At 27.9% G+C, this 57,671-nt stretch carries 36 protein-coding genes and 7 pseudogenes (1 of these 43 only partly in view); 10 read left to right on the top strand and 33 right to left on the bottom strand.

Annotated elements, in window-relative coordinates:
- A protein-coding gene (locus BQ2505_RS01995; protein ID WP_074016132.1) for a YadA-like family protein crosses the window boundary here: on the bottom strand, window positions 1–4,754 show its 5' end (the start). Its footprint begins 5,131 nt before the window's first position; only the first 4,754 of its 9,885 coding nucleotides appear in the window; it begins with the start codon at window positions 4,752–4,754; its stop codon lies off the left edge, out of view.
- Window positions 4,755–5,123: 369 nt separating this feature from the next.
- On the opposite strand from BQ2505_RS01995, the gene BQ2505_RS01990 reads away from it, so the two are divergent.
- Window positions 5,124–6,410 (top strand): ISL3 family transposase, encoded by a 1,287-nt coding sequence (locus BQ2505_RS01990; RefSeq protein ID WP_083232296.1) that lies wholly within the window; start codon window positions 5,124–5,126, stop codon window positions 6,408–6,410.
- Between the two features lie 224 nt (window positions 6,411–6,634).
- Here BQ2505_RS01990 and mglC read toward each other — a convergent pair whose 3' ends face one another.
- The 4 genes from mglC to BQ2505_RS01970 all read right to left on the bottom strand — a co-directional run bounded on the left by mglC (window position 6,635) and on the right by BQ2505_RS01970 (window position 11,731).
- The gene (mglC, locus tag BQ2505_RS01985; protein WP_074016131.1) at window positions 6,635–7,654 is read right to left on the bottom strand and encodes a galactose/methyl galactoside ABC transporter permease MglC; all 1,020 of its coding nucleotides are present in this window, start codon (window positions 7,652–7,654) and stop codon (window positions 6,635–6,637) included.
- A 16-nt stretch (window positions 7,655–7,670) separates the two neighbouring features.
- Window positions 7,671–9,173 carry a galactose/methyl galactoside ABC transporter ATP-binding protein MglA gene (gene mglA / locus BQ2505_RS01980; RefSeq protein ID WP_074016130.1) on the bottom strand — a complete coding sequence of 501 codons (1,503 nt, stop codon included), beginning with the start codon at window positions 9,171–9,173 and terminating at the stop codon, window positions 7,671–7,673.
- Between the two features lie 82 nt (window positions 9,174–9,255).
- On the bottom strand, window positions 9,256–10,269 hold the full coding sequence (mglB, locus tag BQ2505_RS01975) for a galactose/glucose ABC transporter substrate-binding protein MglB (RefSeq protein WP_074016129.1): 1,014 nt from the start codon (window positions 10,267–10,269) through the stop codon (window positions 9,256–9,258).
- Window positions 10,270–10,453: 184 nt separating this feature from the next.
- On the bottom strand, window positions 10,454–11,731 hold the full coding sequence (locus BQ2505_RS01970; RefSeq protein WP_074016128.1) for an ArsB/NhaD family transporter: 1,278 nt from the start codon (window positions 11,729–11,731) through the stop codon (window positions 10,454–10,456).
- Window positions 11,732–11,998: 267 nt separating this feature from the next.
- On the opposite strand from BQ2505_RS01970, the gene BQ2505_RS01965 reads away from it, so the two are divergent.
- The gene (locus BQ2505_RS01965) at window positions 11,999–12,934 is read left to right on the top strand and encodes an NAD(P)H-dependent flavin oxidoreductase (RefSeq protein ID WP_074016127.1); all 936 of its coding nucleotides are present in this window, start codon (window positions 11,999–12,001) and stop codon (window positions 12,932–12,934) included.
- 340 nt (window positions 12,935–13,274) lie between these two features.
- On the opposite strand, the gene BQ2505_RS01960 is transcribed toward BQ2505_RS01965, so the two are convergent.
- The 3 genes and pseudogenes from BQ2505_RS01960 to BQ2505_RS01945 form a co-directional block, all read right to left on the bottom strand.
- Window positions 13,275–14,024: a DUF4261 domain-containing protein gene (locus tag BQ2505_RS01960; RefSeq protein ID WP_074016126.1), complete on the bottom strand. Its 750-nt coding sequence runs from the start codon at window positions 14,022–14,024 to the stop codon at window positions 13,275–13,277.
- A 262-nt stretch (window positions 14,025–14,286) separates the two neighbouring features.
- Window positions 14,287–16,762 (bottom strand): annotated as a pseudogene (locus tag BQ2505_RS01955) (bifunctional 4-hydroxy-3-methylbut-2-enyl diphosphate reductase/30S ribosomal protein S1).
- Between the two features lie 4 nt (window positions 16,763–16,766).
- Window positions 16,767–17,036 carry an HPr family phosphocarrier protein gene (locus BQ2505_RS01945; RefSeq protein ID WP_074016124.1) on the bottom strand — a complete coding sequence of 90 codons (270 nt, stop codon included), beginning with the start codon at window positions 17,034–17,036 and terminating at the stop codon, window positions 16,767–16,769.
- A 246-nt stretch (window positions 17,037–17,282) separates the two neighbouring features.
- Here BQ2505_RS01945 and uppS point away from each other — a divergent pair, with 246 nt between their 5' ends.
- From uppS to BQ2505_RS01920, 5 genes are read left to right on the top strand one after another with little or no spacing between them, the layout of a single operon-like run.
- Complete coding sequence (uppS, locus tag BQ2505_RS01940; RefSeq protein ID WP_074016123.1) at window positions 17,283–17,975, top strand: polyprenyl diphosphate synthase; 693 nt, start codon at window positions 17,283–17,285, stop codon at window positions 17,973–17,975.
- Complete coding sequence (locus tag BQ2505_RS01935; protein WP_074016122.1) at window positions 17,968–18,855, top strand: phosphatidate cytidylyltransferase; 888 nt, start codon at window positions 17,968–17,970, stop codon at window positions 18,853–18,855. Before uppS ends, BQ2505_RS01935 begins: the two co-directional genes overlap by 8 nt.
- Window positions 18,856–18,897: 42 nt before the next feature.
- Complete coding sequence (locus BQ2505_RS01930; RefSeq protein WP_074016121.1) at window positions 18,898–20,082, top strand: 1-deoxy-D-xylulose-5-phosphate reductoisomerase; 1,185 nt, start codon at window positions 18,898–18,900, stop codon at window positions 20,080–20,082.
- Entirely contained in the window at window positions 20,070–20,744 is a 675-nt protein-coding gene (locus tag BQ2505_RS01925) for a dTMP kinase (RefSeq protein WP_074016120.1), read from the top strand. Before BQ2505_RS01930 ends, BQ2505_RS01925 begins: the two co-directional genes overlap by 13 nt.
- An 8-nt stretch (window positions 20,745–20,752) precedes the next feature.
- Window positions 20,753–21,775: a M50 family metallopeptidase gene (locus tag BQ2505_RS01920; RefSeq protein WP_074016119.1), complete on the top strand. Its 1,023-nt coding sequence runs from the start codon at window positions 20,753–20,755 to the stop codon at window positions 21,773–21,775.
- A gap of 279 nt (window positions 21,776–22,054) precedes the next feature.
- Here the strand turns inward: BQ2505_RS01920 and ptsP are convergent, their stop codons facing one another.
- Together ptsP and BQ2505_RS01910 are read right to left on the bottom strand one after the other, a co-directional pair.
- Window positions 22,055–23,776 (bottom strand): phosphoenolpyruvate--protein phosphotransferase, encoded by a 1,722-nt coding sequence (gene ptsP / locus BQ2505_RS01915; protein ID WP_074016118.1) that lies wholly within the window; start codon window positions 23,774–23,776, stop codon window positions 22,055–22,057.
- 281 nt (window positions 23,777–24,057) lie between these two features.
- A complete protein-coding gene (locus BQ2505_RS01910) occupies window positions 24,058–24,321 on the bottom strand; it encodes an HPr family phosphocarrier protein (RefSeq protein ID WP_074016117.1) in 264 nt (87 codons plus the stop codon).
- Window positions 24,322–24,619: 298 nt separating this feature from the next.
- Between BQ2505_RS01910 and BQ2505_RS01905 the strand changes: the two genes are divergently transcribed.
- From BQ2505_RS01905 to BQ2505_RS01895, 3 genes are read left to right on the top strand one after another with little or no spacing between them, the layout of a single operon-like run.
- The gene (locus BQ2505_RS01905) at window positions 24,620–25,354 is read left to right on the top strand and encodes a DeoR/GlpR family DNA-binding transcription regulator (RefSeq protein ID WP_074016116.1); all 735 of its coding nucleotides are present in this window, start codon (window positions 24,620–24,622) and stop codon (window positions 25,352–25,354) included.
- Window positions 25,355–25,363: 9 nt separating this feature from the next.
- Window positions 25,364–26,293, top strand: coding sequence for a 1-phosphofructokinase (gene pfkB / locus BQ2505_RS01900; RefSeq protein WP_074016115.1), 930 nt, complete (start codon window positions 25,364–25,366; stop codon window positions 26,291–26,293).
- A complete protein-coding gene (locus tag BQ2505_RS01895; RefSeq protein ID WP_074016114.1) occupies window positions 26,283–28,154 on the top strand; it encodes a PTS fructose transporter subunit IIABC in 1,872 nt (623 codons plus the stop codon). Before pfkB ends, BQ2505_RS01895 begins: the two co-directional genes overlap by 11 nt.
- Before the next feature lie 320 nt (window positions 28,155–28,474).
- Here BQ2505_RS01895 and BQ2505_RS01890 read toward each other — a convergent pair whose 3' ends face one another.
- From BQ2505_RS01890 to BQ2505_RS08655, 23 genes and pseudogenes are all read right to left on the bottom strand, one after another.
- The gene (locus BQ2505_RS01890) at window positions 28,475–28,813 is read right to left on the bottom strand and encodes a hypothetical protein (protein ID WP_235817360.1); all 339 of its coding nucleotides are present in this window, start codon (window positions 28,811–28,813) and stop codon (window positions 28,475–28,477) included.
- A 19-nt stretch (window positions 28,814–28,832) separates the two neighbouring features.
- Entirely contained in the window at window positions 28,833–29,138 is a 306-nt protein-coding gene (locus BQ2505_RS08795) for a hypothetical protein (RefSeq protein WP_143403529.1), read from the bottom strand.
- A gap of 16 nt (window positions 29,139–29,154) precedes the next feature.
- Window positions 29,155–30,354, bottom strand: a pseudogene (locus tag BQ2505_RS01880) (hemagglutinin repeat-containing protein); the annotation flags it as partial.
- 61 nt (window positions 30,355–30,415) lie between these two features.
- Window positions 30,416–30,973: a hypothetical protein gene (locus BQ2505_RS01875; RefSeq protein WP_074016112.1), complete on the bottom strand. Its 558-nt coding sequence runs from the start codon at window positions 30,971–30,973 to the stop codon at window positions 30,416–30,418.
- A 12-nt stretch (window positions 30,974–30,985) separates the two neighbouring features.
- Entirely contained in the window at window positions 30,986–31,885 is a 900-nt protein-coding gene (locus BQ2505_RS01870; protein ID WP_074016111.1) for an Imm49 family immunity protein, read from the bottom strand.
- 16 nt (window positions 31,886–31,901) lie between these two features.
- The gene (locus BQ2505_RS01865; RefSeq protein ID WP_074016110.1) at window positions 31,902–32,159 is read right to left on the bottom strand and encodes a hypothetical protein; all 258 of its coding nucleotides are present in this window, start codon (window positions 32,157–32,159) and stop codon (window positions 31,902–31,904) included.
- Window positions 32,160–32,230: 71 nt separating this feature from the next.
- Window positions 32,231–32,467: pseudogene (locus BQ2505_RS01860) on the bottom strand (hypothetical protein); the annotation flags it as partial.
- Window positions 32,468–32,497: 30 nt separating this feature from the next.
- Window positions 32,498–33,013, bottom strand: a complete 516-nt coding sequence (locus tag BQ2505_RS01855; RefSeq protein ID WP_074016108.1) for a hypothetical protein — start codon at window positions 33,011–33,013, stop codon at window positions 32,498–32,500.
- Between the two features lie 772 nt (window positions 33,014–33,785).
- Window positions 33,786–35,247: pseudogene (locus BQ2505_RS01850) on the bottom strand (hemagglutinin repeat-containing protein); the annotation flags it as partial.
- Between the two features lie 65 nt (window positions 35,248–35,312).
- Complete coding sequence (locus BQ2505_RS01845) at window positions 35,313–36,443, bottom strand: hypothetical protein (protein ID WP_143403528.1); 1,131 nt, start codon at window positions 36,441–36,443, stop codon at window positions 35,313–35,315.
- A 251-nt stretch (window positions 36,444–36,694) separates the two neighbouring features.
- The gene (locus BQ2505_RS01840) at window positions 36,695–37,252 is read right to left on the bottom strand and encodes a hypothetical protein (RefSeq protein ID WP_074016106.1); all 558 of its coding nucleotides are present in this window, start codon (window positions 37,250–37,252) and stop codon (window positions 36,695–36,697) included.
- 11 nt (window positions 37,253–37,263) lie between these two features.
- Window positions 37,264–39,834 carry a hemagglutinin repeat-containing protein gene (locus tag BQ2505_RS09130; protein WP_083232314.1) on the bottom strand — a complete coding sequence of 857 codons (2,571 nt, stop codon included), beginning with the start codon at window positions 39,832–39,834 and terminating at the stop codon, window positions 37,264–37,266.
- 191 nt (window positions 39,835–40,025) lie between these two features.
- Window positions 40,026–40,406, bottom strand: a complete 381-nt coding sequence (locus BQ2505_RS01830; RefSeq protein ID WP_074016105.1) for a hypothetical protein — start codon at window positions 40,404–40,406, stop codon at window positions 40,026–40,028.
- 262 nt (window positions 40,407–40,668) lie between these two features.
- On the bottom strand, window positions 40,669–41,004 hold the full coding sequence (locus BQ2505_RS01825) for a hypothetical protein (protein WP_074016104.1): 336 nt from the start codon (window positions 41,002–41,004) through the stop codon (window positions 40,669–40,671).
- Window positions 41,004–41,576, bottom strand: coding sequence for a TreTu family toxin (locus tag BQ2505_RS09125; protein ID WP_454083287.1), 573 nt, complete (start codon window positions 41,574–41,576; stop codon window positions 41,004–41,006). The genes BQ2505_RS01825 and BQ2505_RS09125 overlap by 1 nt, the downstream gene beginning before the upstream one ends.
- A gap of 1,122 nt (window positions 41,577–42,698) precedes the next feature.
- A pseudogene (locus tag BQ2505_RS09085) lies at window positions 42,699–43,938 on the bottom strand (hemagglutinin repeat-containing protein); the annotation flags it as partial.
- 298 nt (window positions 43,939–44,236) lie between these two features.
- Window positions 44,237–44,881, bottom strand: a complete 645-nt coding sequence (locus tag BQ2505_RS01815; RefSeq protein WP_074016103.1) for a hypothetical protein — start codon at window positions 44,879–44,881, stop codon at window positions 44,237–44,239.
- 1,589 nt (window positions 44,882–46,470) lie between these two features.
- Window positions 46,471–49,071: pseudogene (locus tag BQ2505_RS09080) on the bottom strand (hemagglutinin repeat-containing protein); the annotation flags it as partial.
- Between the two features lie 17 nt (window positions 49,072–49,088).
- Window positions 49,089–50,030: a hypothetical protein gene (locus BQ2505_RS01800; RefSeq protein ID WP_143403526.1), complete on the bottom strand. Its 942-nt coding sequence runs from the start codon at window positions 50,028–50,030 to the stop codon at window positions 49,089–49,091.
- Between the two features lie 36 nt (window positions 50,031–50,066).
- Window positions 50,067–50,630, bottom strand: a complete 564-nt coding sequence (locus BQ2505_RS01795) for a hypothetical protein (RefSeq protein WP_074016102.1) — start codon at window positions 50,628–50,630, stop codon at window positions 50,067–50,069.
- Between the two features lie 1,551 nt (window positions 50,631–52,181).
- Window positions 52,182–54,047 (bottom strand): annotated as a pseudogene (locus BQ2505_RS08895) (hemagglutinin repeat-containing protein); the annotation flags it as partial.
- A 7-nt stretch (window positions 54,048–54,054) separates the two neighbouring features.
- A complete protein-coding gene (locus BQ2505_RS01785) occupies window positions 54,055–55,197 on the bottom strand; it encodes a hypothetical protein (RefSeq protein ID WP_074016101.1) in 1,143 nt (380 codons plus the stop codon).
- Window positions 55,194–57,671: hemagglutinin repeat-containing protein (locus BQ2505_RS08655; protein WP_083232310.1), on the bottom strand; the 2,478-nt coding region annotated here is incomplete at its 5' end. The genes BQ2505_RS08655 and BQ2505_RS01785, both read right to left, overlap by 4 nt.

Raw genomic sequence — 57,671 nt, 5'->3', positions numbered from 1 at the left:
GTTGTCTTATCTGAGCTTACTACCCATCCCATTTTTCTTAAATCGCCAACTGTTGCTACATTATTATCAGGCACTTTATCATTAGTTAAGTTTACTAATCCTGCTGCTTTATCTGTTGTGCTAGGTGTAGTTCCTCCATTTGCATCTTTTATTGTATCTAATCCACTCTTAACATTTCCTAATGTACTTGGATCTGTTGTCGCTTTCTTATCTTCTGCTGCATTTGGATTTACTAAATTAGTTTTTATATTATTTTTTGTAACTTCTGTTGGTTGTGCTGCTGCTGTTCCATCTGCATTTTTAAATGTTTTAGTTTTTGGATCAAATACTTTTCCTTCTAAATCACTTTCTTTATAGTATTTTCCATCTGCTGCTTTTACTACTTTATCTCCAGCCTCATTTGTATATGCTATTGGTAAGTCTTTTACATCTATTTGTACATTACTTACTTTTCCCTCTGCATCTGTTGTTACTATTGCTTTTGTATTTAATCCATCTACAAAGTTTACTGTATCATAAGGTTTTACAAAATCTTTTGCTGTTCCATTATTTTGTAGGTTCCATCCTGCATTTAATACATCTCCTACTGTTGCTGCATTATTTACAATATTTGGTAAATCTGTTGTTGATGGTCCTGTAGATGATGTTTTTGGTGAAGTTGTATCTTTTTTAGCTCCATCTAAGTTTCCTGCTACATTTGATATCGCATTTCCACCAGCATTTATCCCATCTTTTGTTACAGATACAGGCTCTTTAGTAGTGTCTTTAGGTGTTATTGTTAATCCAGTTCCATCAAGTTTAGATGTGTTTCCATCTTTATCTGTTACAGTTGTTCCTGTTGGAGTAGTTACTACTGAATTTCCTTTATTATCTTTAACTTCTACTTTACTTAAGTTAGTTAATTCTGGATTTAATGAATATGTAAATTCTTTTCCAGATTGTTTAATTTTTAAATTATCTCCTGCTTTAAATGTTACAGTATCTCCTGCTTTAATTTCTTCAACTGACTCTGTATGTCCTGTTGCTGCTGCTCCACTACCTTCTTTACCTGAAGTTGCTTTCCATGCTGCACTATTTATAGCATTTACTACTGTATCAACTGTTGTAAATTTATCTCCATCTCCTGTTTTCGATTTAACTTTTCCTTTATTATCTCCATCAAGTTCTATTGTTCCTTTTTCTACATCTGGTACAGTTACATCTACTGTTACAGTATGTTTCCCATTTCCATCAGTTGTTGCACTTACTACTGCATTATTTTTCCCTATAAATTCTACTTCATTTGCATTTTTTACTTGTGCCGAAAATGGTTCAGTTAAATTTCCAGTAGTTTTATCACTTGAAACTACCCATCCTAGATTTTTTATATCTCCCACTGTTACTGCATTATTATCAGATACATTTGGAGTATTTAAGTTTACTAATCCTGCTGCTGCTTTATTATCTGCTGCTTTTATTGGTTCTAAACCACTTTTTACATTTGATATAGTATTTCCACCAGCATTTATTCCATCTTTTGTTACAGATACAGGTTTTTTAGTAGTATCTTTAGGTGTTATTGTTAATCCAGTTCCATCAAGTTTAGATGTATTTCCTTCAGCATCTTTAAATTCAGCACTTGTTAAGCCAGTTAATACTGGATTTAAGGAATAGATAAAGTTTTTACCAGCTTGTGTAATTGCTAAATTATTCCCTGCTTTAAATGTTACTTTTTCTCCTGCTTTTATAAGTTCTTCTGCATTCCCTGTTACTGTACCAGTACCATCTTTATCTGCTGTAGCTTTCCAACCCATTCCTTGTAATGTTGTTATTAAATCATCAGCTGTTACTAATTTACCACTAGTTGTATTAGCTTGTGGCACTCCATTTGTATCTGCTGTAAGTTTAGCTGTTTTTGGTGTCAATGTAATTGTATCTCCAGCCGCTACCACATCTAATAGTTTTCCATCACTAGATTTTACAGTAAATTTAATTCCACCTGTTTTATCTAACTCTTGTTTTTCTGTTTCAGTCGCTGTAGCCCCTTCATTTTGACCCGCTAATTTAATTGTATTTTTAGCCACTTTATGAAATTGACTACCGTTAATAGCATCTTTAGAATTTGCTGAAATATCTCCATCTTTTACATTTGTAATTTTTACAGGAGAATTATCATTATCTCCTTTAGACAATTTTAGACCATCTGTTGTTGGTGCTAATTTAACTTTATTTGGTGTTGCACTACTTCCGTCATTTAAAGTTATATCTTTAAATTCAGGAGTGTCTACTGTTTTAAAAGTAAATTTATTTGCAGTACTATGTTCTATTTCTATATTCTTCCCAGCATCAAATATTACTTTTGTACCCGCTTTTATATTATCATCTGTTCCTTTTTTTGTACCATCTTTTTCTGCTGAAGCTATCCAATAAGAATCCTTAATAGCGTTTGTAACTGTATCTACAGTTGCTATTTTATTTTTATCTGCATCTGCTACTGTTGGTACTCCATTATTATTTGTAATATTCCCTGTATTTACTTTTAATTTTCCATCTGCATCTTTAGTAATAGTAGTTCCATCTGTATTGACAGAAATACCGTTTGCATCAGATGTAATAGATCCATCTTTAGCTTTTACATCAAATTTAACATTAGCTCCTTTTGGTGTTGTTATAGTAGTTCCATTTTTTATTTCTTCTTGTTTCTCAACCGTAACAGTTGTTCCATTACCATCAATAAAGTTAACTTGGTCTTCAGTACCAATACCAGCAACTTTAGCTTTATTCTTGTCACCAATATTCCATCCTGAAGCTACTTTTTGAGCAATAGAGTTCAACTGAGAACCATTGATTGCGTCAGTAGAATCTTGTGCCACACGACCTGCTGCAACATTTTTTAATTGACGTTCAGCCCCAGAACTACCAAACGAAACCACGTCCCCTTCAGAAGTATTAATACCCCCTGCCCAGTTAAATGTGTAAGCTTTTTCTTTTGAATTATCATCAACAATATTACCATCTTTATCATAACTTACACTTAATTGACGTGTACCTACTAATTCAGTTGTAGAACCTGTTCCAATTGCAACAGCATTTTGTCTAGTTGCATGAGCTCCAGCACCTAGAGCTACAGAACCTATCGCATCAGCACGAGAACTCGCCCCAATTGCTGTTCCTAAGTTTCCTTTTGATAAAGCGTGTACACCTAAAGAGGTAGAAGCATGTCCATTTTTATTTGCATTATCTCCAAAATTAATTTCAGAAATTTCCATATTACGTCCAGTCAACTCTTTATATGCGTCAGCTACTGTCCCATTAGTATTTTTTGTTTCAGCAAAACTATATTCACGTTTAACAGACTTCCCATTTATTGTTTCAGTTATTGTTTTCATAGTTGTTTGACCAGTTGCTTTTTCAAAAGTTGTATTTTGTTGTGAAGCAGATTTAATATTTGCTCCACCGATCATTACAGATGAGTCCCCTTGAGCATTAGTTGCACGTCCCATTGCAATAGCACCATCTTTACCAGAGGCTTTTGCTTGATAACCTATTGCTACGTCTCCAAATTCTGCAAGTGAAGCAGTTCCTGCAGCTACAGCATAAGCTCCATTAGCAACAGAACCCATCCCTATTGCAACTGCTGCTTCTGCATTTGCTTGAATTTGCGAACCGGCACCAATTGCTGTTGCACCAAAGGCTCCTTTACGAACTAAGGCATTCGTACCAAGTGCTGTTCCCAATGGTGTTCCTGAATGAGCTTGAGCCCCTAGTACTACTGATCCATCTTGTGCATAAGTTGCTTTATATACAGTATCTAAGTTAGTGCCAACAAGTCTTTTATATGCACCACTAATCGTGTCATCAGATATTTTTGCATCTTGATTATGATCTGTTGTTTCAGTAACTTTAAAATTTTCTTTCGTTGATTTGTAATATTTTTTATTTGCAAATTGAGTAATATCATTTCCACCTAAAGCAATAGCACCCATACCTGCAATAGTTTGAGCTCCTATTGCAACAGATTGGTCTCCTATAGCACGTGCATTACGTCCTAATGACGTTGCTTCATTAATATCTACATTTGTATATCCGTTAGTATCTCCAGCTATTGTTTGATAATCCTCAACATTTTTAACACCAAAAGCCTTTTTTAGTACTTCTTCATTGTTGTCAACATCTGTCGCATTTCCAGCAGGCATGTTATTAGCATCTAATTTTCTAAATCCTGCTCCAGCACCGGCTCCTACAGCAACAGAAGAATTTATAGAAACATTACCTCTATTTACACCTGTATAAGCCCCTGTACCAATAGCTACACCACCTGCATCTCCACCATTACGATTTAAAACACCTTTGTTACTACCCGACATAGCACCAGCACCAATGGCAATACTATACCCAGCACCTTGATTTCGAGTTTCAGCTTCTCCACCAAAAACAATATCAGAATTTTTTCTTGCTTTCGATTCTCTACCTACAGCTAATGCTCCATCTTTCCCTGTCGCTTCTGATTTAGCCCCTATCGCAATACTTTGTCCTTCTTTTGCTTTTGCTGATGAACCTATTGCTATCGACTCCATTCCTTGAGCATTAGCACTTGGTCCATACGATACTGATGTTGGATCACCTGTTCCAGTAGCATTTCCAGCATTTGCCCCATAAGCAACAGTTGCTCCTATGCTTCCTGTAATTAAAAAAGCTACAACAGTTCCCGTTGTTATAGTTATTTTTTTCTTTAACCACGATTTAAGTAGTTTTTCATCTCTTTCTTTATTCATAATCTCCCCTTTAAATTAAAAACTATTTAACCTTAAACTTCTATTTCAAATTACTTTTTTTCAAAATCCTTATCTGATTTTTATAGTATACTTTACTTGTATAAATTAGATATAATACATGGATAGGTATAATTTTAACATATTTTTTGTAAAATGTCAAGTTTTTTTATTACAATTGAATACAAGTTCAACTTATTACCCCCCCCCCCTTACATTTTTATTTTTTCTTGATTTTAAAATTTTTTTGGTTGTATACTAAATGGTGTTGATAGAAAAAATTTCTATTAATGCCATTTTTTAATAAAAAAAAAATTGAGACAATGAAATTTTCCTGTTAAAATTAAATCGCTCAAAATAACCATAAAGGAAGTGATTTCATTGTCTCCATCTGATTTTATCAAAAATATCTTAAATATTCAAGATAATAATATTTCTTTTCCAGAAGAAAACTATTTTCAAATTATTAAAAAAAACGATTTCTTTATTAAAGTTTTTAAAGGATTTCTTAAATCTAATCACTGTGCTTGTCCACATTGTAACTCTAAAAATATTGTTAAAAATGGTTCAAGAATTCGTAAAGTTAGGTATATTCCTTACCAGAATTACAATATTGAACTTGAGCTTACTATACAAAGGTATATTTGTAAGGATTGTAAAAAAACTTTTTCACCTTCCACTAATGTTGTTAGTAATAATTCTAGTATATCTAATAATCTTAAATATACTATCGCGCTTGAACTTCAAAAAAATATTTCTCTTACATCTATTGCTAAGAGATATAATATTTCCGTCTCTTCTGTGCAAAGAATTATGGATACCTGCTATTCTAATTTTAAAGTTAATAGAGAACATTTACCAGAAACTATTTGTATTGATGAATTTAAATCTGTTAAAAATATTGATGGCGCTATGTCTTTTGTTTTTGCTGACTTTCAAAGTAAGAGCATTATCGATATAGTGGAAGATAGAAGACTTCCTTCTCTTACAGAATATTTTTCTAGATTTTCTTTAAAATCTAAAAATAATGTGAAATATATTTGTATGGATATGTATGCTCCATATATTAGCTTAGTTAAATCTATCTTTCCTAATGGAGAAATAGTTTTAGATAAATTTCATATTGTTAACCTTATTAACAGAGCATTTAATCAAACTAGAATATATATTATGAACTCTATTCAAGATCCTTCTTTAAAAAGAAAATTAAAGAGATTTTGGAAGTTATTATTAAAATATTACCCTGACCTTTGCGAAATAAAATACTACTGTCAAAGTTTTAAGTACAAATTAAGTAGTAAAGATAAAGTAGATTATATTCTTGATAAAATACCTGAATTAGAAATTAATTTTAATATATATCAAGATATTATCCAAGCAATTAAACATAATAATTTTAAAAAATTTGAAGGAATAGTAGAAAAATATCTTGGAAGTAAAGAAAAAATTTCTGAGAAAATGAGAGTTGCTTTAAAAACTCTTAAAAAATATATGGAATATATTAAAAATATGTTTGAAACTAATATTACTAATGGAGTAATAGAAGGTTTAAATAATAAAATTAAATCAATAAAAAGAACTGCATTTGGATATTCAAAATTTAGCAATTTTAAAAAGCGTATATTAATTCAAGAAGGAATTGTTTCAATTAATGCCTAATTTTTTTATGCAATAATGAATTTTAGTAACAATAAAAAAAGAGAATTTTCAAGTTTTTATTCTCAAAAATTCTCTTAATTATGCTAAGTCATAGTCTAAACTTTTTCATCAACACTATTTGACAAATAGCCATTTTTTTTAACAAAAAAAGCTAAGTACAAAATTTTATTTTCTATACTTAGCTTTTTTATTTTTTATAAAAATATTATATAAAATTTAATATTTTATTTTTTCTTAGCATATTTAATTGAGTCAAATGCAACAGCAACAACAATTATAATACCTTTGATTATATATTGCCAATATGGGCTAACTCCTATATATGTAAGTCCATAGTTAATAATTGTTAAAATTATAACTCCTGTTATAACTCCAGAAATTTTACCAACACCACCATAGAAAGATACTCCTCCTATAACACAGGCAGCTATGGCATCCATTTCATACATAAATCCTAAGTTATTTGTTGCTGAACCTATACGACCTGCTTCTAAGAATCCTCCAAAAGCATAATATGCTCCTGATAATGCATATATTCCAACAAGAGTTAAAACAACATTAACTCCTGACACTTTTGCAGCTTCAGGGTTTCCTCCAACAGCAAATACATTTTTACCAAATTTTGTTTTGTTCCATAAAATCCACATAATTAATGTTGCAATAGCAGCATAAATTATTAAGTATGGTACTGTGAAACCAAATAATTGTATACTTCCTTGAGCAAATGTACTATAGCTTTTTACAAAACCTGAAATAGGTGCTGCTCCAGCTTTATCATAATATAAAGAGTTTATACCATAAACTATTGTCATTGTTCCAAGAGTTGCTATAAATGGGTGTACATTTAGTGTAGCAACCACTATACCATTTATACTAGCTATAACAATTCCAACTACAACTACAATAAGAACTGTAGTAAATATTGAAAACTCTCCCAAACTTGGAAATGCTTTATTTACATTCGTTATAGATTGTAATAATGTTCCTGATACAACTGCTGCCAATCCAACTTGTCTTCCTGCTGACAAGTCTGTTCCTTGAGTTACTATAAGTCCAGCAACTCCAAGAGCAATTATTGCTCTTACAGAAGATTGAGTCAATATGTTTTTAAAGTTTCTTATACTTAAGAAACTAGGTTCTTTAACAATTATTGCAATTAGCATACAAAACAATACCAAGTACAATCCACTTTCAATTATTATTTTTTTATAATTTATTTTTCCATCATTAGTACGTGCAAACATTTAAATTTCTCCTTTTCTATAGATATTTAGCAGATAATTCCATTATTTCTTCTTGATTAGTTTCAGATGTTTTTACTATTCCAGCAACTCTACCGTTACTCATTACTAAAATTCTATCTGTAACTCCTAAAAGTTCTGGCATTTCTGATGATATCATTATTATTCCCTTATCTTTTTTTGCAAGGTCTATCATAAGTTGATATATTTCATATTTAGCCAAAACATCTATTCCTCTTGTAGGTTCATCAAGCATTAACACTTCTGGTTCTGTCAACAACCATCTTCCAATAATAACTTTTTGTTGATTTCCCCCTGATAAAGTTCCTATTTTAGTTGTATAAGATGGAGTTTTAACTCTCATACTATCAACTATCCACTTTGTATCTTTTTTTATTTCAGAATTTTTAAGAAGTTTAAATCTATTCTTATATCTGTCTAAGTTAGATATTACAGAGTTAAAAGAAATATCCAACATAGAAAATATTCCCGTACTTCTACGTTCCTCTGTTACAAGAGCAAAACCATTTTTTATTGCTTCATTTGGATCTCTATTTTTTATAGATTTTCCATTTAATATTATTTCTCCATTTTCTTTAGGTCTAATTCCAAAAAGAGTTTCAACAATTTCAGTTCTCTTTGAGCCAACTAAACCTGCTATTCCTAGAATTTCACCTTTATGTAAATCAAAACTTACATCAACTATTGATGGTTGGTTTAATGCAGTTAAATTTTTAACTTCTAATATAAGTTCTTTTACTTCATTATCTTTTTTAGGGAATCTTTCATTTAAATCTCTACCTACCATCATACTGATTATTTGTTCAGTTGAAATATTAGCTACTTCATTAGTTGAAATCCATTTTCCATCTCTTAATATTGTAATTTCATCAGAAATCATTTTTATTTCTTCCATTTTATGAGAAATATAAATTATTCCAACTCCACTATCTTTCAATTTTCTAATAATTCTAAATAGATGCTCAACTTCTTTTTCTGTTAAAGAAGAAGTTGGTTCGTCCATTACTATAACTTTTGATTTATATGATACGGCTTTTGCTATTTCTATCATTTGTCTTTCCGCTATAGGAAGATCTGCTATTTTCTTTCTAGGGTCTACTTTTATGTCTAAATCTTTAAAAATTGCAATAGTGTCATTATACATCTTTTTTTCATCAATAAAAAAGCCTTTCATAGGATATCTTCCAAGCCAAATATTATCAAGAACATTTCTTTGTAAAACTTGGTTTAATTCTTGGTGTACCATAGACACTCCATTTTCAAGAGCTTCTTTTGTTGATTTAAAATTTATTTCATGTCCATCTAATAAAATTTTACCAGTATTTTTTTCATAAATACCAAATAAACATTTCATAAGTGTTGATTTTCCAGCACCATTTTCTCCCATAAGTGCATGAACTGTTCCAGGTCTTAACTTTAATTGAACATTATCTAAAGCCTTAACTCCAGGAAATTCTTTGGATATATTTTCCATTTCCAAAACATATTTTAGATTTTCCATAAATACTCCTATTCCTTATTTTTCTTTTTAAAAAAAGGAGATTGATGTACAATCTCCTTTAAGACTACTATACAATTACTCTTTATTTGAAGTCTGCAACATTAGATTTGTCAATTCCGATACTAGGAATTAAGATGATTTTATTGTCTAATTTAAGATCAGTTCCTTCTGTAGCTTCTTTACCTTCTGCTAAGTTAACAACCATTTTGAAAGTTGCACTTGCTTGTCCTTTAGCATCGTTTAAAACAGTTCCAGCCATTTCTCCTGCTTCTATTTTAACTAGAGCTTCTGGTAATGCGTCAACACCGAATGTTGGTAAAACTTTTCCAGCAGCTTTCATTGATTCGATAGCTCCTAAAGCCATTCCGTCGTTGTTACAAATTACAACTTCTATTTTTGAACCATTAGGTCCTGATAACCAAGCATCCATTTTATCTTTAGCAGTAGCAGTATCCCACATTGCTGTATCTTGGTGTAATTCTTCAGTTTTTAATCCATGTTCATTTAAAGTTTGAACAGAGTATTTTGTTCTAGCAACTGCATCTGGATGTCCAGGTTCTCCTGTTAACATTACATATTGGATAACTCCGTCTCCGTTTAAGTCTAAAGCTGGATTTTCTTTCCATACTTTTTCTATTAATTCTCCTTGTGCCACACCTTGTGCATTAGGGTCAATTCCAACATAGAATAATTTATCATAAGATGCTATAGCTTCATCAGATGGTTTTCTGTTGTAGAATACAACTGGTACATTTTTTTCTTTTAAAAGATTAATGATTCCATCAGCTGCTGATGCATCAACTAAGTTTATTGCAAATGCTTTAACTCCTTTTTCTAAAACTGCTTCTATTTGTTCTTTTTCAGTAGCAACACTGTTTTGTGAATCTATAGAAGTAACTTCTACTGAGTCAGCTTTTGCTGAAGCTTCAGCTTCGAATGCTTTTCTGAATAGAGCTATAAAGTTGTCGTCAAATTTATAAGCTGTTAAACCTATAGAAACTTTTTCACCAGCAGGTGCTTCTTCTTTTTTTTCTCCACATCCTACTAACCCTGCAACAAGTAGAAGAGATCCTAATAAAATTCCCATTTTTTTCATGATAAAAATCCTCCTAAAATAAATTATTAACTACTAAAATTATTTATTAATCTTTTCATAACTCAAATATATAATATATAGTCGATTGTGTCAACACTTTTTGTTTAAAACAAAAAACAAAATTCAATTATACATCACACTGTTTGTTTTTAAAACCTTTTTTTGAATTTAATTTTTTTGTTTTTTATAAATATCTAAGCCAAAGATAAAATGTAGCAACAACTAAGTTTAGAATAGCTATTCTTGCTCCAAATTTCATAAATTTAAAAAAATCTATTTTACAACCTGCCTTAGCTGCTGCAGATATTGCAACCACATTTGTTGCTGACCCTATCATAGTTATACTTCCTCCTAAGCAAGAACCAAATGACAAAGCCCACCAAAATGCTTTTATATTTGAATGTTCTTTAAAAATAGGAATTATTGTATTTATTATTTTTGAAAATGTTGCAGCATTTGCAACATTTCCTAATATTGATGTAAAGACTGAAGAAAGCCAAATAATTGCAACAGTTGCTATCTTAAAGTTTCCTGTTGATATATCTACAATTTTATTTCCTATAAAATTAATTATTCCCAAATTTTCTATACCTTTTATAAGGACAAAAAGTCCTATAAAGAAAAATAGAGTTTCCCATTCAACGCCTTCAAATATTTTTTTAGGCTCTCTTTTTGTTAGAAAAGCAAGAAATATTCCTCCAGATAAAGAAATTACAGACAAACCCGTATTAACAAAATTATTTAAAATAAAACCTATTATTACTACTAGTAAAATAACTAAGGATTCTTTTAATAATTGTTTATCTTTTATTATTCTTTGAGTTTCTAATTCCATAATCTTAGCTTTTAATTCATTTGGAACTTTCATATCCTTTATATATGTAAAGTAAACTACTGTTAATAATATTGTTAAAGCTATTATTGTCATTGGTGCTGTATTAAATAAAAACTCATTAAAATGCAACTTTCCTTCATTTCCTATAATAAGTTGAGTTGGATCTCCTATTAAAGTTGCCATTCCACCTATGTCTGAGGATAAAACTTCAGTCATAACAAAGGGAAAAGGATCGAGTTTTAATTGTTTAGCCAGTAATATAGAAACTGGTGCTAATAGTAAGATTGTTGTAACATTATCTAAAAAAGCTGAACTTGCTGCTGTAACTAGAGATAGTAACACAAGCAATCTAAAAGGTTCTCCTCTAACTAATTTCACTATTTTTATTGCAAACCATTGAAAAACACCTGTTTCAGAAATCAAAGAAACAATTACCATCATTCCAATCAGTAGTAATAGTATCTCTAAACGACTATGTATTGTTTCCAGTATCTCTTCTTCCGTAACTATTCCTAAAAATGCCATCGATAATGCTCCCATCATAGTTGCATAGCAAGAGGGTACTCTTTCAGTAATAATGCAATAAAATACTATAACAAAAATTAAAATTCCTAAAATTAACAACATCGTTATCACTATTCCTTTTAAATCTGCTTAAGATACTATACATAATAATTGAGTATATTCCTTTCCAATTTATATGTCAAATCTTTTGTACTATTTAAAATTTTATTTTTTAAAATAATTCAGTTTTTTATATTATAGAACATTTACTTTATTTTATTTTATCTAAATTTTACTTTATTTTATTTTTTTAAAATATTTCTTGAAAAAAAATAAAAGTGTGCTATAATTATTTCTATAAATAACACTTGTTATTTAAAGGAGGTATTTATGCTTAGAATTGGAAATATTGATATAAAAGTGCCTATTTTCCAAGGTGGTATGGCTATTGGAGTGTCGATGTCTGATCTTGCTGCGTCTGTTAGTAATGCTGGTGGGGTTGGAGTTATAGCCGGAACTGGTCTTTCAAAATCAGATTTATTAGATGAAATTAAAAAAACTAAAGAAAAAATAATTGGTGCTGGGAAAGTTTTAGGTGTAAATATTATGTTTGCTACCACAAATTTTATGGATTTAGTTGATGCTTCCATCGAAGGAGGAGTGCAATTCATAATATTTGGAGCTGGATTTTCAAGAGATATTTTTCAATATGTAAAAGATAAAGGTGTTCAAGCTATTCCAATAGTGTCTTCTTTAAAATTAGCAAAGATTTCTGAAAAATTAGGTGCTCCTGCTGTAATTGTTGAAGGTGGAAATGCTGGAGGACATTTAGGTAGTGAGTTTGATTCTTGGGATATAGTTCCTGAAGTTTCTCATAATATTTCTATACCTGTTATAGGAGCTGGTGGAGTTATGACTCCCGAAGATGGAGAAAGAATGCTTTCATTAGGAGCTCAAGGTATACAAATGGGAAGTCGTTTTGTTGCTTCTAAAGAATGTGGAGTAAGTGAAATATTTAAAGAAATGTATGTTAATGCAAAAGAAGGAGACATAGTAAAAATAATGAGTTCAGCTGGTTTACCTGCTAATGCAATAACTAGCCCATATGTTGAAAAAGTTTTACACGAAACTACTGACTTGCCTAGTCACTGTACTAATTGTTTAAAAAAATGTACTAGAAAGTTTTGTGTCAATGAAAAATTAAGAAAAGCCCACGATGGTGATTTTAACGGAGGTATATTCTTTGCAGGTAGAGATGCTTGGAAAATTAAAGAAATACTTTCTGTAAATGAAATTATGAATACTTTTAAAAAGATATTCAAATAAAATTGCTCCCCAAAACCAAAAAGATTTAATGTATTTAACATTAAATCTCTTTGGTTTTTTTTATTCTAAAAATATAAAACTAAATAGCAAAATTAGTCTCCGACGTCCGTATTACTCTGAAGAGCATTTCGGTGAGCTCGGAAGAGTCATACGGCTGTCAGGAGACTTTATTTTTATTCCTATAGAAACTTATAAAAATTAAATAGTGAGAATTAGTCTCTGACGTCCGTATTAGTTCGAAGAGCCTGTGTTCATTGAGCTCGTAGAACTCATACGGCTGTCAAGAGACTTTATTTTCATTTTCTAGAAAACTATAGAATTAAATAATAAAATTTCTTAATTAAAATCCTAATTTCAAACTTTTCCCTTCAATAGCAACTCCATCAGATTCTGTTATTGATATTTTTTGTTCCTCAGAAAATCCTATTGTTTCTCCATCTTGTAAAATAACATTAGATGTTATTATATAATCTATAATTCCTTGTAACAAATAATATACATCTTCTGGCTTTTGCATACTATCTATTATTTCCATATCCTTCTTTAAAAATTCATTCATTCCATATGTATAAGCACTTACTGTTCCAGGCTTATTAGAGTACATTCCTATAAAAATCATATTTTCAACAGGAAACATCTCTCTATCATCATAATATTTAGTAAAGTCTATATACATTGCAGGATTTAATACCGTTCCTAAAGTATCTATTCCTATACATTCTGGCTCACTAGCTAAAGTAGAAACAATCTTTGTGTAAATCTTACTTGCCTCAACTAAATCTGTAGTTTCAAAAATTGTTAGAGTAACTAAAATATGAGCTATATGCTCTTCAGCTACCTTTACAGCTTCCTTCCATTTAAAATTAGTTTTAGCATCATAAATAGCTTCATCATTAGGAATTTTTGTTGGCATCAAAACAATTCCGGCTATCATTCCATCTATATCAAAAACACAATTAGCATCATCTTCTGTGTTTTCTCCCTCTTCTTTAAGCTTAATTCTCCAATCTTTTTCAAATTTCGCCTTAAATATTTTTTTATTAAATTTTGCTTCATTTAATAAAATAGAACTTATAAAAACACTATTCATTTTTTCCTCCCTTTTCAAAGCTAGTAAAAATAGCTTACTTATTTTTACTATGTTATTTTAAATGTTAAATAAAGTCTCTGACGTCCGTATTAGTTCGAAGAGCCTGTGTTCATTGAGCTCGTAGAACTCATACGGCTGTCAAGAGACTAATTTTCATATTAATTTTATACTTTCTTAATAAATGAAAAAGGAACTCAAAATGATAAAAATCTAATTTATACATTTTTTTGAGTTCCTCCTCATATTATTTAGTCATTAATTACTATTCTTCAGATGAAGAAGTAGAGTATTTTTCTATTTGTTCTCTTTCTTCTCTTTTCTTTTCTTCAAGTTCTATCTTTTTGATAGAAAGTTTAATTTTTTGAGTATCTTTATTTACTTCAACTATTTGAGCTTTAACGATATCCCCTTCTTTAAATTTTTCTTTGATATCTTTTATAAAGTCTTTAGAAGCAAATTGAGTTGGAATAAATCCATCAATTCCTTTTGTAAGTTCTATAAATAATCCAAAGTCAGCAACTGTTTTTATTTTTCTTTCAACAGTTAATCCAACTTTATATTCTTCTAAAGCATGTTCCCAAGGACTTTTTCTTAAAGCTTTAATACTTCCTTTTATTTTCTTTTCTTTTGAATCAAGTTCAGTTATTTTAACTTCAACTTCATCTCCAACTTTAAACTTAGGTACTTCTTCACCTAACCAGTTATAATCTGATACATGAACAAATACATCTACTCCATCAGTAATTTCTGCAAAAATTCCAAATTGTTTCACTTCAACAACTTTTGCTTTAACAACTTGTCCTACTCCAAAAGTTTCTTCTGCATTTTCCCAAGGGTTTGCAACTAATTGTTTTATCCCAAGTTTTAATTTTCTTTCTTCTGGGTGTAATTCAACAATATTTACTTTTATTGTTTCTCCTTCTTTTACATATTCAGAAACATTAACTTTCTTTTTAGTCCAACTAAAATCTGAAATATGAACTAGTCCTTCAACTCCTGTAGCTATTTCAACAAATGCTCCATAGTTTAATACTCTAGTTACAACTCCATCAACAACATCTCCAACTGCAAATTTTTCTGCAACTGTTGACCAAGGATCTATTCCTAACTTTTTGATAGATAATTTTAGATTTCTCTTATCTTCATCTAAAGAAACAACAACAGCTTTTATTTGTTGCCCAACTTTATATTCAGCAGCTAAATTATCTAATCTCTTCCATGATACTTCAGAAATGTGTATAAATCCTTTTACTCCATCAATATCTACTGCTAAACCAAAATCTAAAACTTCAGTAACTGTACAGTCAACAACTTGTCCTTCTCTTAAATTAGAGAAAACTTTTTCTTGAGCTGCTAATTTAATATCTTTTACAGAGTATGTTATCTTTTTGTTTCTCTTTGAATCTTCTTTTATATCTTTAACTATAACAGAAACTTTTTTTCCATTAACTTTTTCTTCTTTTTCTGATATTTCAGATAAAGAATTTGGTAAGAATCCTTGATGGAATAATGCTTGAACTATATATCCACCTTTTATTCTCTTAACAATTTCTCCTTCTAAAACAGTTTTGTTTTTGAAAGATTCTTCAATTTTACTCCAGTTCTTTTCAACTTCAATTTTTCTTCTTGATGCATTAATATATTCTTGGTCATCGTCTTCTTCACTAATATTAGTTATTAAAACTTCAACAACATCTCCAACTTTATATCCTTTTAATTCTTCTGTTCTTACTCTTACAGCTGTTCTTTCTCCTGGAACATCAAGATACGAAAAGTTTTGGTCCATAGACTCTATAGTCCCTTCTACTCTCTTTTCTTGATTTGGTAAATAATCTTCTAGCATAGCTAGGAAGTCATCGTGGTTTTCATTTACATTAGGCATTATATGTCCCCCTTATTTTATTTTCTATTTTTTTTATTGTTTCTTCTGGTGTTGACGCTCCAGCAGTTATTCCTATAATTTTTTTGTCTTTTATTATAGAAAGATCTAATTGCTGTTCATCTTCCACTAAATAACTATTATTGTTTATTTTTTTAGATATTTCTAATAGTTTCTTAGTGTTAGAACTTTTTGTATCTCCAACGATTATCATAAGATCTACTTTTGGTGCTAAATCTTCTACAGCTTTTTGTCTAACTGAAGTAGCTCCACAAATTTTATCAAAAATAATTACATTGGAATACTTTTCTTTGAAATATTTTTTTACTTCTTCAAATTTTTGTTTATTTAAAGTTGTCTGTGTAGAAAGTAAATAAGTTTTCTCTTTCAAAATCTCTATTTTTTTTGCTTCTTCAAAGGTTTCAAATATTTGAATATCATCAGCAAAAGAAATTATTCCTTTTACTTCAGGGTGATTTTTATCTCCCATAAACAAAATACCATAACCCTTTTCAGTTGCAATTTCAATTTCTTGTCTTATTTTGTCAACAAAAATACAGGTAGCATCAAAAATTTTTACTTTTTTCCTTTTTAATTTCTCGTGTATTTCTTTTGATGTCCCATGAGCCCTTATTACAACAATATCATTTTCTTTTAAATTATTATCATCATTAAGAACTTCTTCTTCTGTTATAATCTCAAAACCTTTTTGTATCATATCATTTACAACTTGTTTATTATGTACAAGCATACCTAATATATACTTTTTCCCTTTTTCTTTTTCTAAAGAATTACAAATATTTATTGCTTCTAAAACTCCAAAACAAAAACCCATATGTTTTGCTCTTAAAATTTCAATTTGATTATTCTTCATTAAATTTTTTAACCTCAATTAAATCTACTAACTCTTTTAACATTTCATCTTCATCTGGTCCATTAGCTATAAGTTCTAATTCTCTACCTTCTTCAGCTGCTAAAAGCATAAGTCCCATTATACTTTTCCCATTAACAACTTCATCTTCTGATTTTACAGTAATATCAGAATCGTAGCTAGTAACTAATTTTACAAATAATGACGATGGTCTAGCATGTAAACCTTTTTTGTTTTTTATATGTACTTTTACTGATTTCATTAGTTCTCCTTTTTATAAGGGCAATAAAATTTATTCTATATTATACCAAAAAATTAGATTATTTTATAGTATTTTTTTATTAAATTAGTAAAAATTTTTATAAACCACTTTTACAGTATATTTTATACCACATATTTCAAATAAAAAACAATGATTTTTTTCACATAAATGCAACACTTAAAATTCTGATTAACAAAAAACTAAGTCTGTGTTAAAATGGTATAGTTAATCTAATGAGGTGATGAAATGGAAAAAAATATTCCTAATCATGTTGCTATAATAATGGATGGTAACGGAAGATGGGCAAAGAAAAGAGGACTTGCAAGAAGTTTTGGACACATGGAAGGTGCAAAATCTTTAAGAAAAGCGTTAGAATATTTTATTGAAATTGGAGTAAAATATTTAACTGTTTATGCTTTTTCAACTGAAAATTGGAATAGATCTGAAGATGAAGTTTCAACTCTTATGAACTTATTTTTAAAATATATAAAATCTGAAAGAAAAAATATGATGAAAAATGGAATAAGATTTTATGTTTCAGGTAGAAAAAATAATATTCCTAAAAATTTATCCGAAGAAATTGATAGATTACAAGAAGATACTAAAACTAATAATAAAATTACTTTAAATATTGCTTTTAATTATGGAGGTAGAGCTGAAATAATTGATGCCATAAAAAAAATGTCAAATGCTGATATAGAAAATTTAGATGAAAATAATTTTTCTCAATTTTTATATAATGATTTTCCAGATCCAGACCTTGTTATAAGAACAAGTGGAGAATTTAGAATTTCTAATTTTCTACTTTGGCAAATAGCTTATTCAGAATTTTATGTTACAGATACCTTATGGCCAGACTTTGATAAAACTGAAATAGATAAGGCAATAGATAGTTATAACAAAAGAGATAGAAGATTTGGAGGAGTAAAAAATGTTTAAATGGAATAGAATATTAGTTGTTCTAATAGGTGTACCTTTACTATTGTTTGTATATATGGGAGAAACTTTCTTTGATATAGACCTTTATGCTATACCAATGCTAATATTTACAAACTTAGTTGTTGGAATTGGAACTTATGAATTTTATAAAATGATAAAAATTTCAGGGAGAGAAGTTTATGATAAATTTGGAATTTTCGTTTCTTTAATTATTCCAAATTTAATATATTTTTCAAATATGTTTTTAACAACTAATTTTGGTACAGTAGAGTCTCTTATTCTTATTTTGATATTTACTATCATAATTATGTTAATTCATAGAATATTTAAAAATCAAATAAAGGGTACACTAGAAAAAATTTCTTTGACTATACTAGGAATAGTTTATGTTTCTATGTTTTTTTCACAAATAATAAATTTATATTTTATAGAGCCTGCTATTCCTTTATTTTTACAAGCTTTGGTGTGGATGTCTGATACATCAGCCGGTATTATTGGTGTTAGTATTGGAAGAAAGTTTTTCAAAAATGGCTTTACAGAAATAAGTCCTAAAAAATCTGTTGAGGGTGCTATTGGTTCCTTAATTTTTACAGGATTACTTGCAGCATTCTTACCATTTTTTACAAATTTCATTTATTTTATGGATACTAAAGATATTATTTTATTTTTCATAATAGGTGTCTTTATATCTTTTATTTCTCAAATCGGAGATTTGGTTGAATCATTATTTAAAAGAGAATGTGGAGTTAAAGATTCTGGTACAATACTTATGGGACATGGTGGAATTTTAGATAGATTTGATAGTATGATTTTAGTCTTGCCAGTATCTATTATGCTTTTCTATATTCTAAATATTGTTTTTCTATTCTATTTAAATTAAAAAATAAATTTAAGAACAAAACAAAAATAGGAGTAAATTTATATGAAAAAGATTTTTATACTAGGTTCTACTGGAAGCATAGGTCAAAATGCCTTAGAACTTATAAGAAATAATAGAGATAAGTATAAGGTAGTTGGTTTAAGTGGATATAAAAATATAGAATTACTAAAAGAGCAAATAAAAGAGTTTGAGCCTAGTTACATATATATAGCCGATAAAAATATGGCCGACACTATTATACAAGAGTTTGATTGTTTAAAATGTGTAGCTTCTGAAAATAATGGACTTGCTGATTTAGCTAAAAATATGGACTACGATATTATTCTTACAGCTGTCAGTGGTGCTATTGGAATTGATGCAACAGTTGAAGCAATAAAAAGAAATAAGATAATTGCTCTTGCAAACAAAGAAACTATGGTTGCTGCTGGAACATGTATCAACGCTCTATTAAGACTACACCCTGAAGCTAAAATTATACCTGTTGATAGTGAACATTCAGCTATATTTCAGTCTTTGCAAGGCTTCAGAAAAGAAGATGTAAACAAAATTATTATTACTGCCAGTGGTGGAACTTTTAGAGGTAAAAAAACAGAAGACTTGACAAAAATAACTGTTAAAGAAGCTCTAAAACACCCAAATTGGTCTATGGGCAAAAAGATTACTATAGATTCATCAACACTTGTAAATAAAGGACTTGAAGTTATAGAAGCTCACGAACTTTTTAATGTTGATTATGATAATATTGAAGTTGTTGTTCACCCACAAAGTGTTGTTCATTCAATGGTTGAATATAAAGATGGAAGTGTTATTGCTCAAATGGGCATACCTGATATGAAAACACCTATACTGTATTCATTTACTTATCCTGAAAAAGAGTTTAATACTTCCATAGGCTTTTTAGACTTTAGAAAATTTTCTAATTTAACTTTTGAAGAGCCGGATAGAGAAACTTTTAAGGGAATTAATCTAGCATATAAAGCTGGAAAAATCGGTGGAACTATGCCTGCTGTTTTTAATGCTGCTAATGAAGTTGCCGTTGAATTATTTTTAAATGAAAAAATAAAATTTTTAGATATTTATAAAATAATTGAAGAAGCCATGAATGAACATGAAACTATAAATTTCACAGCTAATAATACTTTAGAAGAAATAGAAAACAACTTGACTACAATAAAATTTGTAGATAAAACAACCAGAGATAAGGTGAGAAAAAAATGGGAAAAATAATCGTTATTGAAGGAACAGACTCTAGTGGAAAAGAAACTCAAACTAATTTATTATATGAGAGAATTAAAAAAATATATGATAAAACTATAAAAATTTCTTTTCCAAATTATGATAGTCCTGCTTGTGAGCCTGTAAAAATGTATTTAGCTGGTGCTTTTGGTAATGATGCAACTAAAGTAAATCCTTATCCAGTATCAACTATGTATGCAATTGATAGATATGCTTCTTTTAAGCAATATTGGGAAAAAATGTATAACGATGACTATATTATTATTACAGATAGATATGTTACTTCAAATATGATTCATCAAGCCTCAAAATTGGAAAATAATGATGAGAAAAATATATATCTTAACTGGTTAGAGGATTTAGAGTATGATAAAAACAATATCCCTAGACCTGATGTTGTTGTTTTTCTAAATATGCCTGTTGAAACTGCTAAAGAATTGATGGAAAAAAGAAAAAATAAAATTGACAACTCAGATAAAAAAGATATACACGAAGTTAATATAGAATACTTAAAAAAATCTCATTCAAATGCCACTGAAATAGCTAAAAAATATAAATGGCTTGAAATCAAATGTGTTGAAAATAATATCTTGAAAAGTATTGAAGATATAAGTGATGAAATTTTTAAAAACATAGAAAGTTTTTTAGAATAGGAGGATAAATGGTATTTTTAATAGCATTAATTATGCTAAGTCTAATTATTTTTGTACACGAATTAGGGCATTTTTTAGCTGCTAAATTTTTTAAAATTCCTGTTAGTGAATTTGCAATAGGAATGGGACCACAAGTTTTTTCTTGTGATACAGAAAAAACTATGTATTCGTTTAGAGCTATTCCCATTGGAGGATATGTTAATATTGAGGGAATGGAAATAGACCACGAGGTTGAGAATGGATTCAATACAAAACCTGCTTATCAAAGATTTATTGTTCTCTTCGGTGGTGTTTTTATGAATTTTCTGAGTGCCTTTATTATATTACTTCTAACTTTTAAAATGGTTGGGATTAGCGAATATAGTTCAGAAGCTATTGTAGGAAAATTAAATACTGACAAAGTAAATGAAAGCCTACTTCAAATTGATGATAAAATTTTAGAAATAAATGGAAAAAAAATTAATAATTGGAATGAGATTTCTCAAGGATTAAAAGGTTTTACAGACAAAGATGATATAACTGTAATGGTCGAAAGAAAAGGAAATACAGAAAGTTTAAACTTAAAATTAACTCATGATAAAGAAACAGACAGATATTTATTAGGAATATCTCCAAAAATCGAAACAAAAAAAGTAAATTTTGTTGATAGCTTAGTTTTAGCTAAAGACTCTTTTATTAGAGCTTTTAAAGATACCTTAAATGGATTTTTTATTTTATTTCAAGGAAAAGTGAAAATGGAAAATTTAAGTGGTCCTGTTGGTATTATAAAAGTAGTTGGAGAAATGGCTAGATTTGGTTGGCTACCTCTTGCAAATCTTGCAGTGATGTTGTCCATAAATATTGGAATTTTAAATTTACTACCCTTTCCAGCACTTGATGGAGGAAGAATAATTTTTGTTTTATTAGAACTTGTTGGAATAAAACTTAATAAAAAATGGGAAGAAAATCTTCATAAAGGTGGAATGTTTTTATTGTTATTTGCTATTGTTTTAATAAGTGCTCACGATATATTTAAAATTTTTCTTTCTTAAATAAAAATGTTGTATTACTAAATGGTGTTGATGGAAAAAATTCTGTTAATGCCATTTTTTTATAAATAAAGTCTCTGGACAGCCGTATGAGTTCTACGAGCTCAATGAACACAGGCTCTTCGAACTAATACGGACGTCAGAGACTAATTTTTTCTATTTATTTTTATACTTTCCTGTAGAATAAAAAATAGTCTCCTATGATATCTAATATACTACCATAGAAGACTATAGTTTAAAATATTTACAGACTTTTTCACATTCTCAAGCTTTTCTATTATGTTATAATTTTGATATAAATTCCTTTACTAATTTCTTAATTTCTTCTGCTGTTGAAAGTTCCAAAGCATCTTCAACTAATTTTTCACAATCAGCTTTTGTTAATTTCATCATAATTTTCTTTACTTTAGGTATTGAAATTCCTGACATAGAAAATGAATCAAGTCCCATTCCAAATAATAAAGGAACAGCATTTTCATCTCCTGCAAACTCTCCACACATAGAAATATTTATTCCTCCAGCATGAGCTCCATCTATAAGCATTTTTATAGCTTGTAAAACTGCCGGATTGTAAGTATCATATAAGTTTGCAATTTGCTCATTTCCTCTATCTACTGCTAAAGTATACTGAGTTAAATCATTGGTTCCTATAGAGAAGAAATCACATTCTCTTGAAAAATATTTAGCTCTAAATGCAACAGCTGGCGTTTCAACCATTATTCCAAGCATAATATTTTCATCAAATTCTATTCCTTTTTCTCTTAACTCTGCTTTACATTCTTCTAATATTTTTTTAGCTTTTCTAACTTCCTCTATGTCAATTATCATAGGTAACATTATTTTAATCTTACCATATTTTGACGCTCTTAGAAGGGCTTTAAATTGAGTTCTTAATATTTCTTGTCTGTCTAAACAAACTCTTATTGCTCTCCAACCTAAAAATGGATTTTCTTCTTTTGGTAATTCCATATAAGGTAAAGATTTATCTCCACCTATATCCATAGTTCTTATAGTAACTGGGTATCCAGCTAATTCTTCTGCAACTATTTTATATGCCTCAAATTGTTCATCTTCTGTTGGGAAACTGTCTTTATCCATAAATAAAAATTCTGTTCTGTATAATCCCACTCCAAAACCACCATTTGATATAATTCCCTTAACATCTTTTGGTGAACCAATATTTCCCCAAACATCTACTTTATAACCATCTTTAGATATAGCTTCTTTTTCTCTTAAAACTTTTAATTCTTCTTTTTCTCTTAAAACTTTTTCTCTTTTTTCAGAATATAACTTCAAAGTTTCTTCGTTTGGATCTACTATAACTTCTCCTTTTATAGCGTCAACTATTATAGTTTGTTCAGCTTGTAAAGTATCTAATATTGCTCCTACACCAACTACAGCTGGTAACTCTAAAGATCTTGCCATTATTGATGAGTGAGCAGTTTTCCCACCTATTTCTGTTACAAATGCAAGTACATTATCCAAATTTATTTGAGCTGTATCAGATGGGTTTAATTCTTTAGCAACGATAATTGTTTCCGGTTGTAATTTTGAAAGGTCTACTATTTCTTGATTAGCAACTCCATAAAGCCATCTTTTCCCTATATCTCTTAAATCTCCAGCTCTTTCTTTAAAATAAGCATCTTCTAAATTTCCAAGCATTGTAGCATACTCATCAATAGCTTCGTTCAATGCAAATTCTGCTGTATAGTTATTTTCAGAAATTTTAGAATCTATTTCAGAAAAAAGTTCTTCATCTTCTAAAAGCGTTATATGTCCTTCAAATATATCAGCTTTATCTTTACCTAATTTAACAAGTGTATTTTCTTTTATTTCTTCAAGTTGAGCTTTTGCAATTTCTCTTCCCTTTATAAGTCTAGCTATTTCTTCTTCTTTAGTTAACTTTGATTTCTCAAAAATTTCAAAATTACTATCTTTATAAAGAAATACTTTTCCAATTGCAATTCCTGGAGAAGCAGCAATTCCTGTTATTATTCTATTCATTTTACTCTCCTATTTCTATAATATAAATAATTATATTTTTTGATTTATGCTTCAAATAAATTCTCTTCCGACTAATCCGGACATCAGAGACTAGTTTTTATTATTTAATCTATGCTTTGTTTATAAATAAGGTCTCTTGACAGCCGTATGAGTTCTACGAGCTCAATAAACACAGGCTCTTCGAACTAATACGGACGTCAGAGACTAGTTTTCATTATTTATTTTTACACTTTCCTATAGACTAAAAAAAGGAGGAAGTTTAACTCTTCCTCCACATAAAATTAGTCTTTTAAGTTTGCAAGAAGAGATGACAACTTTTCAACTGCATCTTTTTCATCAGTTCCATCTGCATACACAGTTATCTTGCTTCCTTTCTTTATTCCTAATGAAAGTAATTTTAATAAAGATGTTCCACTAACTTTATTACCAGCTTCATTTTCTACTGAAATTTGTGATTCAAAAGTTTTGGCTAAACTCACAAATTCATTTCCTGGTCTTGTATGTAATCCAGTTTCATTTACTATTTCTACAGTTCTACTAATCATTTCATCAGTCCTTTCATATATTTTATATTTATTAATTTTTTTATTTTATACTATAAGAGTAATATTTTTTTCCTTTTTTGTCAATAATTATTTGTGATTAAAATATTATCTTTATACTATCAATTTTTGATTTATTTCAAACTAGACTATTTTTCTTTCTTTTCTTATACTTTAAATATTTTTTTATTTTTTTGGATTTTTTGAAAGAAAATGATTGAAAATGATTGAAGATGATTGTATAATATTTATACAATTTATAACTACATTAAATTAATTAAACTAAAAAGGAAATTATGATATGTTGTTTGAAGACAGAATTTTAGAAATTTTAAAAATTATTCAAGAAAATGGTAGTATTGAAAACTCAGAACTTTTAAAAGTACTAAATATTAGTGAAGCAACTTTGAGAAGAGATTTAACTTATCTTGAAAAAGAAAATAAGATTAAAAGAGTTAGAGGAGGAGCTATTGCTAATAACATTGTTAAAAATGAAATATCTATAAAAGAAAAAATCAATAACCAAGAAAGTAAAAGAAAAATAGCTAAAATTGCAGAACAATTTATTTCAAATGGAGATTACATTTATCTTGATGCTGGAACAACTACTTATGAGCTTATAGATTATATGAAAGATAAGAATGTAAAAGTAGTTACCAATGGTATTAGTAATCTTGAAAAACTAATCAGTAATAATATAGAAACATATATTATCGGTGGTCGTGTAAAAGAAAAAACTTTGGCTATTGTGGGAACTAAAGCACTTAGAGATTTGTCTGAATTTTCATTTGACAAAGCCTTTATAGGAATTAATGGCATTAATGAAAATGGATTTTCAACTCACGATGTTGAAGAAGCTATTTTAAAAAGACAGGCTATAAATAATTCTAATAAAGTATATATTTTAGCTGACCATTCAAAATTTGATATGGCTTATTTTTCAAATGTAGCTAAATTAGAAGAAGCAACAATTATTACAGATAAAAAAGAAATTAATCCAAAAATTAAAAAACGAACAAAAATAATAAATGAATAGGAGTATGAGATGATTTATTCAGTTACCTTAAATCCATCTATAGACTTTATCGTAAGAGTAAATGATTTTCAATTAGGTGAAACAAATAGAGCCTTCGAAGATAATTTTTATTCTGGTGGTAAAGGTATAATGGTGTCAAAACTTTTAAAAAATGTTGGAACTAACTGTGTTAATCTAGGTTTTTTAGGAGGCTTTACAGGAGCTTTTATAGAAAAAAATTTAAAAAGTCTCAACATTTTATCAGACTTTATTCAAGTTAATGAAAATACTAGAATAAATGTAAAATTAAAAACCGATAATGAAACCGAGATTAATTGCAAAGGTCCAAATATTTCAGAAAATGAAAAAAATCAATTTTTTGAAAAGATTTCAAAAATAACAAATGAAGATTTTGTTATTTTATCTGGTTCTGTTCCAAGTAGCTTAGGAAATGATTTCTATATTGAAATTATAGAAATTTTAAATAAAAATAATGTTAAGTTTACTTTGGACAGTAGTGGTGAAACTTTTTCTAAGTCTTTAAAATATAAACCATTTTTAATCAAACCAAATAAAGATGAACTTAAAGATTATGCAAAAAGAGACTTTAATAGCAATGAGGAAATTATTGATTATGTCAGAAAAAATTTAGTTGATAAAGCTGAACATACTATAATTTCTTTAGGTGGAGAAGGTGCCCTATATATAGCTAAAGACTTTTCACTTTTTGCAAGTCCCTTAAAACTTAAAGAAAATATTGTAAATACTGTTGGTGCCGGTGATTCTGTTGTTGCTGGTTTTGTTGATAATATTTTAAAATATAAAGATGTAGAAAAAGCATTTAGATTTGCTGTTGCTTGTGGAACGGCAACAAGTTTCTCTGAAGATATAGGAGAAATAGATTTAATAGAAGAAGCAACAAAAAAATTAAATATAAAAAAGGAGTATTATGGAAATTAAAGATTTATTACGTAAAGAACTAATGATAATGGACTTAAAAGCATCTACAAAGATGGAAGCTATTGATGAAATGATAGAAAAGTTAAAAACAGAAGGAATCATTTCTGATGCTGATGAATTTAAAAAATTAATATTAGCAAGAGAAGAAAAAAGTTCAACAGGACTTGGAGAAGGGATTGCTATGCCACATGCTAAAACTTCTGTTGTAGTAAAACCATCTGTTCTTTTTGCAAGAAGTCATAAAGGTTTAGACTATGATTCACTTGATGGAGAGCCTGTTCATATATTTTTTATGATAGCAGCATCTGAAGGAGCTCACGATTTGCATATTGAAACTTTAGCAAAACTTACAAAAATGTTGTTAAATGATGATTTTACAAAAGGACTATTAACTTGTAATAATTCTGATGAAATATATGCACTTGTTGATAAATATTCAGAAAAACCTCAAGAAACAAATGAGATAAAAAATGAGGGAAATAATGATAAAAGAAAAAAAATATTAGCAGTAACTGCTTGTCCAACAGGAATAGCTCATACTTATATGGCTGAATCAGCTCTTGTTGAAGCAGCTAAGAAATTAGGTGTTGAAATAAAAGTTGAAACTAACGGTGCTGACGGTATTAAAAATCATATAAATAGTTCTGATATAAAAGAAGCTGAAGGGGTTATCATTGCTGCCGATAAAAAAGTTGAAACAGCTCGTTTTGATGGAAGTTTAGCAATAGTTACAAGTACAGCTGATGCAATAAAAAATGCTGAAACTTTAATAAATAAAATATTAAATAAAGAAGCTACTACATTTAAGGCTGAAACTAATGATAATTCAGAAGAAGATAAAAAAGAAAATGATTCTATTGGAAGAATAATCTATAAAAGTATTATGAGTGGAGTTTCTAATATGCTACCTTTCGTTATAGGTGGAGGTATTTTATTAGCTCTTTCATTCGTTGTAGAAAGATTCTTAGGAAATGATAGCACTCTATTTAAACTGCTGTTTGATATAGGAGCTGCATCTTTCCATTTCTTAATCCCTGTTCTTGCTGGATTTATTGCTATGAGTATTGCAGATAAGCCAGGATTTATGCCTGGAGCTGTTGCAGGATATATGGCAAGTCAAGGTGCCGGTTTCTTAGGTGGGTTAATTGGAGGGTTCCTTGCAGGATACTCTATAATTTTCTTAAAAAAAGCTACAAAAAATATGTCAAAACAATTTGACGGAATGAAATCTATGGTTATTTATCCAATATTTGGATTGGCAATAACAGGAATTTTAATGTATTTCGTTATTGGACCTGTCTTTACACAAATCAACATTAAAGTTGCAGCTTTCTTAAATAGTATGGGAACAGTTAATGCTGTTATACTTGGAGCTTTACTTGGTGGAATGATGAGTGTCGACATGGGTGGACCTATAAATAAAGCAGCTTATACTTTCTCTATAGGAGTATTTACAGATACAGGAAATGGTGCATTTATGGCTGCTGTTATGGCTGGTGGAATGGTTCCACCTTTAGCAATAGCTCTTGCTATGCTATTATTTAAAAATAGATTTGATGAAAAAGAAAGACAATCTACTCTATCAAATTTCATACTAGGTCTATCTTTTATAACTGAAGGTGCAATACCTTTCGCTGCTAAAGAACCTTTAAAAGTTATCAGTTCTTGTATAGTTGGTGCTGCTATTGCTGGAGGATTAACTCAATTTTGGAATGTTTCTGCTCCTGCCCCTCATGGTGGAATATTTGTAATTCCTGCAATGCCATCTGTACACTCAGCAATTTTCTTTATAGTTTCAATAGCAATAGGTACTATTGTATCTGCTCTTATATTTGGAACTTTAAGAAAAAATAAGATATAATTCTTTGCAAATAATAAATAAAGTCTCTTGATAGCCGTATGACTCTTCCGAGCTCACCGAAATACTCTCCAGAGTAATACGGACGTCGGGAGACTATTTTTATATTAATTTTATACTTTCTTATACAATAAAAAAAGCTATATAAATATTTTTTATCTATATAGCTTTTCTTAAGCTAATTATCTTATTCTAAATCATATTACTTAACTTTTTATGAAACCTTCTTTAAAAAAATTCTTTATTAGAATGCTTTTCTTCAATTCTTTTTAATAATGCTTCTCTTGTATTTCTTCTTTGTGAAACAACTATTTTATTATTATTTAAAAATCAAAACCTACAATAGTTCTATATTTTATAGCTAATTCCAACATATTTTTAAATTTTAGTAGATTAATATCATTATAATTTTGAATTATTTTATTAACAATCTTCAATGCTAATGGTATTTTCTCTAATAACAATACTTCCTCTTCGTAATCATCAATAATCACACCACACTCTTCATTGATTAGTTGGAATACTTTTAAAGTACAAAATACATTATATTGACTCTCTGATAAAATTAATTCTTCCATTTGTTCATCTTTTTGAACTCCATAATCATAATCTTTCATTGCTTTTATATCTTTTGGAACTCTAATATATCTCATATGTTCCATATAAAATCACCCCTTAAAATTAATCGGTGTTATTAAAATGTGTTACTTTTTGATAATCTGCCCTATTTCTACCTCTTTGTTTCCCATTTACAATTTCATTGTTCATATCATTACCATTTATATCTAAATAATTCCTTCCACGGGGTTTTGTTGTATCTTCTATTCTAAAATAATTTCCATTTTTATCATACACAACACTAACTCCTGTTTCATTATTACTATATATTACTTTTCCTTTTGAGTTTTCAACAGGTTTAGCATTCGGAGCAAATCTATTTATAGCCTCTGTCAAACTTGCATTTCCCCATTGAGAAGAATATTGCATAGCTCGTGTTGCACCATTCATTAATTGTTCGAGCTTTAAACTGTCTAGCTAGTTCTTCAACTCTTGACCCTATTACATTATAGAAACTTGTACTCCATCTTTGCGCTCTTAGATTTTCAAATATATTTCTTTTATCTTCTCCTGGTAGATTTACAGTATTTTTTACTACATTTCCTATATCTGTAATTTCATTTTTAGCTTTTTGTAAATCTTCTTTAAACTTTTCAGGATTTTTTATATAGTTAATAGTTTGTGATTCTATATTTATATCTGTTTTAAAATCTCTATCTTCTGTTATCTCTGTCATTGTATCTAAATCTCTGTTTATTTCATTTCCAGAAGATTTTCCTATTTCTACATTCCCTATTACTGTATTCTTTGTTATCCCTTCTTGTTTTCTATCAGAATAATTTACTCCTAGACTTGTTATTCCAGAAGCTGATACTCCTACTGAACCACCTACTGTTTTTAATTTATCTACATTTTCTAAGTCATGTCCTACATATTCATCTATTGATAGTTTTCCATTTCCACTTGTTCCTATCGCAGCAGCTGTATTTTCTACCTTACCTACTTTTAAATTACTTCCATCTCCTATTATGAAAGTACTTGCATTATCTACAACTCTTCTTTCTCCATTGGTTTGTGAATAATTTGCACTTCCTGATGGCATTCCATTTGGTGCTATACTTAGGCTTCCTCCTATTGTTCTTCCTTTTGTTATAGATGTATTTTGTTTACTTTCAATAGTTAGATTTTCTATATTTCCAGTAACTGTTCCACCTTCTTGGTTAAAGCCAGAAAGGGTCATATTCTTTGTATTATTATGCACTTCATCTACATTTACAAATCTTCCATTTTGGTAAGTAGTTCCATTGGTATTCATTTTTGATTGAGAAGCTGAAACTTTAATTGCATCTGCTTCTGCTTGGAAACCATTATTATAGTTAATAGTCACTCCAGCTGATATTCCACTGCTTTTACCAATAGATGAATATGAATTATTTAATTCAACAGCTGTCTTATTAATATTTTCTACATTGTTATAGATAAATTTAGTATCTTGCGCCTGTGTTCCAACATATTCAACATTCTTTACATTGTTGTAAGTTATACTTGAATTTTCATCTTTTCCCCTTATTGTTGTTACAACTGCACTTTCATTATGCGAATTTGTTTTAGAACTTGATTTAGTGTAACCAAAATTAACTCCTACAAGTTTTAAATTGTATAAAAGCTGAACAGATAAATTTTCTATTCAGCTTTTTTCTAAATTATTATTCTAATTTTACCTTATCTAAAAACTTTTCAAATTCTTTCAATGAATATTTCCCCATAATTTCATCCATCTTATCTACATACTCTTCTACTTCTTCATCTTCTAACTCATCATCTATATATTTTTCATAATTTTTTAGTAATTTAGGATATGATTTTTTAGTAATTTTTTCAAATATTTCTATATATTTTTCTTCTTTTTCTATATTGACAGTTACTTTTTTATTTACTATATCTATATTTATTATTCCATATCTAATTACTTCCATTATATATGAATATTCACAATATATATAATAAATATTTTCTATTTTCTTTTCCTTTGAAATTTCAAACAAATAGTCCTTTAATTCACTCTCATTTTCAAAACATAAAGCATAGTAATTTCTGCCATAAGCTTTCATAATAAGTTTGTCATCTATTTCATAATATAATCCATTGTATTCCATATCAGATAAAGCATCATACATATCAATATCTTCTAGTAAATCATCTTCACATATTTTCCCACTTTTCTTATATTTTATTCTTACATATACATCTGTTTGTTCTGACATTTAGTATTCCCCTTAAATAAAGTATCCTTCTTCTTCTTCTTCTTTTAATTTTTCTGGATTTTTATGATACTTATATATCCAATTTTTCCATTCTTCTGCTGTTATTACTTTAAAATCAAAATCTTTCATAAAATCATAAGGTTCTGGATAGCTATCAGCAGGGGTATTATCTATTAATTCTTTTGGAGCAATATCACTATCTATTCCTAAATCTATTCCATGATACAAAGCTATTTTTAAATAAATTAAAGCAAATATTTGAAGATAAAAATCAAAATAATTTTCCATACCATAGAGCATTTTTCTTGCTATTTTTATATCTAACATAGAATTTATACTTTCTTTCATTTTATCTATATCTTTTTTTGCTAAGGCTTTTAAAAATTCAAACTCAAGATAAGTATATTTATGATAAGGTTCTTTTGAGGGATTAAGCAAGTATATATCAGATCTCTCTATAACTTTTTCCCAATCACTTTTGATTGCCAATAAAATAGTTCTTGTTAAATAGCAGTTGGCTTCAGATTTCTTATACTTATAGCCCTCTCTTTCATAAGTTATTATATTAATATACTTTTCTATAAACTCTAAAAGGACTGGGTTATTAGACATAATTATTCCCCAAAAAGATATTCTATCCCATCCAAGAAAATCTCTACTTTCTTTTCCTAGAATACTTAGTTTGGCAAAAATATACATATTTTTTTTAAAGCTTTCAACATCTTTATCTACTAATAAATTTTTAGAGGCTGTTATGGCATACAATCTTCCTAAAAACCACATACAATTTAAAGGACTTCCCTTTTTTTCTAATATATAGTTTAATGTTTCTCTCTCTTCTTCTAGTTCTTTATTATAACTTTCAACTACATATTTAACTAATTCATTATATTTTTTTTTACTTACTAGCATTTAACTAATTTCTCCTTTATTTTTTATTTTTTTTAGGTGTTATTTCTATTGGTGCTACAATGAGATCACCCGTTTTTTTATCTAATGCTACTATTCCAGTTTTATAATTTTGAGTTTTTATAGCTTTTTCTAATTCTTTTTTGGCTATTTCATTTAGTGTTTTCTTTCCAGCAACAGAATTGAGCCATTCACTTGATAATTGTATATTCCCTCCTGCACCATCCTTAGATAATTTTACAGCTCCTCCTTCATAGGTAATTGATTTTTCTGACATTTGTTTACTATCTAATATCCATAATTCACCTGTTTTTTTATTTTTTTACATATGGTCAATACCATTATCGCTCCTACATTTGCATAGAAGTTATTATTTGCTTGTGTTGCTTTTAGATTATCTTTACCAACAGTATTAGTTTGATTATTTTTATCATCATCATCGTCATCATCATTAGAATTATTTTTATTAACAGCACTTGTAGGAAGTTTTGTCCCTTGATTAGAAGCAAGTCCACTAACTATTCCTGTGACAGTATTACTAGATGAAGCTATACCTCCGAGTATATCTCCTGACTTCAATGGTTTTAATTCAAATTTTTCATAATTCTTTATTTTCTAATGTAATAATTCAATAAATAATTTGCATCTGTTTGCAATTTTAATTATTTCCTTTTTTTTATTATCATCTAAAAATATAATGATATAGTGATAATCAGTTATTGAAGTAATATATATTTTATCCTTAGGAAAAAAAATTTTGTATCTGTTTAAATGTCCAAATACATCTCTATAACTTATTTTTAAAAATATTTCAAGATATTTTTTATCTATTGAGATTAAATTTTTAAATTTAAAATTATATTTATTAATTTTTTTTAATTCTCTTTTTAATATTTTTTGTTCTCTTTTAAATAAATTATCAATTCCAAAATCATAAAAGTTTTTAATTTTTAGAATAAATTTTTTATTTCTTCTAAACAAAATTTTTAAAAATTTAAAATATTTTCTTTCATTTTTTAAATAAATTTTCCTTTCTAGCATATTCATTTCTTTTATAGGTCTAAAAAAATACTTTTTTGATTCTTCTTCATTTAATGGTATTTGAAATGTATCTAAAATATATTTTTTCATTTTATCTCCTTAAAACTTTCCCTTCATTATTTATAGTTCTCCTGTCTGGATCTTTTTTCTTATGCCTTCTATCTGGTTTTTTAGGCCATCTTTTCCATGAACCACTTCCACTATGTGCCCTATCTCCAGCTACATCTCTCTCCCACCAGCTACCGTCTTCTAGATTTTCATATCCTGAATCACCTTCATTTTTTCCTTTTCTAAATTTATTTTTATCTTTTGCATTATCTGGAGTTTCTACAACATCACCAGGTTTTACTTGAGATTTTATAATATTTACTGGCTCTTCTTTTAGTATAGGAATTCCATTTGGCTTTTGTAATTCATTGAAAAATTCTTGTTCTTCTCTTCTAAATCTTTCCTCTCTTTCCCATCTTTCCTTTTCTGTTTCTTGTTTTGGAGGAAGCATCGGAGGAAGTTTAAAAATTCTTTTTTCTTCTGGAAGAGGAGTCATTGTATACATGATATTTCCATCTTTATCTATTTTTACATCCGCTTCTATACCTTTTTCTTTTAATTTAAATTTAATTACATCAGCTACAAGATTTTTAGAACTTTCTTTATCTAATATACTACCAAAACTTTTTTTTACATCTTCATATATTTCAGAAATTTCTCTTTTTAATTCTTCTTTCTGTTCTTCTGGCATTATAGCATAATATACAATCCCTCCTACTACTGTTATTCCTGCTACTACTGGAGCACTCACTCCTCCTGCTATTATTCCTGTTCCAATTGCTACTCCTGTTTCTACTCCAAGAGCAAGTGAGTTATCCCCAACATGTTCTCCAAAATCAACATTAGAATAATCTTTTCCATCACTCTTTAATCCTATGGCTTTATCATTCTTACTATATTGTTTCTTAAAGTAATCGTTTGTTGGCTTTCCTAAACTTTCTAATCCTTTTTCACTTCCATCTGGAACTACTTTTTGTCTTCCTTCTTTCTTTCCTATTACATGGCTTTGCTCTTCAGCTATTGTTCCTATTACTCCTGCTTTTGTACTATTAGCTGGTGATTCAGTATTTACTAGAATATATCCTATTCCTGTATCTTTATCTACATAAGCTGTTCCATCTTTTATATATTTATTTCCATTTTTATCTACTCCAATTAATTGTGGAGAGTTACTTGGGTCTGTATAGATTACCTTTACCTTATAATCTAAATCTTCTGATACTCCTTCAAAGGCTTTTGCGATATCTTCCTGATTTTCTGCTTCTTGTAATCTTGAATCTATCACATTATATATTGTTTTAGCTTGTCTTACTTCTCCAAGTTGTTCTAATATATTTCTGTCTTCTTTTCCTTGTAAATTTACTGTACTATCTACTGCATGGTAAATATCGTATATTTCATTTTTAGCCTTTTGTAAATCTTCTTTAAACTTTTCAGGATTTTTAATATAGTTAATTGTTTGTGATTCTATATTTATATCTGTTTTAAAATCTCTATCTTTTGTTATTTCTGTCATAGAGCCTAAATCTTTATTGATTTCATCTCCAGAAGATTTTCCTATTNTCTACATTCCCTATTACTGTATTCTTTGTTATTCCTTCTTGTTTTCTATCAGAATAATTTACTCCTAGACTTGTTATTCCAGAAGTTGATACTCCTACTGAAGCTCCTACTGTTTTTAATTTATCTATATTTTCTAAGTCATGTCCTACATATTCATCTATTGATAGTTTTCCACTTCCAGTTGTTCCTATCGCAGCAGCTGTATTTTCTACCTTTCCTACTTTTAAATTACTTCCATCTCCTATTATGAAAGTACTTGCATTATCTACAACTCTTCTTTCTCCATTTGTTTGTGAATAATTTGCACTTCCTGATGGCATTCCATTTGGTGCTATACTTAGACTTCCCCCTATTGTTCTTCCTTTTGTTATAGATGTATTTTGTTTACTTTCAATAGTTAGATTTTCTATATTTCCAGTAACTGTTCCACCTTCTTGGTTAAAGCTAGAAAGAGTCATATTTTTTGTATTATTATGCACTTCATCTACATTTACAAATCTTCCATTTTGGTAAGTAGTTCCATTACTATTCATTTTTGATTTAGAAGCTGAAATACTTACCCCATTTCCTTCTGTTTGTATTCCATCTCCATAACCTATAGTTACTCCTGTTGATATTCCACTACTTTTGCTACTTGATGAAGAATAGTTTTTTAATTCAACAGCTGTCTTATTAATATTTTCTACATTATTATAGATAAACTTAGTACTTTTAGGAAAATAGCTACCCTAAAATATTTTAGATTACCTATAAAATCTCGTTTTTAATTAATTTGTCTTTAAAATGAAAAAGTTATATATAGCCAAAATAATAATAAAATATAAACTATTTGATGTATAAAATAATATGAAAAATAATAATTCCCTTTATAAAAGCCCACTTTCTTTATTAATTCTAAGTCTACAATTATTATTGAATAAATATAAAATAAAAAGTAAAAAATACTTAATATTTTAAATTTTATATTTGAGAGTAAAAGGATACTTAGTATTGGAAATAAATATAATAAAATTCTTGAGGTAAAAAAATTTCCTAAAATTTTTTTTATTTTATTTTCTTCTGAAAAAGAAAAAGAGATTAATATATTTTTAAATATAAGATGAAAAATGAATAATAGTCCTATATAATTTTCTAATATATAGTTTTTATACCAACTTGAGAATATGCAAAATATCAAAACTGGAAAATCTAAGAATAAAACTATAAAAATTGTTACTGCTTTATCCCCAATTGATAAATCTTTATTACCTAAGAAATTTTCTTTTTTAAAATAGCATTTAGTAAAATAAGTTATGTTAATAAAAAATGTTGAAATTAAAAATAAAATTATTATCAGCTTAAATATAAAGACTTTTTTAATCTCACTTAATCCAAATTGTTTATCATAATTATTATAATTGGCTAGTTTATCAAGATATATCTTATAACGAATAGTTAACGCTTTTTCTTCACCATTTTTATTCATAAATTTATTTATATCTATAAAATCTATTTTTTCAATCTTAAGTTGATTTTTAACTTCTTCTAATGAAAGACCGTAGATTTCTTTATTTGGAAAAATAATAAAATATTCCTCTTTTTCTTTATATAATGTTTTAATTCTACCTTTATCATCATATAAATTTAAAATACTTCTAAATATAAAGCTATTCTTTATTAAATTGTCTAATGGATAAATATGTCCAACCCAATTATTATCAATTTTTTTAATTTCTTTTATAGCTATAATTCCTCTGTCTTTTGTATGAATTAAAAATATACTTTTATAATCATTAATATTTCCAGCATCTCTTTCAATAAGTGTATCTTCTCTTAGTCTTAGAGTATTCATTTCATAAGTTGGAAAACTATTTAAAAGAAAATATATAAAAAATAACAAAACTCCTTCTAAAAAAATTATCTTTTTCATTTTTAACATCTCATTTCTTATCATACAATGGTACCAATATAGAACTACAAGCACGTACAATTTCACTTTCTTTATAAAATTTATTATCTGTAGATTTATAATACCATAATTTAAATTTCATTTTTCCTCCTAATTTAACTATTTAATTTTATTGTAAAGGGTAAACTGTTGTATTAGGAGCTATCTATTTTTTAATTTTACTAGATAATTATAATTTTTTTAATTCTTAGTAAATATCAAATAAATTTATTTCATACTGAAGGTATGAAAAGATCATATCCTTTTTTTTCAAAAGATACTGAAAATTTCTTTTTTATTATAAAGGTTTTATCTTTGTCTAGATCTTTAAGGTATATTATTAATATAAAGCCATCTTCTAAATAACCAATATTATATTTTTCATCGTTTTTTCCTAAAATTTCTAGTAAATCTTTCTCAATAGAAAATTCTTTTTTTAAAATTTTTCTTCCATTTTCATAAAATTCTTTAGTTCCAAAATCTTCTAAATCAATTATTTTTTTATTTATTTCTATTTTTCCTATATTCCTATTTTTATAAAACAATTCAATTTTTTCTAAATTTAAATTATCTTTAATTTCATATAATTCAAATAAGATACTAGCTTCATAAAGTAAATCAATGCTTCTAATTTCTGGATATTCTTTAAAAATAATTTCCTTTTCTCTATTTTCCCTTTTTTGATTCTGAATATTGTAACTATTTCTATCAGTATACCTTACACACATAGTAAAAAAGAAAATGAAAAGAAAATTTATTAATATAGATAAAACAAATATTTTTTTTCTCATTGACATCACCTCTATCTTATAATATTTGTTTCAATAAAATTTTTATATCTTGTATCATCCCTATATTGTTCATAAAAATTTGGAGTAATTAAATATTCAAAAATCTCCTTATATCCAACAGCTTTATAACCTCTGCTATCACTCCATTTCTTTATACCTTTATAATTAATGGATACTAAAGTCCCTTTTGTGAAATATGACATTCTATTTATAAAAGTTGAATTATCATTAACACCTGTTCCAAAAAATAAGTAAGTTCCTATATCTACTATTCCATGTCCAAATTTGTCAAATTTTCCTTCATCAGACTTAGACTCTTTAAGACCATAAGTAATATAGTTCCCTGTTCCTTGATTTCTAGGTTCTTTTACTATTTCATCATTAGGGGTAATAACAACTTCTCTTCCCGTTTCATATTCAACTTTTTTCTGATTTTTCATATTATCATCTAATATAATTTTACCATCTTCTGTAAAATTATGATAAACAGCTTCTTTATCATTAACATCTTCAAAATTTCCCTTTTCTATTTCTGAGAGATCATTTACTCTATTTTTAGCTTCAAATACTAAATAATTTATTTTAGCTCTATAATTTGTTTCAGTAATATTATCATATCTAACCCAATCTATTATATATTTATTACCTTTTTCTTTTGATAATATTTTTTCTGCTTGTTTTCTTTCATCAGTTGTTATAAACTCTCTTCCATATGATTTAAGAGGATCTTTTACTACTTTATCCCCCACATGTTCACCAAAATCAACATTAGAATAATCTTTTCCATCACTCTTTAATTCTATGGCTTTATCATTCTTACTATATTGTTTCTTAAAGTAATCGTTTGTTGGCTTTCCTAAACTTTCTAATCCTTTTTCACTTCCATCTGAAACTACTTTTTGTCTTCCTTCTTTCTTTCCTATTACATGGCTTTGCTCTTCAGCTATTGTTCCTATTACTCCTGCTTTTGTACTATTAGCTGGTGATTCAGTATTTACTAGAATATATCCTATTCCTGTATCTTTATCTACATAAGCTGTTCCGTCTTTTATATATTTATTTCCATTTTTATCTACTCCAATTAATTGTGGAGAGTTACTTGGGTCTGTATAGATTACTTTTACCTTATAATCTAAATCTTCTGATACTCCTTCAAAGGCTTTTGCGATATCATCTTGATTTTCTGCTATATCTAATCTTGAACCTATTACATTTAATATTACTTTAGCCTGTCTTACTTCTCCAAGTTGTTCTAATATATTTCTGTCTTCTTTTCCTTGTAAATTTACTGTACTATCTACTGCATGGTAAATATCATGTATTTCATTTTTAGCTTTTTGTAAATCTTCTTTAAACTTTTCAGGATTTTTTATATAGTTAATTGTTTGTGATTCTATATTTATATCTGTTTTAAAATCTCTATCTTTTGTTATTTCTGTCATAGAGCCTAAATCTTTATTGATTTCATCTCCAGAAGATTTTCCTATTTCTACATTACCTATTACTGTATTCTTTGTTATCCCTTCTTGTTTTCTATCAGAATAATTTACTCCTATGTTATTTACTCCAGAAGCTGATACTCCTACTGAACCACCTACTGTTTTTAATTTATCTACATTTTCTAAGTTATGTCCTACATATTCATCTATTGATAGTTTTCCATTTCCACTTGTTCCTATCGCAGAAGCTGTATTTTCTACCTTACCTACTTTTAAATTACTTCCATCTCCTACTATGAAAGTACTTGCATTATCTACAACTCTTCTTTCTCCATTGGTTTGTGAATAATTTGCACTTCCTGATGGCATTCCATTTGGTGCTATACTTAGGCTTCCTCCTATTGTTCTTCCTTTTGTTATAGATGTATTTTGTTTACTTTCAATAGTTAGATTTTCTATATTACCAGTAACTGTTCCACCTTCTTGGTTAAAGCCAGAAAGAGTCATATTCTTTGTATTGTTATGTACTTCATCTACATTTACAAATCTACCATTTTGGTAACTAGTTCCATTGCTATTCATTTTTGATTGAGAAGCTGAAACTTTAACTGCATCTACTGATGTTTGTATTCCATCTCCATAACCAATAGTTACTCCTGTTGATATTCCACTACTTTTGCTACTTGATAAAGAATAGTTTTTTAATTCAACAGCTTTTTTAGTAATATTTTCTACATTGTTATAGATAAATTTAGTATCTTGTGCTTGTGTTCCAACATATTCAACATTCTTTACAGCATTGTAAGTTATGCTTGAATTTTCATCTTTTCCTTTTATTGTTGTTACAACTGCACTTTCATTATACGAATTTGTTTTAGAACTTGATTTAGTATAACCAAAATTCACTCCTACATTTGCATAGAAGTTATTAGTTGCTTGTGCAGCTTTTAGATTATCTTTACCAACAGTATTAGTTTGATTATTTTTATCATTATCATCATCATCGTCATCATCATTAGAATTATTTTTATTAACAGCACTTGTAGGAAGTTTTGTCCCTTGATTAGAAGCAAGTCCACTAACTATTCCTGTGACAGTATTAGTTGTTGAAGCTATTCCTCCAAGTATATCTCCTGACTTCATTTGTTTAAATGAATCTATTCCTTGTTTCGCTCTATCCACTGCTTCTGATTTTATTCTAACTGATAGAAGGAGAAATTAAAAGGATTAACTTCTACTTCTTACAGAAGTCAATCCTTATTAGTAAGTTAAATTAATTTGTCCAACTTTTTAGGGTCAATCCAAAATAATAATTATAAGTACCTTATTTTTTATTATATTTTTTCAAACTTATTTTCATCTTCATAATACCAACTATTACTTCTCCTTTTATTTCCTTCAACATCTAAGATATAATAAATTCTTCTGTCTTTTTCATGCCATATTATTAATCTTACAATTGCTTTTTCATTAGGATACTTAATTAATCTTACTTTATCTCCTACATCAAATTTAGGCTTTTTTAATATTTCATATCCCTCTTTTTTTATTATCGCTATTTTTGGGGTATGTTCTTTACTTTTTCCTATCACTACAACTTTTAAATAATTATCATTTTCTTCAATACATTTTAATATTGAAAAAAATATATTTCCTTCTCCTTCAGTTCCTGAATAAATAAGATTTACCCCCCCCCCCCCCTCTCTCTTTTTCACATCTAAATTTGTTTAAGAGAAAGAATATACTGTTTCTTATATACATCTAGATGAGTCTAAGAGATAGTCCCATAAGTTCCTACATAATTTTTATTCATATTCTATTTCTCCTTTTCCTTATTTTTTAGTAATATTCCTACTTACTATCGTATGTTTTTATGAAAGTACTTGCATTATCTACAACTCTTCTTTCTCCATTTGTTTATACAATGTTTCTCTTTTAGTTACCTATTATTATTTTTTCTAAATCATTATATTCAATCTAATAAGTAATAAAATAATCAAGAGCTTTATTTATATTTTCAATTATATCTTGAATTGTAGTTTCTTCATTATCAAACCATGTATAAAGTATTTCAGGGATTTTATCATTTCCTCCTATCATATCAAAATAAATAAATTTATATGGAGCATATTCTTCTTTACCAACTATTATTTCAGCAAAATAATTTTCTTTTTCAAAAACAATAAAATAATTTAACAATGTATCAGTTATAATGTCCACTGTTATATTATTTAATATAAAGAGTTCATTCTTTTTTTTGAGAATAGATTGAATTTCTTTTTTTATTTCAATAACTTTTTTTTCCTCTACCATCATTTTCTCCCTTTTATTTCAATATTATAGGCATCAGGAATTTCGTCAATTGTAGAAAGTCCTTTTTGTTTATAGAACCTATTTCTTATAGAATTAGGACCTGAAATTATTCCCCAATTTTCATTTCCACCAGGTGATATTACTTTTGTTTTAACATCAAATTCAACATAAACAGATCCTTTCTTTGCTCCTTTAAATGCATTAATATCAGCAGGATTTGCCACATGAGTTATATCTGCTTGTGACATTTGAACTTTTCCTGTTGCTAACATTTTTTTATATTCTTCTTCACTCATCCATCTTCCAACTCTAGTAGTATCTGATGGTAAATCATTTTGTACATGAGTATAAGTTGAATTATTCTTATAGAAAGCTCCTTCGCTTGCAAGTTTATATCCTGCTATATTTCCCACTATATTTCCTACAACATATCCTTTATTTTCAAGTTTAGATCTTTCTCCATTATAATATGCTGCTATATCTTCTGAAATTCTTGGGTCATTTTCTAGTGTACTTGCATTTCTAGGTATACCATCATTTTCAACTAATCCTAATATATTATAGTATCCCATTCTATCTTTATAGTAATCACTGAAGTATTTTTTTAGGTCCAATGCTTGTGAATATGTAATTGTTATTCTATTTTCCTTAGGAATATAGATATCTTTTTCATTTTCTTTAGGAACTTCTACTCTAGTATCTCCTCTAAAAAGTGTAGATATACCTATTAATGAAACTGTTGTTCCTCCCACTACTTCAGCTGCATAGTATCCTGTAGCTCCTTCTGCTAAACCTATTCCTGTACCTTTTGAAACATTATAAAGAAAAGTATTATCTGTATCACTTTGCCTTTTTAAATGATTAAAATAAGCTTCAAAAGCTTTTCTTGCATTAGGATTTTTAGTCTTACTCAATACCATATAAACTTTAGGAAGAAGTTCTTTCGCCTTTCTCTCTTTATTCAAAGCTTCTTCTAATTCTTTATCAATAGCTTTTAAATCATTTTTAAAATTTGCTTGTATTTTATCAGATTCAGCATAATGTTTTTTACGATTTTCTGAAGAAAGAAACCAAAATCCAAAATCATGATATCCACTTATTAAAGAATATTTAACATAAGTTCTTGCTTTTTTCAAATCTGCTTCTAAGTAATCTGTATATTTATCAGAAGTAACTTCACTATCCTTATCCATTTTTGCTACATCAAAATTTGAAGCACTTATTGGGTTTTTATCACCTTTCTTTAATCTATCCTTTATCTCATCATAGGCTATCTCTCCTGCTACTGTTGAACGTAGTTGTCCTTTATCATTTTCCTTTCCTTTTCCTAGCTTTAAGTCTTCTTTTATCTTGTATTCTCTTGCTATGGAAGCTCTTACTTCTTCATCTTTTGCATTTTGGTTTATAAATATCTTTTTAGTTACTTTATCATAAAAAGCTACTATTTCTTTTCCTTCTGCTTTTAACTCATCTATTCTTTCTTTTACTTTTTCTGATAATGTTGGGGCATTTGGATCAAATTTTTCTATTTCTACTCCAAGTCTAGCTTGTATATTTTTATCTGTTAAATCTTTTTCTGCGATAATATCCATTGCAGGTGCTGTTTGAACTCTAACTATTGCTTCTTTTATTTCTATTAGACTTCTTCTTTCAGCATCTCCTATATCTTGACTCTTATTACCATTTATCATATTATCTATTGTTTTTACTACTGTTCTTCCTGTTGCTTTTCCTTCTATTAAAGCAATTTGAAGATCTTCTTTAAACTTTTTAGGATTTTTAATATAGTTAATTGTTTGTGATTCTATATTTATATCTGTTTTAAAATCTCTATCTTTTGTTATTTCTGTCATAGAGCCTAAATCTTTATTGATTTCATCTCCAGAAGATTTTCCTATTTCTACATTACCTATTACTGTATTCTTTGTTATTCCTTCTTGTTTTCTATCAGAATAATTTACTCCTAGACTTGTTATTCNAGAAAGTTGATACTCCTACTGAACCACCTACTGTTTTTAATTTATCTACATTTTCTAAGTTATGTCCTACATATTCATCTATTGATAGTTTTCCATTTCCACTTGTTCCTATCGCAGAAGCTGTATTTTCTACCTTTCCTACTTTTAAATTACTTCCATCTCCTATTATGAAAGTACTTGCATTATCTACAACTCTTCTTTCTCCATTTGTTTGTGAATAATTTGCACTTCCTGATGGCATTCCATTTGGTGCTATACTTAAACTTCCTCCTATTGTTCTTCCTTTTGTTATAGATGTATTTTGTTTACTTTCAATAGTTAGATTTTGTATATTTCCAGTAACTGTTCCACCTTCTTGGTTAAATCCAGAAAGAGTCATATTCTTTGTATTGTTATGTACTTCATCTACATTTACAAATCTTCCATTTTGGTAAGTAGTTCCATTGCTATTCATTTTAGATTGAGAAGCTGAAATACTTACTGCATTTGCTTCTACTTGGAAACCATTATTGTAGTTAATAGTTGCACCAGCTGATATTCCACTACTTTTACCAGTAGATGAATATGAATTATTTAATTCAACAGCTTTTTTAGTAATATTTTCTACATTATTATAGATAAAATTAGTATCTTGAGCTTGTGTTCCAACATATTCAACATTCTTTACATTGTTGTAAGTTATACTTGAATTTTCATCTTTTCCTCTAATTGTTGTAACAACTCCAAATTCATTATGTGATTTAGAATTTGAACTTGACTTATTAAATCCTAAGTTTACTCCTGCATTTGCATAGAAGTTATTATTAACTTTAAAATCACCATCTTTAATGTCTTTTAAAGTTGCTTTACTTCCATCTTTTTTAGTAATATTACTACTTAAACCTTGAACTAAACCTGTTACTGTATTAGTTGTTGAAGCTATTCCTCCAAGTATATCTCCTGACTTCAATGGTTTTAATTCAAATTTTTCATAATTCTCTATTTTCTAATATAATAATTCAATAAATAATTTATATCTATTTACAGTTTTAATTACTTCCTTCTTGTTTCTTATCATCTTGATATAGTGATAATCAGTTATTGAAGTAATATATACTTTATCCTTAGGGAAAAAATTGTATCTGTTTAAATGTCCAAATACATCTCTATAACTTATTTTTAAAAATATTTCAAGATATTTTTTGTCTATTAAGATTAAATTTTTAAATTTAAAATTATATTTACTAATTTTTTAATTCTCTTTTTAATATTTTTTAATTTATTTTTATACTAATACTATATTTTGTATTTAAATAAATATCACCATTTTTTTTATTTTTTAAAAGTGCTTCCCATACTTGTCCATTATTCAAATAGAAATTTATAGTTTCTAAATCAAGGTATTTAATATTTATAATATTTTTTTTCTTTATATTTATAATATTACTCATAGTATTTTTTATATCTTTATTTAATTCCTCATTATCAATAAAGTAAATTTCTTTTATTAAGTAAAATATATAATCTTTAATATTTAAATAATATCCTTTATAGTTACTTCCTAATATCCAATTATTTATAATATCAACTACATTGATTTCTTCAATATTATCTAATTCTTCAATATTAAATAATATTATACCTAAAAGATATCTATTCATTTCCAATATCTCATATTTATAATCATAAAGATACATACAATTACTATCAGGTACAGAATAAAAACCATCACAAAATTTTTTTAGAATAATACTAGATGATTTTTCTCTTATTCCATAATTTAAATTTAGTCTAAAGTTTTTATCATCAGTTGAAAGAAGTGTTATATATTCTCCACTATAAATAACTTTTTCTTCTTTTTTTATTTCTAAAAAGTCATAATAATATTCTTCACTCCAAGCTACAATTTTTATTTTCATTAATTCTCCTCTAACTATTTAATTTTATTATAATCCAAAAGTTTATTCTTAATGTTAAATCTATTCCAATCTTTTTTAAGTATAAAATCTTTATGAATAACATAATTTCCATCCCTTACTGTAATATGGTAAACCCCTTCTTTTCCATTTATATAGCCTTTTATCATATATTCAATCCTTCCATCATTTCTCTTTATCATACTTCCATTTGTCATTGTATACTTATCAAATTGTATGGGTGTTTTATGATAAGATTCAGTAGCTTTTACTTCTACACTTTTAGAATATTCTAAAGAAACAAATTTATTTTTAAATTTTTGAAAAGTTTTACTATCTTTTATTGCCTCTACTGTTGAATAAGCTGCTATTGTTGTTAAAAAATCTACTTTACCTCTTATAACATCGTTTAATTCTTTTTGTCTTTTCCTTATATCTTTTACTGAACCATATTGTATTTCTCCTGATCCAAAAAGGTTCATTTCAGTCGCCATTCTTCCTGGTACTGTTATTAAATTTCCACTAGTAACCAATAAAGCCTTTACATCAAGAGTACTTTCCATTTCTCCATATTCTTTTGATATTTTTTGCCACTTATCATAGTTAGGAATTGAATTGATTACAGAATCATACCCTTCTTTTAATGCTTTACTAGTACTATCCTTTAAGTTTTTTCCAAAACTATTGGGTTTCAATTCTTTTTCTATAGTAACTTTTCTTGATATTCCATCTACTGCTAAGTAATAATTGTATAAAGGATCTTCTTTACTCTTTTGAATTGCTATTTTTTGTTTTTCATCTATTTCTTTTTTTATAGCTTTTTCTTCAGAAAAATTTTTATGTATTGTTGATTCATATTTAACTAAGTCTTTTTCTAAAGCATATTCTATTCCCTTTTCTTCTATTACTTTTAGACTACTATTTGTTAATTTTTTTGAACCATCACGAAGTGTAAAATTTAAAGCTTCTTTGTGTGCTGAATCATCAAAAATATGATCCCCAACATTTTCACCAAAGTCAACATTAGAATAATCTTTTCCATCACTCTTTAATCCTATAGCTTTATCATTCTTACTATATTGATTTTTAAAATAATCATTTGTTGGTCTTCCTAAACTTTCTAAGCCTTTTTCACTTCCATCTGGAACTACTTTTTGTCTTCCTTCTTTCTTTCCTATTACATGGCTTTGCTCTTCAGCTATTGTTCCTATTACTCCTGCTTTTGTACTATTAGCTGGTGATTTAGTATTTACTAGAATATATCCTATTCCTGTTTTCTTATCTACATAAGCTGTTCCATTCTTTATATAAGTATTTCCTTTTTTATCTACTCCAATTAATTGTGGAGATTTACTTGGGTCTGTATAGATTACCTTTACCTTGTAATCTAAATCTTCTGATACTCCTTCAAAGGCTTTTGCTATATCTTCCTGATTTTCTGCTTCTTGTAATCTTGAATCTATCACATTATATATTGTTTTAGCCTGTCTTACTTCTCCAAGTTGTTCTAATATATTTCTGTCTTCTTTTCCTTGTAAATTTACTGTACTATCTACTGCATGGTAAATATCATGTATTTCATTTTTGGCTTTTTGTAAATCTTCTTTAAATTGACCTGGATTTAAAGCATACTTAATAGTTTGAGATTCTATATTTATATCTGTTTTAAAATCTCTATCTTCTGTTATCTCTGTCATTGTATCTAAATCTTTATTGATTTCATCTCCAGAAGATTTTCCTATTTCTACATTACCTATTACTGTATTCTTTGTTATCCCTTCTTGTTTTCTATCAGAATAATTTACTCCTAGACTTGTTATTCCAGAAGCTGATACTCCTACTGAACCACCTACTGTTTTTAATTTATCTACATTTTCTAAGTCATGTCCTACATATTCATCTATTGATAGTTTTCCATTTCCACTTGTTCCTATCGCAGAAGCTGTATTTTCTACCTTACCTGCTTTTAAATTACTTCCATCTCCTATTATGAAAGTACTTGCATTATCTACAACTCTTCTTTCTCCATTTGTTTGTGAATAATTTGCACTTCCTGATGGCATTCCATTTGGTGCTATACTTAGACTTCCTCCTATTGTTCTTCCTTTTGTTATAGATGTATTTTGTTTACTTTCAATAGTTAGATTTTCTATATTTCCAGTAACTGTTCCACCTTCTTGGTTAAATCCAGAAAGAGTCATATTCTTTGTATTATTATGTACTTCATCTACATTTACAAATCTACCATTTTGGTAAGTAGTTCCATTGGTATTCATTTTTGATTTAGAAGCTGAAATACTTACTCCATTTCCTTCAGTTTGTATTCCATCTCCATAACCTATAGTTACTCCTGTTGATATTCCACTACTTTTACCAGTAGATGAATATGAATTCTTTAATTCAACAGCTTTTTTAGTAATATTTTCTACATTGTTATAGATAAATTTAGTATCTTGTGCTTGTGTTCCAACATATTCAACATTCTTTACAGCATTGTAAGTTATGCTTGAATTTTCATCTTTTCCTTTTATTGTTGTTACAACTGCACTTTCATTATACGAATTTGTTTTAGAACTTGATTTAGTATAACCAAAATTCACTCCTACATTTGCATAGAAGTTATTAGTTGCTTGTGCAGCTTTTAGATTTCTTTACCAACAGTATTAGTTTGATTATTTTTATCATTATCATCATCATCGTCATCATCATTAGAATTATTTTTATTAACAGCACTTGTAGGAAGTTTTGTTCCTTGATTAGAAGCAAGTCCACTAACTATTCCTGTGACAGTATTAGTTGTTGAAGCTATTCCTCCAAGTATATCTCCTGACTTCATTTGTTTAAATGAATCTATTCCTTGTTTCGCTCTATCTAATGCTTCTAATTTTATTCTTACAGATAAGTTTACTCCACTACTCTTTGATGATGTTTCTACATCTCTTGTATCTTTTCTTGCTCCAAACTTTACATCACCATTATTTACAGTAACTTTTCCATGAATGAAATTAGTTGCTGTTATTTCTGTACCTNTTATTAAGAGTTACATTATCTCCTAATACTAGATTAGATTTAGCATTTGTTAAATCTTTTTCTTTTAACTTACTTTCTGATTTTCCATATCCAACAGAAAATCCTCCACTTCCTATACTTCCACTAAATCCTTTTTTATTTTCTTCTAGCGAGTATGAACTGTGAAGTTCTCTTGAATCAGTAGTTACTTTTCCAGCTACAAAGCTATTATCGCCTAGTACTAAATTACTTCCTACAAGATTTACATCACCTTTAATTAGTCCTTTACCTTCTACATAAAGGCTTCCTGCTGAATTTTCTTCATTATGGATAGTTTCTTTCTTTGAACCTGATTTTAAAAGACTTTTATATGATGATTTCTTTATTTCATCTTCTTTATCTACTTTTGATTCAATATTTAATTTATCTACATTTAAGTTAGCTGTCTTTGTTGTTACTGCTGAACCTGATATATTTAAATCACTAGCAGTTATATTTAAGTTTTCTGCTTTAACTACTGAACCTATATTTCTTTCAAATCCATAATAGTTATATTGACTATCATCTTTTCCAAACTTTTGTTCTCCACTTACTTCTTGTGATTTTATATTGATATCATTAGTAACATTTATATTGGCATTTTTAGCTTCAGTTATAGCTCCTGTACTTATGTAATTATTAGTAAGTATATTAAGATTTCCGTTAGATACTATTTCTCCAACTGAATCTATTTTAGTAAATTTACTTCTATCAAATTCACCATTATTAAATTCTACTTTTTCTACTGTACTCTTATTTACTATATCTCCATCTATAGCTACTAAATTTAAGCTTTCATTTCCAGATATTTTAGCACCTATATTATTGATATTATTTTGAGCAATTATTGTAGTATTATTACCTCTTATTTCAGCAAGTTGGTTTCCTAATGTTCTATTATTAACTTCTTTTGCTTCTACATAAGTGTTTCCATATCCACCTATTAAGCCTGCATTTTCTAAATTACCAGTTCTTACATAAGTATTTTCTATTCCTGTTATTCTACTTCTACTATCTGTATTTAGATTTTTTAGTGTATTTTGAGATAAATATATTTTTGGAACTAATACTTGTATTCCATCTAAATTTTGATACTCATACCATACTATATCTTTATCTAGTTTTGCTATTTGTTCTTTTGTTAATAGACTTTTTTAATAATTTAAAAAAATTCATATGTTCCACTTTTATAAACTTTTTTAAGATTTAATTTGTCTCTAATTTCTTTAAATAACTTTTCCTCTTCTTCTTTCCTAATTTTTGCTTGCATATCTGTTAGCCAGTATCCTATCTCATTTTTAATATTTTCTGGAATCGCTATTCTTAGTTCTTCTGCACTTTTTATTATTAACATTATATACTTTAAATTAAAAAGTAAACTATCAATTTCTCTATCTATAAGAAGAGGAAATTTTTCAAATATTAATAAAAGACTTTCTTTTGGAATACTACTTTCTTTATAAGACTTTTTTAACATCTTTTCAAACTTAGACTGCTCCACATCATGAATTTTTTCTAATAAACTTTGTATTATAACTCTTTCTTTTATTCCTTCAATTTTTTTTATTTCTTCACTAACCTTTATAACCCTCGGTTCTACTTTATATACTTCCCTTAATTTTCTTCTTTCTATTTCTTTTATTTTCCATTCTTCCTTAGCTTCTTTTTCATAACATACCCAATCTTCTAATTCAAATTCAATATATATTTCTCCTAAATTTTGAAAATACACTTCTATATTTGAGTAAGGAAAATCACATTTACATAAAAATCTTTCTATTTTCTTACTTTCTGAAAAATCTTTATATATCTCTTCCATTATTATTGTATCTTTCAATTTTTCATGATTACTAACAGTAACACTATATGCTGTAATATCTGTTACAGTTATTATCATAGATTTTATAGTATATCCTTTATCGTTCCTTATTTTTTCTTTAAATTTTTCAGGTAATTGATACCAAATACACTCTGACATATTTAAATCTACATTATAAGCTCCCCATACCATTGTTTTATCCATTATTATTGGTACTGTACAGAAAGCTTCTGAAAAATTTAATTCATTTCTATATAAAGGTTGTAATTTTATTCTTATTTCCATACATAGCTCCTTTATTATGATTTTCTATATCTAAAATCATAAATTTAAATTTAACTGTTCATTATATATCTGTTCTAGTTTCCCTATGCTTTTTTCTCTTTCTTTTCTACGATTAACCTCTTTCATCAAATTAAGATATCCTAATATTCTTTCTTCCTCACTATAAGCTATTAGCTCATCTAAATCGAATTCTACATAAATTTCTCCTAAATATTGAAAATAGATAGACATAGATGAGTATGGAAAATCACAACTAGGTAGAAAACTTTCAATTTTTCTATTCCTATCAAAATTTTCATAAATTTCTTCCATTATTATTTCATCTTTTAATTTATCATGAAATTTAATATTAAAACTATATGCAGTAATATTAGTTATTGTAACTAACATATTTTTTATAACCTTTTTACGATAATTATTATACATTTTCCTTTTATACTCTTCTGGTAACTGATACCATATATTATCTGTTATTTCAAAATTCATATTATAAACTCCAAATATTATGGTTTTATTTTTAATAATTGGTAATGTACATTCAAACTCCATTCCATCTAATTCCCATTCATCCAGAGATTGTATTCTCAACTTAGTTCTCATAGCTGGTCTCCTTTATTCTTTTATCAATATCACTTCTTTATCAGTTGGTTTCCCTATTGGTTCTCCATTTTTTTGAAAACCTTGTCTCCTTTCTAACTTTGGAATATCCCCTTTTTTAATCACTTTGAATCCTGCAGGAGGTTCATAGCTATCTTTAAGCATATCCTTAAAATACTTATTCCTTTCTGTTCCTGTTATTCTTATCTCGCCTCCAGGCTTTACAACTCTTAGTATTTCAGGATTAAGTGGATTAAAACCATATGGATTTTCAATAATAACTTTTGATTGAGATCCTGTAGGAACATTTACCAGATTAGTTGCATCTCCAAAATGAACACCACCTACTTTAGGATTTATATCTATATTATATGCTCCACTTATAGCTTTGGTTCCAGCTCCAACAACCATTACTCCTCCTTGTTCTGGTTTGCTAAGATAGTTAGGTAGTGCAAGTACAGGGTTATATGGTACCCTATTATTTTGTACTTGAGCTACTTTATTTGCTACTTGACTTACTGCTCCATCTGTTAACAACGGTACAGTTGCTAGTTCCTTATTTGTTGCTAATGGTGCTACTAAAGTTCCGTTAGTTGTTACTGGTACAGGTAAGAATTTTGATTTATCATATAATACTGGAGATGTATTTCCTGACTTATATGTAACTGTAGGTGTTACACTAGTATTACTAGCTTTTAATGTATTTAATGCCTCTGGTAAATTATCTATTGCATAGGTAGCTGTTATGACTCCAGAAGTTGACCCTATTAAACTACCATAAAGTTTCCCCTCACTTTCAGATATTTTTTCATCTAATGTTTTAGTTCCATAATAGAAATTCTTAATATCCTTAAAAATTACTTTATCAATTTTTTCTCTTTGATTTTTTGGTGGAAGCATTCCATCTTTATAATTTCCTGCTAGTCTATATTCATTTCCTTTTGCTTTAATATATTCTGGAAAATGTTTTTCAAGATACCCATAAGTAGCAGGTGTTATTATTTTTCGAGGATCACTTTTTGTTTTAATCTCATTTGGTAGTAATTCTCCTCCACCAGCTGGTGTTGACCATAAGAAAAATAGTCCCATTGTTCCAAATGTTTTAGAACCTGTTTCTACAACTTTTTTAGCCACCTCATATTTTACAGTAGTTTTTATACCTTCTTCAAAAGAATTTCTATATTCTTCTTCAAAAGCATCCCTATATACCTTTTTCGTTCCTTCTTTGTATTCTTTTGTTGTATCAATATTTCTTCTTAAAAAATTATCTCTAGCTTTTAATGCTTCTTTTTCTGGAATATAACTAGTTGAATTTATAAGTTCCCATTGTGGAGCTAATTGAGTCTTAGCATATTCTTCATATTCTCTTATAGTTCCTATTCCTTTTTGAATTATTGCTATTTCTTTATCTCTTTCTAATCTTGCTTGTTTTTCTAATTCTTTTATCTCAGCTATTTCTTCTGAAGTAAGGCTAGTTCTATTGGAATATTCAGCTGAAATACTTGCAAGTTTATTTCTGTATCTAGCTTCTGCTACTGCTATATCATTTTTAGCTTTTCTTTCAGCTCTATATCCATCTGCTGTGACCTCACTATCCTTATCCATCTTTGCTACATCAAAACTTGACGCACTTATTGGATTTTTATCACCTTTCTTTAATCTATCCTTTATCTCGTCATAGGCTATCTCTCCTGCTACTGTTGAACGTAGTTGTCCTTTATCATTTTCCTTTCCTCTTCCTAGCTTTAAGTCTTCTTTTATCTTGTATTCTCTTGCTATGGAAGCTCTTACTTCTTCATCTTTTGCATTTTGGTTTATAAATATCTTTTTAGTTACTTTATCATAAAAAGCTACTATTTCTTTTCCTTCTGCTTTTAACTCATCTATTCTTTCTTTTACTTTTTCTGATAATGTTGGGGCATTTGGATCAAATTTTTCTATTTCTACTCCAAGTCTAGCTTGTATATTTTTATCTGTTAAATCTTTTTCTGCGATAATATCCATTGCAGGTGCTGTTTGAACTCTAACTATTGCTTCCTTTATTTCTATTAGACTTCTTCTTTCAGCATCTCCTATATCTTGACTCTTATTACCATTTATCATATTATCTATTGTTTTTACTACTGTTCTTCCTGTTGCTTTTCCTTCTATTAAAGCAATTTGAAGATCTTCTTTAAACTTTTTAGGATTTTTAATATAGTTAATTGTTTGTGATTCTATATTTATATCTGTTTTAAAATCTCTATCTTTTGTTATTTCTGTCATAGAGCCTAAATCTTTATTGATTTCATCTCCAGAAGATTTTCCTATTTCTACATTACCTATTACTGTATTCTTTGTTATCCCTTCTTGTTTTCTATCAGAATAATTTACTCCTAGACTTGTTATTCCAGAAGTTGATACTCCTACTGAACCACCTACTGTTTTTAATTTATCTACATTTTCTAAGTCATGTCCTACATATTCATCTATTGATAGTTTTCCATTTCCACTTGTTCCTATCGCAGAAGCTGTATTTTCTACCTTACCTGCTTTTAAATTACTTCCATCTCCTATTATGAAAGTACTTGCATTATCTACAACTCTTCTTTCTCCATTTGTTTGTGAATAATTTGCACTTCCTGATGGCATTCCATTTGGTGCTATACTTAAACTTCCTCCTATTGTTCTTCCTTTTGTTATAGATGTATTTTGTTTACTTTCAATAGTTAGATTTTGTATATTTCCAGTAACTGTTCCACCTTCTTGGTTAAATCCAGAAAGAGTCATATTCTTTGTATTGTTATGTACTTCATCTACATTTACAAATCTTCCATTTTGGTAAGTAGTTCCATTGCTATTCATTTTAGATTGAGAAGCTGAAATACTTACTGCATTTGCTTCTACTTGGAAACCATTATTGTAGTTAATAGTTGCACCAGCTGATATTCCACTACTTTTACCAGTAGATGAATATGAATTATTTAATTCAACAGCTTTTTTAGTAATATTTTCTACATTATTATAGATAAAATTAGTATCTTGAGCTTGTGTTCCAACATATTCAACATTCTTTACATTGTTGTAAGTTATACTTGAATTTTCATCTTTTCCTCTAATTGTTGTAACAACTCCAAATTCATTATGTGATTTAGAATTTGAACTTGACTTATTAAATCCTAAGTTTACTCCTGCATTTGCATAGAAGTTATTATTAACTTTAAAATCACCATCTTTAATGTCTTTTAAAGTTGCTTTACTTCCATCTTTTTTAGTAATATTACTACTTAAACCTTGAACTAAACCTGTTACTGTATTAGTTGTTGAAGCTATTCCTCCAAGTATATCTCCTGACTTCATTTGCTTAAATGAATCTATTCCTTGTTTCGCTCTATCTAATGCTTCTGATTTTATTCTTACTGATAGATTTATTCCACTATTCTATAATTCAAAATATAATATATAACCACAAAAAAACTATGGCAAGATAAATAAATTGTGTAACTAAATATAAAGAATTTATTAATACTATGACTTTTAAATTTTCTTTTTTTCTTAATGATAAGATAGGAAAATAAAGAATTGAAAAAAGATAAGTTAAATAATAAAAAATGCTATTTATTTCAAAACTTTTAATAAAAATTCCAGAAACTAATATTAAAATTAAAATGAGATACCCTACCACAATTAATTTTTTAAATTTCTCTTTTTTTAATTTTAAATAATAATAAAATAGAAAATTTTTTATAACAATATAATAAAATACAAATTTATTCATTTCTATTATTTTATTTAACTCAGAAAATATGCATAAAAAACAATAAATAAATAGTGTAAAAAAATCTAATCCATATAAGATCCATATTCTTTTTTCTTTAACTTTTATATAATTTTTTAAATTTTTAATATTCTTTTTAAAAAGAAAAACTATACATAGAATTAAATTAATTCCTAAATATACAATTATTATATTTTTTATAAAAATTAATTTATTAATTTCAGAAGCTGTTGCAGAATTTCCTTTTTCAAATTCATCTGAATCATAACTAGTAGGGATGTTAAGTATTTCACTAAATAAATCTTGATAAAATTTAGTTAAACGAGATCTTTCTCCATTTCTTTTCATATACTTTTCAGGATTTTCTAATTTTAAAGATGAAATATTTAACATTTCTTTTATTTCATCTTCTGAAAGTCCATATATTTCCTTTTTATCATCAATAATAAAATAACCTGTACTTCTATTATATTCTATTTCTTTTTGCTCTCTATTATATTCAGGATTAAAGCTTTTTGAATCATCTTCTAGCCATTTAAAACCAGAATTTTTTTCATAAGCCTCCTTATAACTATAAGCGTTCCCTACCCATATATTATCTATTTTTTTTAATCCTTCTACATATATAATATATTTTAGATTAGTTGATTCTAAATAAAAAAGGGCTACATCATCATTAAATATAGGATAATCTCTCTCTATTTTAGTGTTTTCACTTAATTGTAACAGAGTATTTTCATACCTTACTATTTTAGTTAAAAAGAAGATAGTTAAAGCTAACATTATAATATGAAATATAAAAAACTTTCTCATTTTTCTAACCCCATTACATCAAATAAAGGAATAATTCTAGAAGGTCCAAGCATTTGATATGGTTTTCCCCATTCAATATTTATATCTGCGGGATCCTGAAATTTATCTGTTAAATTATATCTTAAATAAGGAACTCCTCTATCAATGATAATTCTACTTGTTATCGTTGTCTTCCCTAAAGCAAATTTTAAATCATTGTCTGTAAAAATATCTGTATCTCCAGCAAGCTTTACAACTGTATTTATTTTAGCTATTGCTTCAGTTTTTATAATATTTTTATTTTTTAAATAATATTCTTGAGATTTTTTTCGTACTTCTTCAACTCCTTCTTTAAATTTTTTACTATTTTCAATTTTTCCCCAATTCTCTGGATCAAATTTATCTAAACGTAAATTGTCCTTTTCATCAAAAAATTGTTTTCTTATATCCTCGTTTTCTAGAACATAAATACCTTCATATTTGTTTTTTATAATATTTTGTCCTCCTACTTGACCTAACTTTATTAATTCTTCATGTACCATTTTGGAAGAAATGTTGTTCTTTTCTTTTTCTAAAATATTTTTTATTTTTTTTTCTCTAATTTGAAATTCCATTGGTAAATAATCTTTTGCTGATATTAATGTGTCTTCTGTCCCAACTATTTTGTCTAAAAATATTCCTTTTAACTCAGCAAATCCTCCACTATCCCCAACATGTTCTCCAAAATCAACATTAGAATAATCTTTTCCATCACTCTTTAATTCTATGGCTTTATCATTCTTACTATATTGTTTCTTAAAGTAATCATTTGTTGGCTTTCCTAAACTTTCTAATCCTTTTTCACTTCCATCTGGAACTACTTTTTGTCTTCCTTCTTTCTTTCCTATTACATGGCTTTGCTCTTCAGCTATTGTTCCTATTACTCCTGCTTTTGTACTATTAGCTGGTGATTTAGTATTTACTAGAATATATCCTATTCCTGTTTTCTTATCTACATAAGCTGTTCCATTCTTTATATAAGTATTTCCTTTTTTATCTACTCCAATTAATTGTGGAGATTTACTTGGGTCTGTATAGATTACCTTTACCTTGTAATCTAAATCTTCTGATACTCCTTCAAAGGCTTTTGCTATATCTTCCTGATTTTCTGCTTCTTGTAATCTTGAATCTATCACATTATATATTGTTTTAGCCTGTCTTACTTCTCCAAGTTGTTCTAATATATTTCTGTCTTCTTTTCCTTGTAAATTTACTGTACTATCTACTGCATGGTAAATATCATGTATTTCATTTTTGGCTTTTTGTAAATCTTCTTTAAATTGACCTGGATTTAAAGCATACTTAATAGTTTGAGATTCTATATTTATATCTGTTTTAAAATCTCTATCTTCTGTTATCTCTGTCATTGTATCTAAATCTTTATTGATTTCATCTCCAGAAGATTTTCCTATTTCTACATTACCTATTACTGTATTCTTTGTTATCCCTTCTTGTTTTCTATCAGAATAATTTACTCCTAGACTTGTTATTCCAGAAGCTGATACTCCTACTGAACCACCTACTGTTTTTAATTTATCTACATTTTCTAAGTCATGTCCTACATATTCATCTATTGATAGTTTTCCATTTCCACTTGTTCCTATCGCAGAAGCTGTATTTTCTACCTTACCTGCTTTTAAATTACTTCCATCTCCTATTATGAAAGTACTTGCATTATCTACAACTCTTCTTTCTCCATTTGTTTGTGAATAATTTGCACTTCCTGATGGCATTCCATTTGGTGCTATACTTAGACTTCCTCCTATTGTTCTTCCTTTTGTTATAGATGTATTTTGTTTACTTTCAATAGTTAGATTTTCTATATTTCCAGTAACTGTTCCACCTTCTTGGTTAAATCCAGAAAGAGTCATATTCTTTGTATTATTATGTACTTCATCTACATTTACAAATCTACCATTTTGGTAAGTAGTTCCATTGGTATTCATTTTTGATTTAGAAGCTGAAATACTTACTCCATTTCCTTCAGTTTGTATTCCATCTCCATAACCTATAGTTACTCCTGTTGATATTCCACTACTTTTACCAGTAGATGAATATGAATTATTTAATTCAACAGCTTTTTTAGTAATATTTTCTACATTATTATAGATAAATTTAGTATCTTGTGCTTGTGTTCCAACATATTCAACATTCTTTACAGCATTGTAAGTTATACTTGAATTTTCATCTTTTCCCCTTATTGTTGTTACAACTGCACTTTCATTATGCGAATTTGTTTTAGAACTTGATTTAGTATAACCAAAATTCACTCCTACATTTGCATAGAAGTTATTAGTTGCTTGTGCAGCTTTTAGATTATCTTTACCAACAGTATTAGTTTGATTATTTTTATCATTATCATCATCATCGTCATCATCATTAGAATTATTTTTATTAACAGCACTTGTAGGAAGTTTTGTTCCTTGATTAGAAGCAAGTCCACTAACTATTCCTGT

The sequence above is a fragment of the Fusobacterium massiliense genome (genome assembly GCF_900095705.1).
In the GTDB taxonomy this organism is placed as follows: domain Bacteria; phylum Fusobacteriota; class Fusobacteriia; order Fusobacteriales; family Fusobacteriaceae; genus Fusobacterium; species Fusobacterium massiliense.
Note: the sequence above shows the minus strand (reverse complement) of the source record. Positions and strands in the feature narration are given on the sequence as shown.

Coding starts and splice junctions, on each gene's coding strand:
- BQ2505_RS01920 (WP_074016119.1), top strand. CDS start 20,753: ATGGTATTTTTAATAGCATTAATTATGCTAAGTCTAATTATTTTTGTA.
- BQ2505_RS01925 (WP_074016120.1), top strand. CDS start 20,070: ATGGGAAAAATAATCGTTATTGAAGGAACAGACTCTAGTGGAAAAGAA.
- BQ2505_RS01800 (WP_143403526.1), bottom strand. CDS start 50,030: ATGGAAATAAGAATAAAATTACAACCTTTATATAGAAATGAATTAAAT.
- BQ2505_RS01875 (WP_074016112.1), bottom strand. CDS start 30,973: ATGTCAGAACAAACAGATGTATATGTAAGAATAAAATATAAGAAAAGT.
- uppS (WP_074016123.1), top strand. CDS start 17,283: ATGGAAAAAAATATTCCTAATCATGTTGCTATAATAATGGATGGTAAC.
- BQ2505_RS09125 (WP_454083287.1), bottom strand. CDS start 41,576: ATGGGATACTATAATATATTAGGATTAGTTGAAAATGATGGTATACCT.
- BQ2505_RS01785 (WP_074016101.1), bottom strand. CDS start 55,197: ATGAGAAAGTTTTTTATATTTCATATTATAATGTTAGCTTTAACTATC.
- BQ2505_RS01795 (WP_074016102.1), bottom strand. CDS start 50,630: ATGAGAACTAAGTTGAGAATACAATCTCTGGATGAATGGGAATTAGAT.
- BQ2505_RS01935 (WP_074016122.1), top strand. CDS start 17,968: ATGTTTAAATGGAATAGAATATTAGTTGTTCTAATAGGTGTACCTTTA.
- BQ2505_RS01905 (WP_074016116.1), top strand. CDS start 24,620: ATGTTGTTTGAAGACAGAATTTTAGAAATTTTAAAAATTATTCAAGAA.
- BQ2505_RS01930 (WP_074016121.1), top strand. CDS start 18,898: ATGAAAAAGATTTTTATACTAGGTTCTACTGGAAGCATAGGTCAAAAT.
- BQ2505_RS01870 (WP_074016111.1), bottom strand. CDS start 31,885: ATGCTAGTAAGTAAAAAAAAATATAATGAATTAGTTAAATATGTAGTT.
- BQ2505_RS01865 (WP_074016110.1), bottom strand. CDS start 32,159: ATGTCAGAAAAATCAATTACCTATGAAGGAGGAGCTGTAAAATTATCT.
- BQ2505_RS01825 (WP_074016104.1), bottom strand. CDS start 41,004: ATGGTAGAGGAAAAAAAAGTTATTGAAATAAAAAAAGAAATTCAATCT.
- BQ2505_RS01960 (WP_074016126.1), bottom strand. CDS start 14,024: ATGAATAGTGTTTTTATAAGTTCTATTTTATTAAATGAAGCAAAATTT.
- mglC (WP_074016131.1), bottom strand. CDS start 7,654: ATGTTTGCACGTACTAATGATGGAAAAATAAATTATAAAAAAATAATA.
- BQ2505_RS01855 (WP_074016108.1), bottom strand. CDS start 33,013: ATGAAAAAATATATTTTAGATACATTTCAAATACCATTAAATGAAGAA.
- BQ2505_RS01840 (WP_074016106.1), bottom strand. CDS start 37,252: ATGAGAAAAAAAATATTTGTTTTATCTATATTAATAAATTTTCTTTTC.
- BQ2505_RS01890 (WP_235817360.1), bottom strand. CDS start 28,813: ATGGAACATATGAGATATATTAGAGTTCCAAAAGATATAAAAGCAATG.
- BQ2505_RS01910 (WP_074016117.1), bottom strand. CDS start 24,321: ATGATTAGTAGAACTGTAGAAATAGTAAATGAAACTGGATTACATACA.
- pfkB (WP_074016115.1), top strand. CDS start 25,364: ATGATTTATTCAGTTACCTTAAATCCATCTATAGACTTTATCGTAAGA.
- BQ2505_RS09130 (WP_083232314.1), bottom strand. CDS start 39,834: ATGAAGTCAGGAGATATACTTGGAGGAATAGCTTCAACAACTAATACT.
- BQ2505_RS01815 (WP_074016103.1), bottom strand. CDS start 44,881: ATGAAAATAAAAATTGTAGCTTGGAGTGAAGAATATTATTATGACTTT.
- BQ2505_RS01970 (WP_074016128.1), bottom strand. CDS start 11,731: ATGTTGTTAATTTTAGGAATTTTAATTTTTGTTATAGTATTTTATTGC.
- mglA (WP_074016130.1), bottom strand. CDS start 9,173: ATGGAAAATCTAAAATATGTTTTGGAAATGGAAAATATATCCAAAGAA.
- BQ2505_RS01895 (WP_074016114.1), top strand. CDS start 26,283: ATGGAAATTAAAGATTTATTACGTAAAGAACTAATGATAATGGACTTA.
- BQ2505_RS01965 (WP_074016127.1), top strand. CDS start 11,999: ATGCTTAGAATTGGAAATATTGATATAAAAGTGCCTATTTTCCAAGGT.
- BQ2505_RS08795 (WP_143403529.1), bottom strand. CDS start 29,138: ATGCAATATTCTTCTCAATGGGGAAATGCAAGTTTGACAGAGGCTATA.
- mglB (WP_074016129.1), bottom strand. CDS start 10,269: ATGAAAAAAATGGGAATTTTATTAGGATCTCTTCTACTTGTTGCAGGG.
- BQ2505_RS01945 (WP_074016124.1), bottom strand. CDS start 17,036: ATGAAATCAGTAAAAGTACATATAAAAAACAAAAAAGGTTTACATGCT.
- BQ2505_RS01845 (WP_143403528.1), bottom strand. CDS start 36,443: ATGAAAAAGATAATTTTTTTAGAAGGAGTTTTGTTATTTTTTATATAT.
- ptsP (WP_074016118.1), bottom strand. CDS start 23,776: ATGAATAGAATAATAACAGGAATTGCTGCTTCTCCAGGAATTGCAATT.